This window comes from Actinoplanes sp. NPDC026619 (genome assembly GCF_040638295.1).
Taxonomy (GTDB): Bacteria; Actinomycetota; Actinomycetes; order Mycobacteriales; family Micromonosporaceae; genus Actinoplanes.
Genome location: NZ_JBEZYA010000003.1, coordinates 399752 through 457025 on the forward strand (window position 1 = coordinate 399752; position 57274 = coordinate 457025).

Annotated in this window: 50 protein-coding genes (2 of these 50 cut by a window edge); 20 read left to right on the forward strand and 30 right to left on the reverse strand. The window is 70.4% G+C overall.

The genetic code is table 11. The features are described from left to right. A protein-coding gene (locus AB0E90_RS10190) for an alpha/beta hydrolase (RefSeq protein ID WP_360402321.1) crosses the window boundary here: on the reverse strand, positions 1–783 show its 5' portion. The gene continues 486 nt to the left of window position 1, outside the view; only the first 783 of its 1269 coding nucleotides appear in the window; the start codon lies at positions 781–783; its stop codon lies beyond the left edge, outside the window. A 217-nt stretch (positions 784–1000) separates the two neighbouring features. On the opposite strand from AB0E90_RS10190, the gene AB0E90_RS10195 reads away from it, so the two are divergent. Beyond that, a complete protein-coding gene (locus AB0E90_RS10195; RefSeq protein ID WP_360402323.1) occupies positions 1001–1948 on the forward strand; it encodes a ricin-type beta-trefoil lectin domain protein in 948 nt (315 codons plus the stop codon). A gap of 803 nt (positions 1949–2751) precedes the next feature. Here the strand turns inward: AB0E90_RS10195 and AB0E90_RS10200 are convergent. The 4 genes from AB0E90_RS10200 to AB0E90_RS10215 form a co-directional block, all read right to left on the reverse strand. Further along, positions 2752–3111, reverse strand: coding sequence for a hypothetical protein (locus AB0E90_RS10200; protein WP_360402325.1), 360 nt, complete (start codon positions 3109–3111; stop codon positions 2752–2754). Between the two features lie 440 nt (positions 3112–3551). Beyond that, positions 3552–4397 (reverse strand): oxidoreductase, encoded by an 846-nt coding sequence (locus AB0E90_RS10205; protein ID WP_360402327.1) that lies wholly within the window; start codon positions 4395–4397, stop codon positions 3552–3554. Between the two features lie 39 nt (positions 4398–4436). Continuing rightward, a complete protein-coding gene (locus AB0E90_RS10210) occupies positions 4437–5828 on the reverse strand; it encodes an aldehyde dehydrogenase family protein (protein WP_360402329.1) in 1392 nt (463 codons plus the stop codon). A 9-nt stretch (positions 5829–5837) separates the two neighbouring features. Continuing rightward, complete coding sequence (locus AB0E90_RS10215) at positions 5838–6038, reverse strand: hypothetical protein (RefSeq protein ID WP_360402331.1); 201 nt, start codon at positions 6036–6038, stop codon at positions 5838–5840. A 106-nt stretch (positions 6039–6144) separates the two neighbouring features. Here AB0E90_RS10215 and AB0E90_RS10220 point away from each other — a divergent pair, with 106 nt between their 5' ends. Beyond that, positions 6145–6828 (forward strand): TetR family transcriptional regulator, encoded by a 684-nt coding sequence (locus AB0E90_RS10220; RefSeq protein WP_360402333.1) that lies wholly within the window; start codon positions 6145–6147, stop codon positions 6826–6828. Positions 6829–7078: 250 nt separating this feature from the next. Here the strand turns inward: AB0E90_RS10220 and AB0E90_RS10225 are convergent, their stop codons facing one another. Together AB0E90_RS10225 and AB0E90_RS10230 are read right to left on the reverse strand one after the other, a co-directional pair. Then, positions 7079–7477, reverse strand: a complete 399-nt coding sequence (locus AB0E90_RS10225; protein ID WP_360402335.1) for an SDR family oxidoreductase — start codon at positions 7475–7477, stop codon at positions 7079–7081. Continuing rightward, positions 7377–9047 carry an FAD-binding dehydrogenase gene (locus AB0E90_RS10230; RefSeq protein WP_360402337.1) on the reverse strand — a complete coding sequence of 557 codons (1671 nt, stop codon included), beginning with the start codon at positions 9045–9047 and terminating at the stop codon, positions 7377–7379. Before AB0E90_RS10230 ends, AB0E90_RS10225 begins: the two co-directional genes overlap by 101 nt. A gap of 49 nt (positions 9048–9096) precedes the next feature. Between AB0E90_RS10230 and AB0E90_RS10235 the strand changes: the two genes are divergently transcribed. Further along, complete coding sequence (locus AB0E90_RS10235) at positions 9097–9693, forward strand: helix-turn-helix domain-containing protein (protein WP_360402339.1); 597 nt, start codon at positions 9097–9099, stop codon at positions 9691–9693. On the opposite strand, the gene AB0E90_RS10240 is transcribed toward AB0E90_RS10235, so the two are convergent. From AB0E90_RS10240 to AB0E90_RS10255, 4 genes are all read right to left on the reverse strand, one after another. Next, positions 9679–10389, reverse strand: a complete 711-nt coding sequence (locus AB0E90_RS10240; protein ID WP_360402341.1) for a hypothetical protein — start codon at positions 10387–10389, stop codon at positions 9679–9681. The genes AB0E90_RS10235 and AB0E90_RS10240 overlap by 15 nt on opposite strands. Positions 10390–10462: 73 nt before the next feature. After that, on the reverse strand, positions 10463–11155 hold the full coding sequence (locus AB0E90_RS10245; protein ID WP_360402343.1) for a hypothetical protein: 693 nt from the start codon (positions 11153–11155) through the stop codon (positions 10463–10465). A gap of 237 nt (positions 11156–11392) precedes the next feature. Continuing rightward, positions 11393–12487, reverse strand: a complete 1095-nt coding sequence (locus AB0E90_RS10250; protein WP_360402345.1) for a Gfo/Idh/MocA family oxidoreductase — start codon at positions 12485–12487, stop codon at positions 11393–11395. After that, entirely contained in the window at positions 12457–13158 is a 702-nt protein-coding gene (locus AB0E90_RS10255; RefSeq protein ID WP_360402347.1) for a ThuA domain-containing protein, read from the reverse strand. Before AB0E90_RS10255 ends, AB0E90_RS10250 begins: the two co-directional genes overlap by 31 nt. 131 nt (positions 13159–13289) lie before the next feature. On the opposite strand from AB0E90_RS10255, the gene AB0E90_RS10260 reads away from it, so the two are divergent. The 5 genes from AB0E90_RS10260 (at position 13290) to AB0E90_RS10280 (ending at position 20058) form a co-directional block, all read left to right on the forward strand. Further along, positions 13290–15095, forward strand: a complete 1806-nt coding sequence (locus AB0E90_RS10260; RefSeq protein ID WP_360402349.1) for a rhamnogalacturonan lyase — start codon at positions 13290–13292, stop codon at positions 15093–15095. Between the two features lie 89 nt (positions 15096–15184). Then, complete coding sequence (locus AB0E90_RS10265) at positions 15185–16138, forward strand: alpha/beta hydrolase (protein ID WP_360402351.1); 954 nt, start codon at positions 15185–15187, stop codon at positions 16136–16138. Between the two features lie 80 nt (positions 16139–16218). Then, entirely contained in the window at positions 16219–17235 is a 1017-nt protein-coding gene (locus AB0E90_RS10270; RefSeq protein WP_360402353.1) for an ABC transporter permease, read from the forward strand. A 222-nt stretch (positions 17236–17457) separates the two neighbouring features. Beyond that, the gene (locus AB0E90_RS10275) at positions 17458–18108 is read left to right on the forward strand and encodes a hypothetical protein (protein ID WP_360402355.1); all 651 of its coding nucleotides are present in this window, start codon (positions 17458–17460) and stop codon (positions 18106–18108) included. A 141-nt stretch (positions 18109–18249) separates the two neighbouring features. Continuing rightward, complete coding sequence (locus tag AB0E90_RS10280) at positions 18250–20058, forward strand: sensor domain-containing diguanylate cyclase (protein ID WP_360402357.1); 1809 nt, start codon at positions 18250–18252, stop codon at positions 20056–20058. On the opposite strand, the gene AB0E90_RS10285 is transcribed toward AB0E90_RS10280, so the two are convergent. Next, positions 20038–20346 carry a transcriptional regulator gene (locus tag AB0E90_RS10285; protein ID WP_360402359.1) on the reverse strand — a complete coding sequence of 103 codons (309 nt, stop codon included), beginning with the start codon at positions 20344–20346 and terminating at the stop codon, positions 20038–20040. The genes AB0E90_RS10280 and AB0E90_RS10285 overlap by 21 nt on opposite strands. Further along, entirely contained in the window at positions 20343–20813 is a 471-nt protein-coding gene (locus AB0E90_RS10290; RefSeq protein WP_360402361.1) for a hypothetical protein, read from the reverse strand. The genes AB0E90_RS10285 and AB0E90_RS10290 overlap by 4 nt, the downstream gene beginning before the upstream one ends. Before the next feature lie 102 nt (positions 20814–20915). Between AB0E90_RS10290 and AB0E90_RS10295 the strand changes: the two genes are divergently transcribed. Beyond that, on the forward strand, positions 20916–24911 hold the full coding sequence (locus AB0E90_RS10295) for an AAA family ATPase (protein WP_360402363.1): 3996 nt from the start codon (positions 20916–20918) through the stop codon (positions 24909–24911). 1 nt (position 24912) lies between these two features. On the opposite strand, the gene AB0E90_RS10300 is transcribed toward AB0E90_RS10295, so the two are convergent. Next, positions 24913–25686, reverse strand: a complete 774-nt coding sequence (locus AB0E90_RS10300; protein ID WP_360402365.1) for an NPP1 family protein — start codon at positions 25684–25686, stop codon at positions 24913–24915. Positions 25687–25952: 266 nt separating this feature from the next. Here AB0E90_RS10300 and AB0E90_RS10305 point away from each other — a divergent pair, with 266 nt between their 5' ends. Beyond that, complete coding sequence (locus tag AB0E90_RS10305; protein WP_360402367.1) at positions 25953–27101, forward strand: LCP family protein; 1149 nt, start codon at positions 25953–25955, stop codon at positions 27099–27101. 144 nt (positions 27102–27245) lie between these two features. Here the strand turns inward: AB0E90_RS10305 and AB0E90_RS10310 are convergent, their stop codons facing one another. Together AB0E90_RS10310 and AB0E90_RS10315 are read right to left on the reverse strand one after the other, a co-directional pair. After that, the gene (locus AB0E90_RS10310; protein ID WP_360402369.1) at positions 27246–28454 is read right to left on the reverse strand and encodes a DUF1501 domain-containing protein; all 1209 of its coding nucleotides are present in this window, start codon (positions 28452–28454) and stop codon (positions 27246–27248) included. Positions 28455–28464: 10 nt separating this feature from the next. After that, entirely contained in the window at positions 28465–29736 is a 1272-nt protein-coding gene (locus tag AB0E90_RS10315; RefSeq protein WP_360402371.1) for a DUF1800 domain-containing protein, read from the reverse strand. Positions 29737–29787: 51 nt separating this feature from the next. On the opposite strand from AB0E90_RS10315, the gene AB0E90_RS10320 reads away from it, so the two are divergent. From AB0E90_RS10320 to AB0E90_RS10330, 3 genes are all read left to right on the forward strand, one after another. Then, positions 29788–30447, forward strand: coding sequence for a DUF3632 domain-containing protein (locus AB0E90_RS10320; RefSeq protein ID WP_360402373.1), 660 nt, complete (start codon positions 29788–29790; stop codon positions 30445–30447). A gap of 114 nt (positions 30448–30561) precedes the next feature. Continuing rightward, complete coding sequence (locus AB0E90_RS10325) at positions 30562–30915, forward strand: PadR family transcriptional regulator (protein WP_360402375.1); 354 nt, start codon at positions 30562–30564, stop codon at positions 30913–30915. Further along, positions 30915–31892 carry a permease prefix domain 1-containing protein gene (locus AB0E90_RS10330; protein WP_360402377.1) on the forward strand — a complete coding sequence of 326 codons (978 nt, stop codon included), beginning with the start codon at positions 30915–30917 and terminating at the stop codon, positions 31890–31892. Before AB0E90_RS10325 ends, AB0E90_RS10330 begins: the two co-directional genes overlap by 1 nt. On the opposite strand, the gene AB0E90_RS10335 is transcribed toward AB0E90_RS10330, so the two are convergent. Then, complete coding sequence (locus AB0E90_RS10335; protein WP_360402379.1) at positions 31874–36496, reverse strand: family 43 glycosylhydrolase; 4623 nt, start codon at positions 36494–36496, stop codon at positions 31874–31876. The two genes, AB0E90_RS10330 and AB0E90_RS10335, sit on opposite strands and share 19 nt — an antisense overlap. A gap of 218 nt (positions 36497–36714) precedes the next feature. On the opposite strand from AB0E90_RS10335, the gene AB0E90_RS10340 reads away from it, so the two are divergent. Further along, entirely contained in the window at positions 36715–37260 is a 546-nt protein-coding gene (locus AB0E90_RS10340) for a hypothetical protein (protein ID WP_360402381.1), read from the forward strand. Between the two features lie 97 nt (positions 37261–37357). Here AB0E90_RS10340 and AB0E90_RS10345 read toward each other — a convergent pair whose 3' ends face one another. The 3 genes from AB0E90_RS10345 to AB0E90_RS10355 all read right to left on the reverse strand — a co-directional run bounded on the left by AB0E90_RS10345 (position 37358) and on the right by AB0E90_RS10355 (position 40482). Next, positions 37358–37951: a hypothetical protein gene (locus tag AB0E90_RS10345; RefSeq protein ID WP_360402383.1), complete on the reverse strand. Its 594-nt coding sequence runs from the start codon at positions 37949–37951 to the stop codon at positions 37358–37360. 84 nt (positions 37952–38035) lie between these two features. Continuing rightward, on the reverse strand, positions 38036–39247 hold the full coding sequence (locus tag AB0E90_RS10350) for a lipase (protein ID WP_360402385.1): 1212 nt from the start codon (positions 39245–39247) through the stop codon (positions 38036–38038). 89 nt (positions 39248–39336) lie between these two features. Continuing rightward, positions 39337–40482 (reverse strand): acyl-CoA dehydrogenase family protein, encoded by a 1146-nt coding sequence (locus AB0E90_RS10355; protein WP_360402387.1) that lies wholly within the window; start codon positions 40480–40482, stop codon positions 39337–39339. Between the two features lie 77 nt (positions 40483–40559). On the opposite strand from AB0E90_RS10355, the gene AB0E90_RS10360 reads away from it, so the two are divergent. The 6 genes from AB0E90_RS10360 (at position 40560) to AB0E90_RS10385 (ending at position 47770) form a co-directional block, all read left to right on the forward strand. Beyond that, entirely contained in the window at positions 40560–42248 is a 1689-nt protein-coding gene (locus AB0E90_RS10360; RefSeq protein ID WP_360402389.1) for an acyclic terpene utilization AtuA family protein, read from the forward strand. 59 nt (positions 42249–42307) lie between these two features. Further along, on the forward strand, positions 42308–43840 hold the full coding sequence (locus tag AB0E90_RS10365; protein WP_360402461.1) for an acyl-CoA carboxylase subunit beta: 1533 nt from the start codon (positions 42308–42310) through the stop codon (positions 43838–43840). Between the two features lie 7 nt (positions 43841–43847). Then, positions 43848–45770 carry a biotin carboxylase N-terminal domain-containing protein gene (locus AB0E90_RS10370; protein ID WP_360402391.1) on the forward strand — a complete coding sequence of 641 codons (1923 nt, stop codon included), beginning with the start codon at positions 43848–43850 and terminating at the stop codon, positions 45768–45770. Continuing rightward, a complete protein-coding gene (locus tag AB0E90_RS10375) occupies positions 45763–46383 on the forward strand; it encodes a TetR/AcrR family transcriptional regulator (RefSeq protein ID WP_360402393.1) in 621 nt (206 codons plus the stop codon). The genes AB0E90_RS10370 and AB0E90_RS10375 overlap by 8 nt, the downstream gene beginning before the upstream one ends. An 80-nt stretch (positions 46384–46463) precedes the next feature. Then, complete coding sequence (locus AB0E90_RS10380; protein WP_360402395.1) at positions 46464–47159, forward strand: DivIVA domain-containing protein; 696 nt, start codon at positions 46464–46466, stop codon at positions 47157–47159. 68 nt (positions 47160–47227) lie between these two features. Beyond that, entirely contained in the window at positions 47228–47770 is a 543-nt protein-coding gene (locus AB0E90_RS10385; RefSeq protein ID WP_360402397.1) for a hypothetical protein, read from the forward strand. A 44-nt stretch (positions 47771–47814) separates the two neighbouring features. Here the strand turns inward: AB0E90_RS10385 and AB0E90_RS10390 are convergent, their stop codons facing one another. Then, positions 47815–48744 (reverse strand): carboxypeptidase-like regulatory domain-containing protein, encoded by a 930-nt coding sequence (locus AB0E90_RS10390; protein WP_360402399.1) that lies wholly within the window; start codon positions 48742–48744, stop codon positions 47815–47817. A gap of 180 nt (positions 48745–48924) precedes the next feature. Continuing rightward, positions 48925–49524 carry a DUF3455 domain-containing protein gene (locus AB0E90_RS10395; RefSeq protein ID WP_360402401.1) on the reverse strand — a complete coding sequence of 200 codons (600 nt, stop codon included), beginning with the start codon at positions 49522–49524 and terminating at the stop codon, positions 48925–48927. 161 nt (positions 49525–49685) lie between these two features. Further along, complete coding sequence (locus AB0E90_RS10400) at positions 49686–50744, reverse strand: M4 family metallopeptidase (protein WP_360402403.1); 1059 nt, start codon at positions 50742–50744, stop codon at positions 49686–49688. Between the two features lie 32 nt (positions 50745–50776). Beyond that, positions 50777–52570, reverse strand: a complete 1794-nt coding sequence (locus tag AB0E90_RS10405) for an FAD-dependent monooxygenase (protein WP_360402405.1) — start codon at positions 52568–52570, stop codon at positions 50777–50779. Positions 52571–52576: 6 nt separating this feature from the next. Next, positions 52577–52936 (reverse strand): VOC family protein, encoded by a 360-nt coding sequence (locus AB0E90_RS10410; protein ID WP_360402407.1) that lies wholly within the window; start codon positions 52934–52936, stop codon positions 52577–52579. Positions 52937–52956: 20 nt separating this feature from the next. After that, the gene (locus AB0E90_RS10415) at positions 52957–53268 is read right to left on the reverse strand and encodes an EthD family reductase (protein WP_360402409.1); all 312 of its coding nucleotides are present in this window, start codon (positions 53266–53268) and stop codon (positions 52957–52959) included. Positions 53269–53488: 220 nt separating this feature from the next. Further along, positions 53489–54235, reverse strand: a complete 747-nt coding sequence (locus AB0E90_RS10420; RefSeq protein WP_360402411.1) for an SUMF1/EgtB/PvdO family nonheme iron enzyme — start codon at positions 54233–54235, stop codon at positions 53489–53491. A 180-nt stretch (positions 54236–54415) separates the two neighbouring features. After that, the gene (locus tag AB0E90_RS10425; RefSeq protein WP_360402413.1) at positions 54416–56137 is read right to left on the reverse strand and encodes a DUF1996 domain-containing protein; all 1722 of its coding nucleotides are present in this window, start codon (positions 56135–56137) and stop codon (positions 54416–54418) included. A 126-nt stretch (positions 56138–56263) separates the two neighbouring features. Continuing rightward, positions 56264–57274, reverse strand: coding sequence for a methyl-accepting chemotaxis protein (locus AB0E90_RS10430; protein WP_360402463.1), 1011 nt, complete (start codon positions 57272–57274; stop codon positions 56264–56266). Then, on the reverse strand, positions 57259–57274 hold the final stretch of the coding sequence (locus AB0E90_RS10435; RefSeq protein ID WP_360402415.1) for an MCP four helix bundle domain-containing protein. Its footprint extends 686 nt past the window's final position; only the last 16 of its 702 coding nucleotides appear in the window; the start codon falls outside the window, past its right edge; the stop codon is at positions 57259–57261. Before AB0E90_RS10435 ends, AB0E90_RS10430 begins: the two co-directional genes overlap by 16 nt.

The window sequence follows — 57274 nt, forward strand, 5'->3', positions numbered from 1 at the left end:
CGCGGACGCACGAGGCCAGGACGTGCCGTGCGCGGGGTGCCGGCCGTCGGTGCACATGACGGCGGAGTAGGCGTCGAACGAGTTGTCGTAGGGGAACGCCCGGCCCGCGGCCTGCTTGCGCATCTTGCGGATCAGGTCGCCGGCGGCGGTCAGCTTCGCCGCGGTGGGCACGTAACCGGGCGTCGTCAACCGGTAGACCTCGGCCGCCAGGGTGGTGACCTCGGTGCCGGCGGCCGGCTCGTAGAGCGCGCCCAGAATCATGCCGATGAACGCGGCGTAGGTGAGGGTCTGGCCCTCGACCACGAGCGGCTCGCTCTTCAGGCGCTCGGCGATCACCCGGAAGTTCTGCATCGGGCGCGCGCTGAACGCGCACCTGGTGTTCCCGGCGGCCGAGCAGCGGCGCAGGATCTCGGCCAGCGCCTGGTACGCGCCGTCCGCCGAGTGCAGGCGGTCGTCCTGGATCTGGCCGGCCGTCGATGCGGTGCCGGTCCAGGCACGCGGGTTGATCACGCCGTCGACGGCGATGGCGCGGAAGCGGTCGGGGAACATGTTCGCGTAGTACTGGCCGAGTGCGGTGCCGTAACTGAAGCCGACGAAGGTCAGCTTGCTGTCGCCGACGGCGCGGCGCATCACGTCCATGTCGCGGGCGACCTCGGCGGTCGACATGGCGGCGGCCAGCTCCCGGCCGGTGGTCGAGCAGGCGTGGCCCAGCCGCCCGGCCGCCGTGATGAAGGACTTCTCCTCGGCGGCGCCCCACGGGAAGCCGATGGCGAGCCGGTTCATGACCGGCGTCTGGCGGGCCGCGTGTAGATCCGTTGCACCCGTTCGGTGTCGACTTCCCGACCGTTCGGACATCGCCGCAGGTCAGTGTGTTCCGTGTCGGCCCCGACGGCCGCATCGCGCGGAAAGTCGGATCTACCGCCCCGGGCGTGGCCCGCGGGAGCAGGGGTAGGTTGGGCGCTCGATCGTCTCTGACAAGCTCGATGGCGGCGGGTGATTCGTGACGGACGGCGAGTTCGACGAGGAGCGTGACCCGCTTCTCGTCCGGCCCTACCTGCGTGGTGACGCGGATGCCGGCGACGGCGACGCGTCTACGCAGACGTGGCCGTCGGCGACCACCCGCGAGGTCCGTTCGCAGCGTGCGCTCGAGGGCGCCGACGACCCGACCGCCGTGCTCTTCCTGCCCGAGAAGCCACCCCGGCACCTGCGCGACCGCGGGGTGCTGCGGCGCCATCGAGCTCTGGTCCTGATCGCGGCGTGCGCGCTGGTCCTCATCGGAGCGGCCGCGGCCGCCGTGGCCAACCTACGCGCCGACGGCCGCCCCTCGGCTTCGAGCACGCTGCCCGAGGCTCCGATCCCGGCGCTGACCGGCTTGGTTCCGTCACTCAAGCCGAGTGCGACGCCGGCCGCTTCGTCACCCGTACCCAGCAAATCTGTCCCTCGCAGCGCATCCGTCGCAGCGACCGCGACCAGCGAGAAGGCCGCGTCGGCGAGGCCGAGCGTCACCGCCGGCGCGGGCGGGGAGGACGGCAAGACCGTGATCGCCCCCGGCGACGCCGTGGCCCCCGAGCCACCCGCGGCCGCCCGCACCGGCACGATCCGCGGTCAGAACGGCCTGTGCCTGGACCTCAACGGCGCCGTCCCGATCGACTTCAATCACGTGCAGGTGTTCGAGTGCAACGGCAGCGTCGCCCAGACCTGGACGCTCGCCACCGACGGCACCCTGCGCGTGCAGGGCCTGTGCGCGCTGGTCCTCGGCGACAACACCGTGCACGTCGTCGGCTGCGACGGGCGCACGACGGCGCAGTGGCGCGCCTCCGGCCAGCTGCTGATCAACGCCTCGAACGACAAATGCCTGACCGACCCCTCCGGCGGCGCCACCTCCGGCACCGGCGTCACCGTGACGACATGCGACGGCCGCGCCAACGAACGCTGGTCACTCCCCTGAAGGTCAACACCCAGAAACATCGGCGAGTACGCGTCACAACTCCCCGCGCCGGACATGCCAGTCCCCCTGCCGCCCATGCCATGGCCCGTCCCACCGCAGGCCAAGCACGCGCGCCCCGACACCCCGCGCGCGGAGCGCGGGCCGGCGCAAGGGCGCGCAGACCGGTGCCAGCTGCGCGAGGCGCGCAGACCAACGTGAGGTGAGCGAACCAACGCCGGCCGCGCACAGGGTGCGCGGGCCAGCGCGACAGGCAAGCGGCTCTTCTGTCTGCACTATCTTCGGCACGAGCGTGCGCCGGGTCGCTCCGGCGTGCGTCACGCCGCGTGATGGCTCACCGCCAGCCGCCGCGCGCGGTCGGCGGCGCTGCTTGCACCGAGGGTGCACAACTCCGGCGGGGCAACCACGGATGCCGAGCCCAATCGACATGGGTCCGCGGCGCTATCGATCGTGTGTGCGGAATTGGCCGTGCCTACTGTGCGGAACCCGATAATCTGCACCTACAGGCTTGCCCAACGCGCGCAATGCCGGGTAAGCGCGCGTCACTGAACTCAAAGGATGGCGGCACCGTTCGAGTCGGGCCACGCTCCCGAGCAATCACCGCCGGAGAACAGTCCGCCGGGTTGGTAGACGAGCCTCGTGATCCTTGGGCTTGTGTACGCCTCGTCCGCCAAGAACGACTTCGTTGACGCTCACCCGGCGTGACGGTTCTCGCGGCCGACGGGCGCGCTCAGCGCATGAGAGTGTGCGGACTGGATGCCCTTGTGACGGTCTGATTCGGCTCCAGTGCGGCGCGGGCAGTGAACTCAGCCCGCGAAGTTCGGCCACCGTCGCAAGTCTGCGGCCACGCCGGGGTCGAGCGCCTCGATCGCTGCTATCGCCTCGTCCTGAGTCGGCGCGGGCTTGCCCAGCAGGTCGATCAGACGCCGTAGCGCGGTGACACCGGCGTTGGTCCACAGGCGCTTGGTCAGCACTTGCAGTCCGAACTCGAACCACACATAGTTCGCGCCGTCTCCGTCGGTCGCCCGGCCCATGTCCGTGAGCTCGCTGAACTGCCACGACGACCTGGTGGAACGCCAGCAGACCTGGACGACGGTGAGGAGCGTCTCCTCGAGATCGGGCTCGACCTCGCTGACGTATCCCTGCAACGCCAGATTCGCGAGCATCTCCCGCAGCCAGAACGATGTCGGGTCCGCCTGGTCGCCGACCGGGTGGAGGTAGTGCCCGATCTCGTGGGAAACGAGCAGGTCCGCGAAGCCGCCGAGCCTGATCGGGTCGCCGTAGACGCGGGACCAGCTCGGCCCGGTCGGGCGGGGAGAGGAACGGCTCGATCGAGTCGAGCACTACGTCCCAGAACTCGGCCGGTTCCTGCCCCACCACTATTCGGTCGGGTGACTCGTGCGGCATTCCGTAGACCGGGAAGGAGGCCACCGCATCCCAGTCGTCGCGGCCCACGACGTACAGGTCCGGTATCCGGAACTCTCCCACCACCGTTTTCAGCCAGCCGACCATCCGCTCGGCCTGGTCTGCGATCAACCGGCCCCGGGCCGCTCCACCGGGGCTCACCAGGACTGGAAAGCTCCAGCCGGCCAGGACTTCCAGTTGACTAGGCATGGGAGGTGGGCAGGCCCGAACTGCGCGTGATGAGGGCATCGAAGGCCCGATCCGGCAGCACCCTGCGCGTGATCAGGAGCGGCCGGGCCCCGAAGCCGGCGACGTAGCGGGTGCGGGGGCGGCGGGCCGTGGCGGCGCGGGTCACGACGCGGGCCACGACGTCGGGGGGCGAGGTCCTGGGCGCGTCCGGCCGGGAGCCGTTGTCCAGCGATACGGCGATGGCCTCGGCCTGGTCGCCGTAAGGCCCTGAGCCCGAGGTGGCACGGAGTTTGCGGGCTGCGATGCTGCCCCACTCGGTGCGGATCAGACCGGGCTCGATGACGACGACGTCGATCCCGAAGCGCCGCAGCTCCAGGCGCAGAGCGTCGCTGAGCCCTTCGACCGCGAACTTGCTGGCGTGGTACCAGGCGCCCAAGGGCGTGGCGAGCCGGCCGCCCATGGAGCTGATGTTGATGACGGTGCCGCTGCGCTGGGCCCGCATGGCCGGAAGCACAGCCCGGGTGAGGTTGGCGAGACCGAAGACGTTGACCTCGATCTGGGAGCGGGCCTCCGACATCGGGACGTCCTCGAGCGCGCCGTACGAGCCGTACCCGGCATTGTTCACCAGGACGTCGATCCGGCCGTGGGCCGCGAGGATGTCCGCGACGACCTTCTCGGCCGACGACTCGTCGGTGACGTCGAGGGCGACGGTGTGCAGGCCCGCGGCGGCCAGTGCCGCCATCCGGTCGACGCGGCGAGCGGCGCCGTAGACGACGAAGCCGGCGTCGTGCAGGTGGCGGGCGGTGCTCTCACCGATGCCCGAGGAGGCCCCGGTGACCAGGGCGATCTTGTGACCCATGGGATGTCCTTTCCTGGCCGACGGCGGCCGAAGGGGATGTCAGGAGCCGGCGCGACGGAAACGCGCGCGCGTCGCGGCGAAGGCGAGGGCCAACAGCCGCGGCCACGTGGGGCGGATGGCGTACCGGGCGAACCGCGTCGACAGGTCGAGCCAGCCCCGCCTGCTCGACATGATCAAGTGGCCCGGCGAGGTGAAGCCGCTGACCACGATCGACTTCTCGGCGTTCTCGTACCCCAGGAGGTTGCCGAAGTTGCCGCGACCGGTGACGAACTCGCGGCCCTCCTCGTTCCCACCCCAGATGAGGTAGGGGTTCGTCCACACCATCGGCGGCATCGTGTTGACGCCGATGGCGCCGTAGCGAAGCGTTGTCACCGCGCGATCCACGGTGGCCGCGTGGGTCTTGCGGGTGTCCTCGTCGATGAGGATCGTCGCGGCCAGGGTGCCGAGGAGCTTCTCGTTGGCGAACTCCGCCGCGGCGGGAAGGAACGCCCCGGCGTCGGACGCCACGTCGAGGGCGACCTCGCTCATGATCTGGCAGAACGCCTCGTGGTCGAGGGCGAAGCCCTCGGTGCCGACGTCCTCGATCACCATGACCTGCGAGGCGGGGCGGTTGTCCACGGGCTGGACGAGCCGCCCGCCCGGATAGGCGTCGCGGAAGGCCGCGAAGGTCTTGTCGGCCCCGGGGTAACTGGTGCTGGAGCCGGGCGTGAGGTCCCGCAGGGCAACGGTGATCGCATCCAGGAGTTGCCGCCGCTGCGGCCAGTGCCGGCTCGTCACCAGGGTCTGTGTGCGGCCGCAGATCGAGCCGCCGCTGATCGTGACGATGGTGGCGATCTGGAGCGCCTGGTGGTGGATCTCCCGCTCGGTCCACGGGCGGTCGCCGGGAACGACGATGCACGGGTTGTTGCCGCCGCACTCGGAGACCAGCTCGGTGTCGGTGGCCTCCATGATCGCCTTGGCGGAGCCGGTCCCACCGGTGAAGTAGATCTTCGAGAGACGAGGGTCGTGGGTCAGGGCGCGCCCCTCGCTGGCCGGGCAGAAGGCGGCGGCGTGGACGTCGACGAGCGGTTGCAGGACCTTCTCCCACACCCGGTCGGCGTCCTCGTTGAGGTGGTGGGGCTTGTGGACGACCACGCAACTGTCGACGAAGAGGGCCCGGATCATCTCGAAGGACGAGGCGACGTTCCCCGCCCCGAGCACGGCGATGATGCCGCCGGGCTTGGCATAGGGATCGACCCGGCGCGGCTCGCCGACGACGCGCAGCACATCGGTCCGGTCGCCGTTGAGGAGGCGGTCCTTGGCGCGCGGGGAGACCCGGACGTCGAAGCGGCCGCCTCCGGCCGGATTCACCGCGAGCGGCTGGAGCGGGCGGGCGCGGACCAGGCCCTCGTAAAGGTCGATGGCGGCCGCGACGTTCGAGGGCAGCGGCACCAGGACGCGCTACATGCTGGTGCCGAGCTGGTGGGCGTCGGCCGGGTTGGCGGGGTCGATGCCCTTCGCGTGGCAGTCCGCCGCCACCAGCTCGTCGAAGTGTCGGTCGATGTTGGCCTGGACCAGGCGAAGCAACCTCAACCGCTCGGCCGGCGGGGTGGCCCGCCACCGGTCCGGGTCGACCCAGTCGACAGCCTCCAGGGCCTCCATGACGTGTTCCTCCCTCGTCCGCCGGGCAGATAGTAGACCGGCGGTACATAAGCTAATGTACCGCCGGTCCGCAGTCAATGGACCGGCGGTCGACTATCCTCGAGGGGTGGCAACCTTCCATCGCGCCCGCAGCGACGAGCAGCGCGAGGTGCGGCGGCAGAGCATCCTGCAAACCGCGGCCGGCATGCTGGACGAGATGCCGGTGGCCGCGGTCAGCCTCAACGAGCTCAGCCGCCGGGTCGGGCTGGCGAAGTCCGCCCTGGTGCGCTACTTCGAGTCACGCGAGGCGGTGCTGCTCGACCTGCTCTCCGAGGCGGCCGCCCGCTACCGGGCCGAGACCGCCGAGACGTTCCCCGGGTGGGTCGACCCCTCCGCACCAGCTCCGGGGCGGGCGCGCCAGGTCGCGGCCCGGCTGGCCACCACGTTCGCCGCCCACCCGATGCTGTGCGAACTGCTGAGCGCGCAAAACGCCATCCTCGAGCACAACATCTCCGTCGACGTCGCGACCAGGTTCAAAAGGTCCTCCCGGGACGCCATTCGCTGGCTCGGCGAGCAGCTCCGCGTCCTGCTCCCCGAGCTCGACGACGGGCGGGCGCTCCGCGCCGCGCACATGGCCATCATCCTCGCCGGCGCCCTGTGGACCCGCAGCCGTCCCGCCCCCGCACTGCTCGCCGCCTTCCAGGCCGATTCGAGCCTGTCGTTCATGCACCCGGCCTTCGCCGAGGCCTTCGAGACCGCGATCGCCACCTTTCTCACGGGTCTCCTCGCGGAGGCCGCCGACGCGACCTGACCGGCATTCCGCTCCTGCTGCGCATGGCCGGATCCTGGGCATCGTGGATCATCAGCGGATAGGCATTCAGGTCGAGCTGCGTGTGGCCGGCATGCGGGTACAACGGCTACCGGATCCAGCCGATGGGTTCTTCGATGCTGCTGGCGACTTGGACCGGCTCGTATCTGACCGGAATCGAGCACTCGGGCTGTTCGGTCGGGTCGATCCCCACCGGAGTGAAGAGAAGGCCGCCCGCTCCGGTGACGACCGGTCAGAGGTGAGCGCCGCCGGTGGCATCAATGCACTGGCCGGTGATCCAGCGCGCGTCGGGCGAGGAGAGGAAAGCGACGACATCGGCGATGTCGGCCGGCTGACCGATCCGCCCGAACGGGGAGAGTGAGCCCCAAAAGGCGAGCTGCTCGGGGTCGTCGCGCAGCCAGGCGGCGTTGCTGTCGACGTCCACGATGCCGGGTGCCACCGCGTTGACGGTGATGCCGCGTTCGCCCAACTGCTTGGCCAGGGTAAAAGTGAGCGTGTTGAGCGCACCCTTGTTCAGTTGGCGCCCGCGATTACAGCGAGCGGGCCAGGGAGCGGCCGGCGGCTCGGCCGCTGAAGAGGCAGCCGCCCAGGAAGGTTCCCTCCAGGGCGTTGTAGCCGTGTACGCCGCCACCGCCGAAGCCGGCTACCTCGCCGGCGGCGTACAGGCCGGGGATCGGGGTGCCGTTGGCGGACAAGGCTCGGGACTCCAGATCCGTCTGGACTCCGCCGAGGGTCTTGCGGGTCAGGATGTGCAGCTTGATGCCGATCAGCGGGCCTGACTCCGGGTCCAGGAAGCGGTGCGGGGCCACCGTTCGGCCGAGGCGGTCGCCTCGGTAGCGGCGGGAGTTGTGGATGCCCTGGATCTGGGAGTCCTTGCTGTACGGGTTGGCGATCTGCAGGTCGCGGGACTCGACCTGGCGGCGGATCAGCGCGGTGTCCAGCAGCGGCTCGTCGGTCAGCTTGTTCATGCCGGACACCAGTTCCTCCAGCGTCGACGCCACCACGAAGTCGGCGCCGTTGCGCTTGAACGCCTCCACCGGGGCCGGGGCCTGCTTGCCGAGGATGCGTTCGCGGACGAACGCGCGGCGGTCCTTCGCGGTGATGTCCGGGTTCTGCTCCGAGCCGGACAGCGCGAACTCCTTGCGGATGATCTTCTGGGTGAGGATGAACCAGGAGTGGTCGTAACCGGCGATGTCCGGGGTCGTGCGCAGGTGACGCAGCGTGCTCATGGTGTCGTAACCGGGCAGGCACGGGTCGGGCAGCCGGCGGCCGAGCGCGTCGAACCACATCGACGACGGGGCCGGCAGGATGCGGATGCCGTGCCCGGGCCAGATCGGGTCCCAGTTGCGGATGCCCTCGGTGTAGTGCCACATCCGGTCGCGGTTGACCAGGCGCGCGCCGGCCGCACCGGCGATCTGCAGCATGCGGCCGTCCACGTAGGCGGGCACGCCGGTGATCATGCGGGCCGGCGGGGTGCCGAGCCGTTCCGGCCAGAAGCTGCGGACCAGTTCGTGGTTGCCGCCGATGCCGCCGGTGGTCACGACGACCGCCTGCGCGGTCAGGTCGAAATCCGCGATCTCGTCGCGGTTGGAGGTGACGCCGCGTGCCGCGCTGTCCGGGGCAAGGACCTTTCCGCGTACGCCGGTGACGGCGCCCGCCGTCACGACCAGCTCGTCCACCCGGTGGCGGTGATGGAACGTGACGAGGCCCGCTTCGGCGGCCTTCAGGACCGACGCGACGAACGGCGCCACCACCCCGGTGCCGGTCCCCCATGTGACGTGGAACCGCGGCACGCTGTTGCCGTGGCCGTCGGCGCGCAGGCTGCCGCGCTCGGCCCAGCCGACCGTCGGCAGCCAGCTCATGCCGAGCGACTTGAGCCAGGACCGTTTCTCGCCGGCGGCGAACTCGACGTACGCCCGGGCCCACTTGATGCCCCACGCGTCCTCGTCGCCGGGCCGGTCGAACTGGGCGCTGCCCTGCCAGTCGGACCAGGCCAGCTCGAACGAGTCGCGCACGCCGAGGCGCCGCTGCTCGGGGGTGTCGACGAGGAACAGCCCGCCGAACGACCAGAACGCCTGGCCGCCGAGGTTGGCCGCGTTCTCCTGGTCGACCAGGGCCACCCGCTTGCCGGCGGTGACGAGCTCATGGGTGGCGGCCAGACCGGCGAGGCCGGCGCCGACGACGATGACGTCCGCATTCACGATTCAGGAATGTATCGGATACAACTTTGAATTGGATAGGGTTCGCGATGTGCGGGTCACCAGAAGGCGGGCGGAGACACGGGCCCGGCTGCTCGAGGCCGCGTTCCGGGTGTTCGCGGCGAAAGGCTACGGCCAGGCGCGGATCGACGACGTCTGCGCCGAGGCCGGCTACACACGCGGCGCCTTCTATTCGAACTTCGGCACCCTCGACGAGCTGTTCTTCGCGCTGTACGACGAGCGCGCCGCCCTCATCGCCGCCCAGGTCGCCGACGCGCTGTCGGCCGAGGAGACCGTCCCGATCGAGCCGTCGATCCACGCCGTGATCGCCCGCACCGCCGCGACGCTGCTGCTGGACCGCGACTGGCTGCTGGTCAAGACGGACTTCCTGCTGCACGCGGCCCGGCGCCCCGAGGTCGCGGCCCGCCTGGCCGAGCACCGCACCCAGCTGCGAACCGCGATCGAGACCCGCCTGCGCGGCGTGCAAGGCCTGCTCGCGCTGCCCCCGGGCATGGCCGACGTGCCGGCCGCCGCCCACGCGGTGGTCGCCGCCTACGACGGCGTGACGGTCCAGCTCCTGCTCGACGGCGACATGGCGGCCGCCCGCGCGTGGTTGACCCAGCTGCTGACGGCGCTACTGGTCCGCTGAGCGCGACCCGGCCGAGCCGGAGCGGGCGAATAGCCATCGGCGTCCCCGGGACTTCCGGTTGCCCGTCAGCCCGAGATCTGCCTTGAGCAGATCTATCAGCTGGTAACGCTCACGATCGACGGCCGCCACCGCTGATTCCCACCCGGTGTCGTCGCGCACACGCCTCCGCATCACGGCGGCCCGAGAAGGCGGCCGGGATGATCGTGCCGCGATGTCGCCGTGCACCTTGATCACCTTTCCCACCAGCTCCTGCGCCGGCCTGGCGACATCCACACCGGCGAGGACTTCGATCTCGGCCGCCGCCGCTCGGAGGTTGGCCTCCTCGGAATCGCTCCAATGGTGGGCTACCGCGTGGGCGTAGCTCGCGCTGATCGATCTCAGATATTCCGCGTAGACACGTCGCTTGGTATCCCGCAGCGCATCCGCGACGAGCCAGCGCCGGTTGCGCCGCGCCTGGGCGTCCTGCAGAAGGCCACCGAGCAGAAGTCCCGACAAAGTCCCGATGACGCCGATAAGAACAGGGCTCATCGTCATCCCCAAACGGTTCATCGTTCGATGCCCGGCGGCATTCGGATCGAGTGTGGGCCGCTCGGCCCGCCGGCTCAAGGGCCGGGTGTTTCGTCCGACTCCACGGGGGACCGCGGACGAGCGGACATCGGGCCGATCGAGCGCAGGGCCCTTGACGTCGGCGGCCACCCAGTGTGCCGGGACTCAGGACCCGCGACAGCCGGCCGGTCATCCGGCGGTAAGCGGTGCGAGGGACGCCGGGTCAGCGGCGCCAGTACGAGACCTGGACACTGATGGCGGGCGACGCCGAGGTGATCTTCTCGGGTAGATCTTCGATGCGAATCACGGCCACCCAGTCGTCGGTCCGGACGCAATATGTTTGCTCTTCGGCGAGCAGGACGAAGTCCGGATTGTCGTCGTAGTTCAATCCATCGCAGGCCATGGGGAGGCCGCGGCTCGCGGCCGCCGGTGGCACCTCGGCGACTTCCACCTCGAGCTTCTTGTTCGGCGCCATGGTGAACACCGGCGTGGCGTCCGGGCGGCAGCCGGCCTTGATGTCGTTTTCCGGCGTACGACGCCGGCACTCGAACGTGATCGCCGCAGTGTCCGCCGGGAAGAGCTTGTCCGTGCGCGGATCGTAGTTGTTCTGCGGAATCTCGTAGGGCCGCATCAGGATCGATCGGGGGCCGGACCGGTCGGGGCGCGGCCCGGCCGGCGTCGATGGCGCCGGGTCGGTCGGAACCGGGCTCGAGGGTGAGGTGTCCGACGCCGTGGGCCGGGGAGTCTCTGGCGTGTCGCCATCACGGCCGGCCCACCAGGCCCCGGCCATCATCGCGACTCCGGAGGCCAGCAGCGCGACACCGACCGTCACGAGGATGTGCCGGTGTGATCGGACCGCGCGCTGCTCAACCGGGGACGGGACAGGCTCGGGGGTTCGGCGGCCGGCCACGGCCACGACCAAGCCGGCGACGGCGCACACGCCGCCGACAACGGAGCCGAGCTTGTCGAGAGTGTCGAGGGTTCCCACGGCGGTCAAAGGTATCGGAGGCTGTCGATCAAATGGTGGCGGGTCGGCGGCGACATCGGGCAGGCCGCAGCTCGTGCAGCTCGAGGTCGACGACGGCTCGGTCGAGCTACCACCGGGCATCGATGTTGTCGTGGTGGGTGCCTGTCCCCGGCTCTCGTCTCAGCGCTACGCGGAGCGCCACCGGGCGGCCGGGGTCAGCGGGACCGGGTCGGGGCGGTCGCCCGTGGTGGTCAGGTCGATGCGGTGGCCCTCGTCGGCGGCGCGGAGCAGGGACGTCATCGCGTCCAGGACGTGCAGGGCCAGGGCGCCGCTCGCCCGGGGTGCGGGGGCCGTCAGCATGTCGAGCAGGCCGATGCCGCGGGCGGCGGAGACGTAGCCGGCGGAGGGTTCCAGCACGCGCCAGTCCGCGGCGCCCGGCTCGAACAGGCGGACGTCGCCGTCGAAGCGGTTCGGGTCGGGGACGGCCAGGGTGCCGGTCTCGCCGTGCACCTCGATCGGGGCCGCCGTGGTGCGGACGGCGTCGAAGCTGGTGGTGATCGTCGACAGGGCGCCGCTCGCGTGATGCAGCACGCCGGTCACGTGGGTGTCCACCGCGACCGGGATCTGTTCGCCGGCGCGCGGGCCGCTGCCGATCACCCGGGCCGGGCGCAGGCGGGACGCGGCGCCGGTCACCGCGACGATCGGGCCGAGCAGGTGGACCAGGGCGGACAGGTAGTAGGGGCCCATGTCGAGGAGCGGGCCGCCGCCGGGCTGGTAGTAGAAGTCGGGGTGGTGGTGCCAGCGCTCGTGGCCGGGGGTCGCCATCACGGCCACGGCGGACAGCGGGCGGCCGATCAGGCCTGCGTCGACCGCGGCGCGGGCGGTCTGCACGCCGGTGCCGAGGACGGTGTCGGGCGCGCAGCCGATCGCGACCTCGAACGCGGCCGCCTGGGAGATCAGCGAGCGCGCGGCGGGCAGGTCGGCGGCGAGCGGCTTCTCGCCGTACACCTGCTTGTTGTTGGCGATGGCACCCAGCGCGACCGAAGCATGCGCCGCGGGCACCGTGAGGTTGAGGACCGTGCCGATCGAGTCGTCCTGAAGCAGTTCGTCGACCGGGAGGGCGCGGCAGCCGGTGATGCCGGCGGCGACCGACGCGGCGCGCGCCGCGTCGAGGTCGGCGACCGCGGCGATGGTCACCCGGGGGTGGTCGCGCAGGGTCGTGAGGTACGCGCCGGAGATCGTGCCGGCGCCTACGATGCCGACGCGGTGCGGCTCGCCCACAGCATGCCCCTCTCGATGACGGTCCGGACGTTCGGGTTCTCGAGGATGTCGAGGCTGTGGCCGGGGGTGGTGACGACGATCCGGCCCTTGCCCCACTGTCTGGTCCAGATCGCCGGCGAGGTGATCGGGCGATGCCACGGATGCCACGGCCGGACCGGATGGGTGGTGGTGGCGAGGACGTCGATGAGGTCGTCGTGGAGCACCCAGTACTGCTCGGTGGTCAGCTCGAAGTCGTCGATGCCGGCCGTGATCGGGTGATCGCGGCCGAGCGGCGTGATGTCGACAGCATATGTCAGGAAATTGTCGCTTTCGTCACCTTTGCGATCCGAAGCGATAATGCCGGGATGGGTCGTGAACTGGCCGCCGACCAGCTGCAGATAGTCCGAGGACGCGCGGAACGAGTCGGCGATGCCGCCGTGCCAGCCGGTGAAGCCCGTCCCCGCCGCAACCGCCTCGCGCAGCCCGGCCAGCGCGTCGCGCTCGATCGAGGACATGGTCACGCACTGCAGGATGAGGTCGGTATCCGACATGACCGATTTGTCGGCGTAAATCGCGGGTGAATCGAAGATCCGAACCTCGAAGCCACTGAGTTCAAGGAACGGGAGGAACAGCGAAGTGGCCTCGATCGGCCGATGACCTTCCCACCCACCGCGAACCACCAAAGCCTTCATCCCTTACGCCTACCAGATCAACACCGCCTGCGCCCACCAAAAGGCGTGAATACATAGACAAGCCTCAATCTGAGGACTAGCTTCCCGAGGAAAGCGCTTGCCTACCCTCCACCGAGTAGGAGCAGTGAGTAATGAAACGTGCCAAAACCCTGACGGCCGTGGCTGCCCTCGTCCTCGTCGGCTCCACCGCCGCCGTCGCGAGGGCTGCCACCGAGCCGGCGGCCCCCACCGCCGACGCGACCAGCACCACCGAGAATCTCAACCGCGGCCTGATCGTCCTCCGGGCCGGCACCGGCAACTTCCTGTCCTGGCGGTTGCTCAACTCCGACACGGCCGGCGGGACGTTCGACGTCTACCGCGGGTCCACCAAGATCGCGACGACGGCGCAGACCAACTACACCGACAGCGGCGCCGCGAAAGGCGCCACCTACGCGGTGCAACCGTCCGGGACCAGCACGCTGGCGGCGAACCCGGTCACCGCGCTCGCCGCCGCCTACACCGACGTGCCGATCCAGATCCCGGCCGGCGGCACCACCCCCGACGGCGTCGCCTACACCTACTCCGCCAACGACGCCTCCGTCGGCGACCTGGACGGCGACGGCTCCTACGAGATCGTCCTCAAGTGGGATCCGTCCAACGCCAAGGACAACTCGCAGTCGGGTTACACCGGCAACGTGTTCATCGACGCGTACAAGCTCAACGGCACCCGGCTGTGGCGCCTCGACCTGGGGAAGAACATCCGGGCCGGCGCGCATTACACCCAGTTCCAGGTGTTCGACTACGACGGCGACGGCAAGGCCGAGGTGGCCCTGAAGACCGCCGACGGCACCAAGGACGGCACCGGCGTGGTGATCGGCAGCTCGACCGCCGACTACCGCACCTCGGCCGGCTACATCCTGTCCGGCCCGGAATACCTGACGATGTTCAACGGGCAGACCGGCAAGGCGATGTCGACCGTCGACTACGTGGTGGCCCGGGGCACGGTCAGCGCCTGGGGCGACTCCTACGGCAACCGGGTCGACCGGTTCCTGGCCGGCACGGCGTACATCAATGGGTCTTATCCGTCGTTGATCACCGCGCGCGGGTATTACACCCGCAGCACCATCGCGGCGTGGGACTTCCGCAACGGAACCCTCACTCGCAAGTGGAACTTCGACAGCAATTCCTCCACGAACGGCTCCGCGTGGACCGGCCAGGGCAACCACCAGCTCTCCATCGCCGACGTCGACAGCGACGGCAAGGACGAGATCCTGTACGGGGCGATGGCCATCGACGACAACGGATCCGGCCTGTGGGTGAACGGTCAGGGTCACGGCGACGCCTACCACGTCGGTGACCTGATCCCGAGCCGCGCCGGCCTGGAGATCTTCAAGGTCGACGAGGACACGTCGAAGCTGGCCGCCTGGATGGCCGACGCCAAGACCGGCTCGATCATCTGGTCCAACGCGTCCTGCGGCTGCGACAACGGCCGCGGCGTCTCGGACGACATCTATGCCGGCAGCCCTGGCGCCGAATCATGGTCGAGCGGCGTGTCCGGCCTGTTCAACACGTCCGGCGCGAACATCGGCCGCAAGCCGTCCAGCACGAACTTCGTGATCTGGTGGGACGGCGACGCGCAGCGCGAGCTGCTCGACGCGACGCACATCGACAAGTACGGCACCAGCGCCGACACCCGGCTGCTGACCGCCAGCGGGGTGCACTCGAACAACAGCACCAAGTCGACGCCGTCGCTGCAGGCCGACATCCAGGGTGACTGGCGCGAGGAGGTCATCTGGCCGACGACCGACAACACGGCGCTGCGGATCTACTCGACGACCGACGCGACCAGCATCTCGCACGTGTCGCTGATGCAGGACCGGATGTACCGGGAGGCGGTGGCGTGGCAGAACACCGCCTACAACCAGCCGCCGCACCCGAGTTTTGCCCTAGGTAACTGATCGGTTGGGGGATGCCGCCACTCGTACGTGGCGGTATCCCCTGTTTGCGGCATTCATCGGATTCGCATTCGTAAGCGACGATCAGGGACGTGAAACGTCGACGCGTCCTCGGTCTGCTGCTGACCGTGGTCACCGTGCTCTTCGCCGCCGAGCCCACCGCCGACGCCTCCGGCCCCAGCTTCGACGTGAGCACCAACATCGCCTACGCCCCCGGCGGCTCCCGCGGGCATCTCCTCGATCTCTACATCCCCCGGCAGAGCAGCACGAAGCGCCGCCCGCTTTTGATCGCGATGGGCGGCAGCGGCTGGTTCGGCGAGAACGGCAAGGCGTACGCGTCGCAGCTCGCCCCGTTCTTCACCAAGGCCGGTTATGTCGTGGCCGGCGTCTCCACCCGGTCGAGTTACCAGGCGAAGTTCCCGGCCCAGCTGAACGACGTGAAGGCCGCGATCCGCTGGCTGCGGGCGAATTCCACGGCGTACGGCATAGATCCGCACCGCATCGCGGTGATGGGTGATTCCTCCGGCGGCTGGACCGCTCTGATGGCTGGGGTGACCACCCCCGGCGACGTCCAGGCGGTGGTCGACCTCTACGCCCCCGTCGACTTCCTGGCGATGAACGCGCACATGCTCCCCGGCGCGTGCGACCGCTTCAACCGCTCGTTCAGCCTCACCGACTGCCACACCGACCCGCGCTCCCCCGAGTCGTCCCTGCTCGGCGCGCCGATCGAGACAATCCCCGACAAGGTCAAAAAGGCCAATCCGATGGCGTACGTCACCAAGCAGTCCCCGCCGACCCTGATCGTCCAGGGCGAGCGGGACGGCCTCGTCCCCGTCGACCAGAGCGACCGGCTCTTCGCCGCGCTGGACGCGGCCGGCGTGCCCGCCACCTATTACCTGGTGCCCGGCGCCGGCCACGACAAGCGCATCGTCTCCCCCGCGAACGCGCCGGCGATCGTCCGCCGCACCGCCACCGCCGGCCCGCCGGGCACCCGCCCCACCCTCGCCACCATCGAGGCGTTCCTGCACCGCTCGCTCAACCTCTAAAACGAACGCTCGTTCTTGACACGGGCCCGGCTCTCCTTCTATCGTTCAAAACGAACGATCGTTCTATTTGGGGAGTCGTCATGTCATCGGCCACCGCCGTCAAGGCGCCCTCGCCCTGGACCCACGTCGCGGGCGCCGTCGTCCTCCTGTCCTTCATCCTCAGCGTCCTGGTCACGGCTTTCGCCTGGCCCGCCGCGCGATCCGCGGTGCACGACATCCCGATCGCCGTCGCCGGCCCCGCAGCCGCCACCGCCCAGGTCACCGCCGCCCTCGAGCAGCGCCTCCCCGGCGGCTTCGACATCACCACGGTCGCCGACACCAGCGCGGCCGAGACCGCGATCAACAACCGCGAGGTGTACGGCGCCATCGACCTGTCCACCGGACAGCCGCAGGTCCTGACCGCCTCCGCCGCCAGCCCCGTGGTCGCCCAGACCCTGCAGGGCATCGCCGCCGCCCTGTCCCAGTCGGAGCCCGCCGCCGCGGTCCGCGACCTGGCCCCGCTCCCCGCCGACGACCCCCGCGGCGCCGGCCTGGCCGCGGGCGCACTGCCCCTGGTCATCGGCGGCATGTTCGCCGCGGTGGCGCTGACGACCCGCATCCGCGGAACCGCCCGCCGGGTCATCGGCGCCCTGTCCTACGCCGTGGCCGGCGGCCTGGCGATGTCCGCGATCCTGCAGTTCTGGCTGGGCTCCCTGGACGGCACCTACGTGCTGAACGCCGGCGTGATGGCCCTGTCCCTGGCCGCGACGTCCCTGACCCTGCTCGGCCTGGAGTCCCTGTTCGGCTTCGCCGGCTTCGGCCTGGGCGCGGCAGTGATCTTCCTGCTCGGCAACCCGCTGAGCGGCGCCGCAAGCGCCCCCGAGATGCTGCCCGGCTGGTCCGGCGCGCTGGGCCAGCTCCTGCCGCCGGGCGCCGCCATCAGCCTGGTCCGCGCGGTGGCGTTCTTCGACGGCGGTTTCGCCCGCCCCCTGACAGTCCTGCTGAGCTGGCTGGCCTTCGGCCTGCTGCTGTCCGCCGCAAGCGCCTTCCGCCCCTCCCGCCGCCGCACGCCTGCCACCCCCGCCACCCAGCCCGACGCGGCGCCGGCCCTCGTCTGATCCCGGGCTCGGACCATCGCTGAGCATCGACTCTGTACGCAGCGGCAGCCACGGACAAAACCACACCGTTACCGCAGCTCGACTGGATCTCCCGCTGGGGCACCAGGACCTGTCCACCAGCGACAGGCGGGCTGGCACGTATCCGTGATTCGCGGGTCCCGCCGAGCCACCATGCTGAGTCGTGTCGGCAGTTCGCCGAACCGAAACAGAGGAAACGCTCCCATGCATCGCTATGCCCAAATTCTCGGCGCCGCTGCCATTGCCACCCTCGCCGCCGCCTGCAGCACCACGACCCCGCGCGGGAGCGCCCCCACGTCGCCGGCGGTCGCGCCTCCCGTCGTTCCGGTCACACCCACCGACGTTCCGGTGATCACCTCGACCTCCCCGCCACCCGCGAGCGCGTCGCCGACCCACCCGGCCACCACCGACCTGACCATCGCGGCCGACCGCATCGGGCCGCTGAAGATCGGCATGAGCCTGACCGCGGCCAAGGCGACCGGCCTCATCGTCGTCAACGCCCCCGGCGACAACGCCTTCGGCGAAGGCTGCACCGCCGCACACTGGAAGGGCCAGCCGGCCGAGGCCTGGATGGTCTTCAACGGCAAGTACGGGCTGCGCGCCCTCGGCTCGTTCGGCAATCAGCAGACGCCGGAGGGCATCCGGACCGGCAGCACGCTGGCCGCCGTGCGCCAGGCGTACCCCCACCTCAGCTGGCGCATCGACGGCGACGAGATCCCCGACGCCAAGCGAACCGACGGCGACGCGATGATCGACGTCGCGAAGGGCGACGGCGCGCACTACCGGATCAACATCCAGAAGAGCAAGGTCACCGAGGTGTCGCTGGAAAGCGACCGCGCCGGCTGCTACGAGTAACACCCTCACGCATCACTCCAGTAATAACCGGACCCTGGTGCCGGCTGACAACTGAGGCCGGCCGCGACCGAAAGCTCCCGGGTTCGCACCCGGTCTGCAACCGGGGCCGCCTGTACTGGTGCGATGCGGGTGGATCGGGGCGTGCTGACACGACTCGACCCTGTGCTGTCCGCGCTCGTCGCCCTCAGCATCCTGATGATCCCGTGGTTCCTCTTCGCGCCCGGCATCGACCAGGCGCTGTGGATTCTGCAGACCGCCATCGACCTGATCAACGTCGCGATGGCGTGGCGGCTCTACCGGCAGCCCGGCACCGACCGGTACGCCCGCCGGTTCTGGATCGCGGTCGCGGCCGCCATGGGCTTCAGCGCGATGGCCGACGCCTATCAGACCGCGCTGGTCCTCGGCGGCCATCCGGCCAATGACGTCAGCGTCGTACAGTCCGGCCTGGTGGTCGCCGGCATGGTCATCGCGGTGATCACGATGCTGTTCCACCCGCTCGGCGGGACCGGCCGGCTGCGCCTGCGGCTCTGGCTGGACGCCGCCACCGTGCTCACCGCGGTCGCCGTGTTCCTCTGGTACTTCCTGCTCGCCGGAGAGTTCAGCGGCGGGCAGACGGCCAACCGGCTGGCCGCCGCCGCGACGTCCGCGGTGATGCTGCTCGTCACGTTCGCCCTGATCAAGCTCCTGTTCAGCACCAACGCTCCGTTCCAGCAATTGCCCGGGATGATCGGCGCGCTCGGCGTCACCGGCACCGCGGTCGCGGCCCCGCTCGCCGCGCTGCTGATGGAGCGGTCCGACACCCGGCTGATCTACCTGGCGCAGCTGGTGCCGTGCCTGTTCATCCCGATCAGCCTGCGGATCCAGGAGATCCTCAACCGCCGGAAGATCGACGTTCCGCTGGCGGCCCGGCGCAGACGCTTCAGCCGGATGCCGTACGCGGCGGTGGTCGGAACGCAACTGCTGCTCCTGCTCGCCCTCTCCCAGGTCGTCGCCGACCTGAAGATCTGGGGCGTCGCCGCCGGCGTGCTGCTCAGCACCGGCCTGGTCCTGGTGCGCCAGCAGGCCGCGTTCCACGACAACGAACGCCTGCTCGCCGAGATCAGCCGCCGCGACGAATGGTTCGGCGCGCTGGCCCAGCACGCGTCGGACACCACCGTCGTCACCAACGGCAGCCAGCGGGTGACGTACGCGAGCCCGTCGGCCGTCCGGCTGCTCGGCCTGCAGGACGGCGACGACACCGGCAACGATCTGGGCGGCCGGATCCACGCGGAGGACATGCCGCTGGTGGCGGAGCTGTTCACCCGGATGCAGGCGGAGGGCACTGCCGGCGCGGAGGTGCGCCTGCTGCACGCCGACGGCACCTACCACTGGACCCACGTGGTCGGCACCGACCTGCTCGCCAACCCGAACATCCGCGGCCTGGTGTGGAACGGCCGCGATGTCACCGAGGCCCGCCAGCTCCAGGACGAGCTGCGCCACCAGGCCACCCACGACGTGCTGACCGGACTGGCCAACCGCCACCTGCTCCAGCAGCGGATGCTGACCGTCGAGGCGGACCTGCCGGTGAGCATCCTGGTCATCGACCTGGACGGGTTCAAGCAGGTCAACGACGTGCATGGGCACCACTCCGGCGACCAGGTGCTGATCGCCGTCGCCGAGCGCTTGACCGGCATCGTGGGTGACGCCGGCACGGTGGCCCGGCTGGGCGGCGACGAGTTCGCCGTGATCCTGCCGGACACCGATACGGACCGGGGCGAGACCCTGGCCGCAGTGCTGAGCCGGGTGGTCGCGGAGCCGATCCCGGTCACCGGCGCGGTGGTCACGGTCGGCGCCAGCATCGGCGTCTCCTCCGGCACCCCGGCCGAGGCCGAACGCATGCTCCGCGAGGCCGACGACGCCATGTACCGCCGGAAGCAGTCGCGCCGGAACCTAATCGGGAACCACGGTTAGGCCCGAGCGGGCGACGATCTCCTGCAACGCGGCGACGTGCGCGGCGAACGCGCCCTGGCCGGCCGGGGTGAGCCGGACCGACGTGCGCGGCCGCTTGCCGACGAACGCCTTGCGAACCTCGAGGTAACCGGCCTCCTCGAGGGTGGTCAGCTGCTTCGACAGGGCGGAGTCGGACAGGCCGACGGTGTCGCGCAGGTATCGGAAGTCGGCCCACTCGGTCGCGGCCAGCAGGCTGACGATCGACAGCCGGGTGGGCGCGTGGATCAGGTCGTCGAAGCGGGCGCTCACCGCTCGCCCGCCAGCGGCCGGGACAGCATGACGCGGCGCAGATAGGACATCAGCAGCGGCCCGCCGGCGGCCAGGCCGATCGCCACCGGCACGCAGCCGAGCGTCGCCGGCCAGCCGAGCCCGGCCGCCTTGAGCGAGAAGCCCAGACCGACCCCGGCCGCGACCAGGACCAGCGCGAACGCGACGATGGCCAGGATGCCGCGAGCGCCGAGGAGCGCCGGGCGGACCTGCAACCGGGATCGGCGCGCGATGGCCACGATCAGGGCGGCCAGGCCCAGCGCATAGCCGACACTGCCGGCCGCGACGACCACCGGCCGGTGACTTTCCACGGCGGCGACGAACAACAACATCAGAACGCCAACGGCCGGCCAGAACCAATGTGGTACGAGGTTGGCGCCGACCACCTGCTCGCGGCGGGCCCGGATCTCGGCCAGGGCCAGTTCGGCGTCAACGGGTGGGATGCTCATGACTTCCCCCTCAGGCATGTACTTTCCTGACAGGAAAGTAGCACATACTTTCCGACCGGGAAAGTAGTGCACAGTGGACGGAGGGTGGCACGATGAGGCGCGATGAGCGGGACGCCTTCGGCTGCGGACAGGGCTCGCGCCGGCATCCGGGCCTGGGTCGGGGCGGCGGGGTCGGGGCTGCGGCGCGCTTCGCCGTACGCAATCCTGGCCTTTCTTGCTGCTTCTGCTGTTGCGCCGGTGGCCGGGGCCGCTCTCGGCGCGCCGGCCGCGTTCGAGGCCGTGCTCTCGCAGTTGGGCGGTATGGGTGGGAACTTCACCGCCGACGCCCTCGCCCGCGCGGCCGCGCGGATGCGCGTCAACGGAACCGATGACGGGTGGCGGGATGCGATCGCCGGGGAGCTGCTCGCGCGGCTCGATGACGGCGACGCCGGGCTGCGCGACGAGCTGACGGGGCTGCTGCACGCGATCGGGGCGGTGGAGGCCGCGCTGCTCGCCGCCGACGACCAGACGCAGGAGCTGATCGTCCTCGCCTTCGACGAGCTGCAGGTGCTCGCGGCCGACACCCGGTGCGCGCTCGACGAGATCCACCGCGGCCTGGCCGTCCAGGTCGAGGAGCAGCGCCAGAGCACCGGCCGCATCCTGGGCGCGCTCGCCGCCACCACGGCGCTGATCCGTTCCCTGCGCACCGCCGCGCGCACCTCGGCACCGCCCGCTCGTGCCGCTGACGCGTCGGAGATCTCGCCCTATCCCGGCCTGGCGAGCTTCGACATCGGCGACGCGCCGTTCTTCCACGGCCGGGAACGGCTCATCGAGACCCTGCTCGCCCGGCTCGACGAGCAGATGCTCGGCGGGCCCCCGCTGGTCGTCGTCGGTGTCTCCGGGGCCGGAAAGTCGTCGCTGCTCAAGGCCGGGCTGCTGCCCGCGGTGGCGGCCGACGGGCTCGGCGAGGGCAGCGGCGCCTGGCCCTGGCTGATCCTCACGCCCGGGGCCGAGCCGCGGACGACGCTGCGCGCGGCGCTGGACGCGAGCGACGGCGCCGGCCGCCGGATCGTGCTGATCGACCAGTTCGAGGAGCTCTTCACCCAGTGCCCCGACCCGGCCGAGCGCGCCGCCTTCGTGCGCGAGCTCGCCGAGGCGCCCCGCGCGCTGCTGATCATCGCGATCCGGGCCGACTTCTATCCACAGTGCACCGAGCTGCCGCCGCTGGCCGCCATGCTCGGCGCCGGGCAGGTCGTGGTCGGCCCGCTCACCGGCGACGACCTGCGCACCGCCATCGCCGAGCCGGCCCGCGACGTCGGCCTCACCGTCGAGCCCGGCCTGGTCGAGCTGCTCGGCCGGGACTACGAGCCGGGCGCGCTGCCGATGCTCGCGCACGCGCTGCGCGCCACCTGGGAACGCCGGCAGGGCGGCACGCTCACGGTCGCTGCCTACGAGAGCACCGGCGGCATCCGGCGAGCGGTCGCGGAGACCGCCAATCGGCTGTACGAGGCCCTCGACGAACCCGGCCGCGCGGCCCTGCGCGATGCCCTGCTCGGCCTGGTCACGGTCGTCGACGGCCTGGCCGTGCGCCGCCGGGTGGCTCGCGCCGGCGCCGACCTGACGGTGCTCGCCCCGCTGATCGCCGAGCGGCTGGTGACGGCGGGCGAGGACACCGTCGAGATCAGCCACGAGGCGCTGCTCGACGGCTGGCCCCGGCTGGCCGGCTGGCTGGCCGACGCCCGCGAGGAGATCCTGCTGCGCCAGCGGCTGACCCAGGCGGCCGACGACTGGCAGACCGCCGGCGAGGACCCGGACGCCCTCTACCGCGGTGCCCGGCTGGCCGCCGCCCGCGAACTCCCGGCTGGCCTGCCGGAGACGCAGCGCCGCTTCCTGGCCGCCTCGGACGAGGCCGCCGAGGCGGGCCGGCTCCGCGAGCGGCGCACCACGAGCCGGTTGCGGCGGCTGGTGGTCGGGCTGGCGGTGGCGCTGGTGCTGACGATCGCCGTCGGCGGGGTCGCGGTCGACCAGCGCGGCGAGGCCCGGCACGTGAACCTGCTGCTGTCGTCCCGGCAGTACGCGGCCGAGTCCCTCGCCGAGCATTATCCGGACCCCGAGAAGTCGGTCGCCGACGCTCTGGCGGCCTGGAGCGTGGCGCCTACCACCGAGGCCCGCAGCGCCCTGATGAGAGCACAGCAGGCGACGCGCCTGGGCCACCTCGGCAGCCGGGTCGGCGGCACGTCGGTCGCGGTGAGCGCCGACGGTCGGCGGGCCGCGGTCGGCTATCAAGGCACCGGCGAGATTCAGATCTGGGACCTCGCGACGCTGCAGCCGCTGTTCCCGCCGATCAAGCACCCCACCAAGAACCTGTCCGGGCTCGCCTTCTCCCCCGACGGCACCTATCTCGCCTCGGGCGCCATCGCGCAGAAGGGTGTCGCGGTCTGGGACATGCGCGACGCGACGCTGGTCCGGAAGCTCGACGGGTGGGGGCCGGTCGCCTGGCTGCCCGACTCGTCGGCGGTGCTGGCCGCCCGTTACCAGAACGACTCCGCCGTGGGATTCTGGGACCCGGCCGGGGGCGCCCTCCGGCGCTCGCTGGCCATCCCGGTAGCGCCGGGCAACACGCTGGCGGTCAGTCCCGACGGCACCTATCTGGCGGTCTCCGGCTTCCGGGCCGGAACGGTCCTCCGGCTTGCCGACGGCCGGGTCGAGACCACTGTCCCGAACGCCTACGCGATGGCGTTCAGCAGCGACAACGCGGTGTTCAGCGACCTCGGCCCCGACGTGCCGGGCCGGATCCAGGTCCGGCGGCCCGCGGACCACTGGCGGGCGGTCGACCTGACCGACCCGGGCGGGCAACTACCGCAGCCGGCCCCGGCCCGGGAATTCGCGGTGTCCCCGGACGGCACCCTGTTCATCGGCAGCCAGACCGTCGGCGAGACGCTGCGGCTGACCGCGGGCGGCCCGCGCCCCTCGCTGACCGGGCTCATCGGTCCACCGCTCGATCTGGCCCTGTCGGCCGACGGCCAAATCCTGGTGGCGGTCGGCTTCGCGGACGTGCCCACGGTGTGGCGGATCGGCGGCTACGCCCTCGCCCACCCGCAGGTCATCGAGCGGCTCGCGGTCGACCGGTCCGGCGAACGGCTCGCCACCGGCTCCAGCGACCCGGTGATCCGGGTGTGGGACCCACGGACCGGGACGCTGCGCGCCACCATCGACACCGGGACCGGCGGCCCACCTCGCGGGCTCGCCTACGGCCCCGACGGAACCCTGGCCGCGGCGTTCAGTGCGAGCGGCCGGATCCTGCTGTTCGACGGCGCCAACCGGCTGCGCCGGACCCTGACGCTGGATCCCGCCGTCTTCCCGGCCAACCTGGCGTTCTCGCCGGACGGGGCGCTGCTGGCCGTCATCACGAACCCGCAGACGGACCCACCCGGCACGAGCCCCCGGGAGGACCGGTCGCCGGCCGTGGACGTCGTCGTCTACGAGACGCGGAACTACATGAAACGGGCGGAACTACGGCTGCCGGGATACTGGTCGATGAACCTGGCCTTCACCCCCGACGGCAGCGGGCTGCTGGTCACCGCGAACACCCCCGCCGACCTGGACAACCCCACCCAGACCGGATCGGTCTGGCGGTTCCGGGTCCCCTCGTTCGAGCTGGCCGGCTCCACGCCGGTGCCGGACACGACCGTGGACGAGCTGGCGGTGAGCCCGGACTCGGCCACCGTCGCGGTCACCGCCGGCCGGGCGGTCCGGCTGCTGACCGCCGGCGGCCTCACCCGGGTGCGGGACGTCGCCCGGCAGCCGGCGCCGGTCGCCCGGGTGGCGTGGTCACCGGACGGACGGATGATCGCGGTCGGCACCGACACCGCCGACGGCAGCATCGATCTCATCGACCCGTCCAGCGACACGATCGTCGCGGTGGTCCAGGGCAACGGCCCTCAGCAGGGTCAGATGCGGTTCACCCCGGACAGCCGGATGCTCATCGCCGGCCTCGGCGACTGGACGGTCGGCATCTGGCGGCTCGATCCCGCCGACGCGATCGAGAAGCTCTGTGCCGATGCGGTGCCGGCCGCACGCTCCGAGAACCGGGCGTCCCCGGAGCTGTGCGGCCGCTAGCTCACGCGTACGGGTCGAAGGGAATTCCGGTCGGCTTGCCGGCGTTGAGCAGGCTCTCGAAGCGGCCGTCGCTGATCTTCTGGGTCGCCGAGCCGAAGTCGGCGGTCATCAGCTTGGTGCGCAGCTCGATCGTCGGGTAGCCGTCCCAGCCGACCAGGGGCGGGTAGCGCCAGTTGTGGTAATGGTTCTCCGGCGGCTCGTCGTTGCTGTTGGCCAGCCGGAAGAAATGCGTCGACAGCCCGTCCTTGTGGTAGACGACCTTCGGGTGGGTGCCGTCGAATCGCACCTGGGAGCGGGTATAGGTCACCTGGCTGGAGTGTTGCGTGGTGGTGACGTATTCCACCTGGTTGGCGGCCTGATCGACCCACGAGATGACGTGTTCCCAGTCGTGCCGGTGGCCGCCGAGACTGCTGCCGGGCAATGCTTGATCTTTTTCGAAATAGCTGGCGTAGATGATCGCGCACCAGCCGTTGTTGCACTTCGACCGGGAGTACGTCTGTGAGTTGTCGAGGTCGGACTGGTCGCGGCAGTTGCCGTTGACCGCGCCGGTCGGGTTGAGCCCGCCGTTGAGGGTGCCGTCCGGCCCGATCGCGGCGACCGCGTAGCAGCCGTCGGTGTCGTAGTCGTAGGCGGGCGAGAAGGATTGTTCGTACCCGCCGGCGTTCTGCGGGAGGCTGGGTGGTGGGGCGGCGAAGGCCGGAGTTGCGGGGATCACAATCAGGAGCAGGGCGAGGCCGGTGGCGATGCCGAGCCGGCGGGAGTTGTCACGGCGCACGGGTGGGGGCCCTTCGTCGCGTTTTACGCATTGAGTTAATGGCTCCGAAATCCTGGCGTGCCCTATAGAGGCAAGTCAATGATGTCGGTGACGATTCCGATCCGTCGCCCGGAAATCACTGCCGGTCACCGTGCGCCATTCCTGGCCTCGCGGCGGATTGACTGTTGCATCGCGAAGATATATTCATTTACGCGGTGTTGGGCCCGGCACGGGCGGCCTCGCCATTCGAGGCTTGCGAACACGCTCGTGTCAGGAGGAGTCGACGGATGCCGGGACAGCCAGCAGCGAAGAAGCCTGCCAAGCCCAGGAGGAAGGCCCCGGGCTGGACGAAGGCGCTCCTGACCTTCGGCGTGGTCCTGTCCCTTCTGAGCGTGTCCGGCCTGATCGCCTCCCGCTATTTCCTCGGCAAGCTCACAGACAACATCCAGACGACGTCCAGCGTCCTTGACGACACCACCGGCACGGTGTCCTCGGGCAAGCTGCCGGACGGCGCGATGAACCTGTTGATGCTCGGCCTCGACACCCGCACCGGCTGGGAGGAGAAGGGCGAGACGTCCCGCTCCGACACGATCCTGGTCCTGCACATCACGGCGACGCACGACCAGGCGTACATGATCTCGATCCCGCGGGACACGATCGCGCACATCCCGGCCGACAAGTCGATGGGCTTCGGCGGAAGCACCGAGAAGATCAACTCGGCGTACGCGTACGGGTCGATGAACGGCCGCGGCTGGACCGGTGGCGCCAAGCTCGCCACCAAGGCGGTCAAGGAACTGACCGGGATCAGCTTCGACGGCGTCATGATCATCGACTTCGACGGGTTCAAGGGCATCCTCGAGGCCCTCGGCGGCGTCTACATGTGCGTCGACAAGGACGTCTGGTCGAGCCACTACATCGTGAACAACGGCAAGGTGGAGTACGCGGTGGGCGCCGACCCGCAGACCGCGCCGCGCAACGCCCTGTGGTTCAAGAAGGGCTGCCGCAACATGGCGCCGTGGGAGGCGCTCGAGTTCTCCCGCATCCGCCACTCGGCGAACGGCGACTACGACCGGCAGCGCCACCAGCAGCAGCTGCTGCGGGCGATGGCTAAGAAGGCGACCAGCAGCGGCATCCTGACCAAGCCGAACAAGGTGGCCGACCTGCTGGCCGCGGCCGGTTCGTCGCTGAAGATGGACACCCACGGCGTGAAGGTCACCGACTTCCTCTTCGGCCTGAAGGGCCTGGCCGCCGCCGACCTGATGCCGATCAAGACCAACAGCGGCACGTTCTCGACCGTCAGCGGCGGTGAGGGCATCAACGACGTGACGAGGGACCTGTTCGCCGCGACCGCCGCCGACAAGCTCCCGCAGTTCCTCGGCCGCCATCCGGAGCTGATGATCAACGACGGCAACGCCGCGGCCGGCACGAAGTCCTAGGAACCGACTCGCTGGACGATGAACAGGGCGGCCCGGTCGAGGGCCCGGCCGGCTTCGTCGAGCACGCCGGTGAACGCCTGGAACACGTGCGGCACGCTCCGCGCCGCGCTGGAGCGCGACCAGGTCGGCCTGCCGACCGGCTGATCAGACCCAGACGTCGTCGAGGCGGGTGGTCCAGCCGTTCAGGGTCGGGGCCGGATCACTGCCGAGGACGTCGGCGAGCAGCGTGGCGTACACATCTCGGAAGTCGGTGGTGAATTTGAGGTCGCCCTCGTCGAGGTCGGTGAGGCTGGGCGGCTCGCCGTAGAGGCCGCCCCGGATGCCGGCGCCGAGCAGCAGCACGTTCGACGCGGTGCCGTGGTCGGTGCCGTCGGAGGCGTTGGCGTGCACCCGCCGGCCGAACTCGGAGTAGACCGCGATGACCACGTCGTGCGCGGCCATCCGGGCGGCGAACGCGGCGAGCGGCTTGTCCAGCTTGGCCAGTTGCGACTCCTGCGCCTGCTTCTCGTCGGCGTGCAGGTCGAACCCGCCGAGCGACACCGAGTAGACCCGGGTCGCGGCGCCCGCCTCCACGCACTTGGCGACGAGCGCGAGCTGGCTTTCCAGGGACTGGGTGGCGCCGCCGGTGGCGGTGGCGGCCGGCTCCGAGTCGTCGTCGGCGTCCGGAGAAGCGGTGACGTCGTGCATGAGGTCCTGGATGCGGGTCAGGTCGGTGAAGCACGCGGCGGCTCGGGCCTGAGCGGCGGACTCGCCGGGAGCAGCCGCGCCGAGGGCGGTGAGCTGGGCGGCGGTGACATTCTTGGGCAGCTCGACCGCGCCGCCGGGAACCGTGGCGCCGGCGCTCTTCGCGCCCGCCAGCAGCGGCGGCAGCACCGGCTCGAACGAGACGGCCAGGCGCGGGTCGCCGCCGGCCGCGTCGAGCCAGCGGCCGAGCCAGCCGGTGTTCTCCGGGTGGTCCGGCCGCCCGGTCTGCCAGATGTCCATCGACCGGAAGTGGCTGCGGTCGGGCTTCGGATAGCCGACGCCGCGCACCACCGCGAGCTTCTTGTCCTGGTAGAGCTGGTGCAGGCCGGTCATCGCCGGGTTCAGCCCGAACGCGTCGTCCAACTTGAGGACCTGGCCGGCGTCGTAGGCGAGGGCGGGCCGGGCGGCGGCGTAGGCAGGATCGGCGTACGGGATGACGGTGTTGAGTCCGTCGTTGCCGCCGTAGAGCGTGACCAGGACCAGGGTGCGCGCCGCGGGGTCGCGGTCGGGGGCGGTGGCGAGGATGTCGCGCAGCGCGAGGGCGGTGCCGGCGCCGGCGACCGCGACCCCGCTGGCGGCCAGGAACCGGCGCCGGGTGATGACGTCCATGCGAATCTCCTCAGTGGACGGTGTATTCGGGGGTGGCGAGGGCGAGTGCGAGCAGCCGCTGCGGATTCGCGGCGACCGGGGACAGGACGGCGGCCGTGCGGTCGGTCCATGCGTCGACGGCGAGCAGCCGGGCGAGGGCGTCCAGCCGCTCCCCCGCCGCCGCCTCGGCGAGCTGCTGGACGGTGGCCGGCGCCAGGGCGGCAAGTGCCTGGCCGGAACGCAGCCGCGCCTGGGCCGCCGAGGTGGTGAGCCACGCTTCCCCGGCGGGCCAGCCGCCGACCGACGGCGGCCGGAACGGCACCTGGCCGAGGGCTCGCAGCGCGGCGAGGGCGGGCTTCCGGGCCTTCTCGCCGCCGATGCCCAGCTGGCGAAGCGCCCCGACGACCCATTCGATCGGCTGCTTCACCAGATGACCGGCGGTGGCCGGATATTCGTCGTCCAGCGCGATCGCCCGCAGCATGCCGACCGCGGACGCGCCTGCCCCGGTCAGCGCGGGCGACGGCGGCAGATCGCCGGAGCCGTAGCGGGCCCAGATCCGGGACGCGAGAAACGGCACGTGCGCCGGATGCCGCACGAGCAGGTCCGCGAACTCGTCCACCCCGAACACCCCGGTCGATCCGAGCAGGGTGACCGCGGCCGGATCGTGCCGGCCGGCCACCAGCCGGGCGGTCCCGGCGGCCCGGTCGACCTGCCAGCCGGTCAGCACCTTGGCGGCCGCTTTGACGTCGTCCTCGCTGTAGTGCCCGACCCCGAGCGTGAACAGCTCCATGACCTCGCGGCCCAGGTTCTCGTTCGGCGCCTTGCGGGTGTTGCGCTGCCCGTCCAGCCAGATGATCAACGCCGGGTCGCGCAGCATGGCCCGGACGAGCGGCCCGCTCCCGCCGGTCCCGTACCGCCGGAAGATCTGCTGCTGGGAGAGCATCAGCCCGGCCGACCGCACCTTCTGCACGCTGGTCGCCCAGTGCCCGTGCCAGAAGAACGTCAGCTTCTCCGCCCCTGACGATCCGGTGGCGGCGAGCCGGCTGACCCACCACCAGGTGGCGTCGGCGACCTGCGCCGCGACCTGCTGCCGGGCCTTCTGCTTGTCCTCCTTCGATGCGCCCTTCGCGAGCGAGCCGAGCGGATCCGGGCCCAGGGCGGGCAGCGACGGCGGCGCGGCCGGGAGAAGCACCCGGTTGACGGTCACGTCGAGCCCGGCGGCGACACCGGCATCGATCTCGGCCGCGGTCGGCCCGGGCGTGAGACGGCGCAGCACATGGGAGATCACGCGGCGGTCGGTCATGCTTGCGAAGCTAGGCGCGGCGTGTAAGCGGACGGTAAGGACAAGGATCAGATGACGTACGAGGAAGCCATCGTCTACTACCGATCCGCCCTGACCGACGCCGACGCGTTCACCGCTCCCCTGGCCACCGCCGTCGACCCCGAGGCGGTGCTCTGGGCGGCCTGGCAGACCGTGACGGAAGCCGCCGCCAAGGCCGACGACCAGGCGATGGCCCGACTGGTCGCGCTGGTCACGGCCGTTCAGGGTCAAGAGCTTGCGGGTGTACGGGTGTGGAAGCTGCGCGTCTTCACCGATCTGCCGGTGCTGGGCGCCCAACTGCGCGAGGAGTGGAACGGTGGCCGCCCACTGCCGGAGTGGACGAACCTGAACGCCTTCGCCGCCCGCCTGACCGCCGCCGGCACCCACGACGCCCTGCTCCTGGGCCTGTGGACGATCAGCGCGGCGCTGGAGACCTTCGACGGCCCGGCCGAGAACCTGCCCGCCGCGATCGAGTGGTTCCGGCACGCCGGCGACCAGCTGGCCGGCGCCACGATCCACGGCCGAACCTACGCCGCCGGCCTCGGCGAACTCGCCCTCCAGGCCGGCGTGGGTTACGGCCTGCCCCGATGGGCGTTCTGGCGCAGCCGCCTGGAAACACTCTCCCGCGACGGCTTCAAGCTGATCAAACGCCACGACACCACCATCGTCAGCGGACCGTTTCGCCGCCGGTAGGACTCCCGCTCCACGCCGACCGCCGGCGTCTTCCTGATCCGCCCGCGTCTTCACTGACACACACATCGGTGTATTGGGTTGCCATAGTGTGTGACACACAGTATCGTGTCGAGCATGACAATGGATGCGACGCTCTCGGGGCACTTGCAAGAGTTGCGCCGCGGCACCGTCGTCGTCGCGAGCCTGATCGTGCTGCGCACGCCGGGCTACGGCTATTCGCTGCTCGAGACGCTCAGCCGGGCCGGCTTCGAGGTCGAGGCCAACACGCTCTATCCGCTGCTGCGCCGGCTCGAGGCGCAGGGGCTGCTGACCAGCGAGTGGAACACCGACGAGGCACGCCCGCGCAAGTTCTACCGGACCACCGAGCAGGGCGACACGCTCGCCGACACCCTGCGCGGCGAGTGGTCCCGGATCGACCACGCCATCACCGATCTCAGCGTTTCCACGACCACGGGGAGAGAAGAATAATGACCAGCCTCATCGACCGTTACGTCTACACCGCACTGCGCCGCGTCCCGGAGCAGCAGCGCGGCGACATCGACCAGGAGCTGCGCGCCAGCATCGAGGACGCGGTGGACGCCCGCGTCGAGGCCGGCGAGGAGCGCGACGCCGCCGTCGAAACCACGCTGACCGAGCTGGGCGACCCGGACAAGCTGGCCGATCAATACGCGGGGCGCACCAACGTGCTGATCGGCCCGGAGATCTACCCGGCCTGGCGGCGGCTGCTGACCCTGCTGCTGGCGGCGGTGCTGCCGATCGTGGTGATCATCGGCGTCGTCATCCAGCTCGTCGACGACCCCGACGTGGGCAAGGTGATCGGCGGCGCGATCACATCGATCCTGACCGTGGGCACGCAGATGGCGTTCTGGACCACGGCGGTGTTCGCCGTCATCGAGCGCACCGGCGCCGGCCGCAACGACATCAAGCTCAACTGGACACTGAAGGACCTGCCGAAGTACGAGCCCAGCACCATCCCGAAGACCGAGGTGGGTGCCGGCATCGTCTGGCCGGCGCTGCTCATCACGGCCCTGGTGTGGCAGCAGTTCGGCCTCAGCGAGGTGCCGGTGCTCGACCCGGCGAACTGGAGCTTCTGGTGGCCGTACATGATCGGCGCCTTGGTTCTGGGGGCCGGTTATCAGGTCTGGCTCTACCGCCGCCGCAAGTACGACCGCACGGTGTCGGTGGTCAACGCCGTGCAGCAGCTGATCAGCGCGGTGCCGCTGATCTGGCTGCTGTCGACGGACCACTTCTTCAACCCCGAGTTCCACAACTTCGCCGACCTCGGTGACGGCGACGTCAAGCAGTGGCTGACGGCCATCGTCATCGCGATCCTGGCGCTCGGCACCGCGTACGACATCTTCAAGGTGATCGTGCGGGGCGAGCAGGCGCTGCGGGGCCGCCCGGCCAAGGTCCCCGGCACGGGCAACTACAACTTCGGCAGCTGAGCACCCTCCAGAGTTGGTTCGACCGGCACGATCAGACCGTCTGCGGTGAATCGCAGGCGGTCGATCGTCGTCTCGCGGTGAGTGCCGTCGCCGCCCGGGATGGCGAACCGGTGGTAGGCGATGAACCAGTCGTCGGTTCCCGGCCGCTGCACCACCGAGTGGTGGCCGGCGCCGAGAATCCCCAGCTCGGGGCGCTTGCTGAGGATCAGGCCGTGCGGGGTGAACGGGCCGGTCGGGCTCGGGCCGGTCGCGTAGGACACCTGGTAGTCGGCGCTGCGGGTGTCGTTCTGGGACCACATGAAATAATAGGTGCCGTTCCGCTTGCTCACGAACGAGCCCTCGTTGTAGCCGGCCGGCGTGATCTCCTTGACCTTCGCCTTGTCGAAACTCGTCATGTCGGCGTTCAGCGGCACCACGTAGGCGTGGCCGTTCCCCCAGTACAGATAGGTCGTGCCGTCGTCGTCGGTGAACGCGGCCGGGTCGATCATCTGCCCGCTGAAGGCTCCAGAGGCAATCAGAGGCTTTCCGAGTACGTCGTGGAACGGCCCAGCCGGACTGTCGGCGACCGCCACGCCGATGTTGGTGTCGGCGCAGAAGTAGAAGTAGTACTTGCCGTCCTTCTCCGCGATCGTCGGCGCCCAGGCCCGTGAAGCGGCCCAGGTGACGTCGGGACCGAGGTCGAGGATGACGCCGTGGTCGGTCCAGTTGACCAGGTCGGTCGAGCTGAACGCGTGGAACTGGGTGCCGCTCCAGCCCGCGAAGCCGTCGGTGGTCGGGTAGATCCAGTAGACGCCGTCGAAGACCGCGATGTTCGGGTCGGCGTTGAGGCCGGCCGGGAGTGGGCTGCGCATGATGTGGGCCTCGATCGTCCAGCGTCTTTGTGCGCCGTCGACGCCGGTGATCGTGTACGTGACCGGGTGCCGCAGGTCGCGGACGGTGCCGCTCGGCGGGGAGATTCGGGCGCCCGCCGCCAGGGTGAACGTCGGCGCCACCGTTTTCGGGTCGGTTCCCTCGGCCAGCGGGAGCACGATGCGGCTACTGCTGTCGGTGATTACGGCGGGAGCTTTCAGGCCGGCGGCGGTCGTGGCCGCGACGCCGGTGGTGTTGCCGGACATGGTCAGGATCTCGGCCGGGGTCAGGACGCGGCCGTATATGCGGAAGTCGTCGACGGCGCCGTCGAAGGCGGGATCGCCGGTGTAGAGGGACTTGCCGATGAAGCCGGAGTACGTCTTGGTCTTGTCGTACAGGTCGGCCGGTTTGGCGGTGACGCCGGTGGCTTTCGCTATCGCTACGCCGTTCAGGTACATCGCGGCGGTGCCGGTCGTGCCGTCGAGGGTTACGGCTAGGTGCTGCCAGCTTCCCCCGGGGAAGGCGGTAGCGCCGGTGAGCTTCGACTCCGCCGACCAGCTGCCTGTGGTGATAGCTGAGTAGAGCAGCTTGCTGCCGTTGGACGGGCTCGCGAACAGGTATCGGCTGCTGTCCGGGCCGAGGCCGAAGATCCACTGGTTGACGGTGGTGGACGCGTTCCATCTCACGCGGGCGGCGACGGTGACGCTGTTCTGTCCGGCGAGGACGCCGTTCGGGATCGTGGCGTAAGCCCCGCCGGAGAGGATGAGCCCGCGCTCGTTGGTTCCACTAACGTTAGTACGACTAACGTTTGGCGCACTAACGTTCGGGCCACGAACGTTCGGCGCACTAACGTTCGGGCCACCAACGTTCGCCGCACTAACGTTCGGGCCACCAACGTTCGCCGCACTAACGTTCGGGCCACCAACGTTCGACGCACTAACGTTCGGGCCACCAACGTTCGCCGCACTAACGTTCGTGCCACTAACGGTCCACGCTGGTGTGCCTGAGAGCTGGGCGTTGAAGCCGCGGCCGGAGGAATCGGCGGTGTTGCCGTCGAAGTCGTAGTGCAGCAGCAGGTCGGCGGGGATGTCCGTGGTCACCTCCACCCGGATGGCGGCCGAGCGGCCGCCGGCCGATGCGGTGACGACAGCTCGGCCGGCCTTCAGCGTCGTCAGCTGCCCGCTCGCGTCGGCCGTGGCCACCGCCGGATCGCTGGACTTCCACGTCAGGGTCGCGTGATCCGCGTTGGCGGGCTGCACCGTCGCGGTGAGCGCACGACTGACTCCCACCGCGATCCGCACCGCCGACTCCGGCGCCGAGACCTGCGAGACCGGGATGTCGCCGCTGGTCACGACCACCGTGGCCCGCGCGCCGAGCGAGCCGTTCACAGTGAACGTGCCGGCCTGGGCGTACCGGGCCGGTTCGATCGTGTCCCAGGTGACGGCGGCGGAACGCGCGCTCCCGTCGGCGTAATGCGCTACCACCGTGGACGGTAATGCCGGTGCGCTCCCGGTGTGGGTCCAGATCTTCACCGGGTCCACGGCGGTGAGCGCCTGATCGGGCTGGTACGTGGTCAGGAGCCGGTCGTACTCGGCCTGGGTGACCGGCAGGACGGTGCCGTGCCGGGGCCGCCCGGGCAGCGCGTAGTTCGTCGACGGGGTCCATTGCCCGGAGTCGAGGTCGGTGGACTCGAGCGGCACGTAGCCCCGGCCGCCGAACTCGTCGATGAACAGGTGCCACTTCTCCGCGTCGTTGTCCTTGAAGATCAGCGGGCCCTCGCCACGGCTCATCGCGTTCTGCCCGATGCACTCGGCGACGAAGTCGTAGTCGAGGGCGCGGATCTGGGTGGACTTCTCGGCGATGATGAACTTGCTGCACGGCGAGGAGGACGACTGGTCCCGTTCGTCCTTGGTGAAGCGGTAGTACGTGCCGTTGTGCTCGATCATCGTGGAGTCGATGACGGAGTAGCCCGGGTCCTTCCACACCTTCGGCTCGCTGAACGTCCAGAAGTCGCGGGTGGTCGCGTACATCATCCGGTTGTAGCTGGTACCGGTGTGGGCCGTGTCGGCGGGATCGTAGAGCTTGGAGGCCCAGAACACGACGTACGCCCCGATGGTGGGGTCGTAGAACGCCTCCGGCGCCCAGGTGTTGCCGGCCGTGTCCGGCGAGACCTTGACCAGGCGCTGGTCGGTCCAGTGCACGAGGTCGGTGGACTCCCACACCATGATCGACTTGCTGCCGCTGCGCTGGGCCGCGTCCCAGTTGCCGTTGCCGTAGATCTTGAGGTCGGTGGCGATCTGGTAGAACTTGTCGCCCTGCGGCGATCGGATGATGAACGGGTCGCGCAGCCCGGCCGTGCCCAGGGTCGAGGTCAGCACCGGGTTGGAGTTGTTCAGCTGCTGCCAGTGCAGTGGGTCGTTGCCCTGGCTGAGGCTGAAGTAGACCTGTTCCCCGTTGGCCGTGCCCTCGCCGGTGAAGTAGCTGAACAGGTAGCCCTTCTTCGCCGCCGGCGCCGGTAGCTCGCTGACGGTGGTAGCAAAACTGCGGGTGGCTTTCGCCCCGCCGCGCGTCACGGTGGCGGTGAGCGTGACCCGCGCCGGCCCGGCCCCGTGGGCGGGTCGCGTCACCTCGCCGCCGGGCGTGATGACGGCCGGCCGGCCGGAGCTCCAGGTGACGACGGTGTCCCAGGCCCCGCGGCTCGGCAGGTCCAGGTTCTCCTTCACCTCCGGCAGCCCGTGCACGACCAGTTCGTCGGCCGCATGCCGCGCGGCCTGCCGATCGTCGTACTCGGCCGCGACGGTGATCTTGAAGGTCTTTCGCACGTTCTCCGTCCCGTGGGTGAGGGTGGCGGTGAGCGTCACGTGCGCATCGGGCCTGCCCCGCGCCGGCCGAGTGACCGCACCGCCGTCGGACACGACGGTGGAATCACTGGACTGCCAGGCGATCCGTGATCCGTTCACGCCGGCGACCGGCAGCGCGATGTTTCCGGTGACCGGTGAGTCAGGGGTAGCCGTCAGAACGAGCGCCCGGCGGTCGGCCGCGAGCATCTCCTTGTTGACGCGGGACGCCAGGCCGGCCACCTCGCCAGTGGTCAGCGCCCGGTCGTACACCCGGAAGTCGCGCATTTTGCCCTTGAAGAGGGCGTCGGTCGAGTACAGCGACCGGCCGATGGCGTTGGCCGTGGTGCCACCACCGTGGATCGCGGTCGGCAGCACCGACACCGCGGTGTTGCGGGCGACCTCGACGCCGTCCTCGTAGAGCACGCCGGTCGTGCCGGTCTGCGTGTAGGCGAGGTGCTTCCAGGTGCCCCTGGCCACGTTGTGACCGTCGGCCGGCTTGGTGACCTGCTCCCCCGACCAGTTGGTGAGCGTGATCGCCTGCCGGTAGGGGTTGCCGGTCGCGAACAGGTAGCCGTTGCCGGCGCCGCCACTGGAGTTCCCGAAGCCGTACAGGAAATAGGGGGTTGCGCTACCGGCGTCGATGAGAACGTCGGTAGCAACTGTGATCGAGGTGAGTCCGCTGAGGAGGTTGTCGGGCGCCTGCACGTAGGTGCTGCTCCCGTCGAAGGCGAGCCCCTGCGACCCGGTCCAGCCGGGCGCGCCGGCGACCGTGCCGTCGCGACCGTGACCGGAGGAGTCAGCCGCGACCGTGCCGGCGCGTTTGTCGAGGAGATATCGCAGGATGAGCCCGTCGTCGTGCCGGGCCGGCGGCGGGCTGAGAACGAGTACGGCGGCCAGCAGCGACCGGACGAGCATGGCTCTCCCTCGATCGAATTGTGAACGTTCACAGAGTGTCGGGCGCGTTTCAGCGTGAAGTCAAGGACATCAATCCATTTGCATCTATGCGGTTCCCTTGGCCCTCGCTAGACGAGCGCGGCTACGCCAAAATGTCCGCATGGCACGGGACTGGGTCGGTACCGCCGTGGGCGCTTGTACGCTGTCCATCACGACGGATGACGACCGATAGGCCCTGGATGACTGACTGGTCCAAGCCGGAGTGGCAGGCATTTGAAGAAGTCGAGGCGCCCACCATCGACTCGGCCCTGGTTTCCGATGCCATCGCGACAGTCAAGGACGGCCCCGGTTTTGCGACGATTGCCGGGTGGGCGATCGCGGATCGGCACAGCGACAACGGCGACGTTCGCGAACGGTGGATCGCCGGAGCGCAGCACAACGGGCACCGCATAGAACAATTGCTGGAGACCAAGCCGGATGGTCACGATCTGTCCGGCCGACGCTGGTACAGCTCGCTCCTGTACGCCGCGCCGCCGGATCCGATCTACCGGCGGGACAGCCTGGTCGGCATTTTATCGGTGTTTGGGCACATCGGTTGTTTGCACGGCTTCGACGAGCAACTGCTGATGCCGCTCATCCAGCAACTAGGACGCCGCGGACATCACCTGGCGGTGCCACTGGTTGTTGACGCCAGCCCGCACTTCGAGGACGTCGCCGATTTGTACCTCCTGCTGCCCACGAAGGCGCAGGTGGTCGACCGCCTCCATCGATGGGAAGGCCGGTGAATCTGTAGCGGCGGCAGGGCGGTGCAGTGGAAGACGACGGACGCGCTCTTCGAGGTCACGCCAGCGGCTCTCTATCGGTGTGCCGTGATGCCGCCGTCTACGTCCGCCTGGCCAGGTCTTCGATCGCGGCGGCGACCTGCAGGATTGTTCCTCTGCTGTCGAGGCCGGTCGGGCTGACTATCAAAGGCGACTCGCCGTCGATAGCGACGTCCATCGGAACGATCTTCCCCGAACGAGTCACACCCGTGCGGAGATCGCTGCGCGGCCCCTGCCTCTGCGTCTCCGGTTGCGCCCAGGTGAAGGTGCCGACCGGCCAGGCCGGCTCCAGAGCGTGCTCGACGGTGGCTGTGCGCAGCAGCCGCTTCTCTTCCCATTTGTAGGAGCGGCGTTCGGGCGCGATCGACGAACGCGCGAGAATCGCTGCGGCGGCCGCGATCCGTGCCGGCGCCTCGTCGATGGCACGTTCAGCGTCGGCGCGGGATCTTTGCGAGGCTGCCGCGCGATCGGCCACGCATTTGGCGCACAAGTCGGTGAACTGGGCGGAACTGTGCGAAGCGCAGAATGCGTATCCGCACTCAGCGCACCGGCCCACCGCCTCCACCTCGCAAGGTCCGGTCCCAGTCCTTGTCTTGACAATGAACTCGCATACAGCCGCCACGGCCGAGATCGTAAAGGCGAACTCGACGCCCACAACATCATCCGGTCAGACCGTGTGGCGGTGATCGAGAACCAGGGGCCGGCCCGCCCTGAGTGCGGCGGGCCGGTCGGTCGGGGCTCAGCTGTTCAGGCTCGTGAACCAGCGGGTTACCTGGGGGACGCCCAGGACCTCGGAGCCCTCGTGGACAAAGCCGTTGTAGTCGGTGTTGACGCCGAGGTCGACGGTGGGGGCTCGGACGCCGCGGGCGGCCAGGGTGGTCTGGCAGTGTTCGGTGTTGGCGTTGACTGCTTCCTCGTCGCCGGGGCTGTAGTAGAGCCGGACCGGCATCCGCGGGGACCAGTCGGTGCAGACGCTGTCGAGCACGGCGAGTGCGTCGGCGAACCGGCCCGTCGGGTGCAGCAGCAGTGCTCGGCCCGCCGGGGTGAGCAGGTCGTTGATCGTGGGCGGCAACGCCTGGAGCACCTCCTCGCCGGGGTGGGTGCCGTCGAAGAGGTCTGGCAGGGTGGTGTACGGCGGGCGGAACACGTATGCCGGGCTCGGGTAGATGTCGTGCAGCCGGTCGAAGGCGACCAGCAGGTACGTGGTGTAGGCGCTGGCCAGCACCGGGTGGACCGCCGGAGTGAACAGCGACGGGATCGCCGCGTGCCGGAAGTCGTAGGCGCCGCTGATCGGGGCGACCGCGGCGGCCCGGAACCACGGGTCGGCACCGGACTGCAGTGCGCGGGCCAGTCCGAGAGCGGCCGAGGCGCCCTGCGAGAAGCCGGTGGCGTAGACCTCGCGGGTCAGCTCGCGGCCCTGGCGGCCGGCGAAGACGCGGGCGGCTCGGAGCAGGTCCAGCGAGGCGGTGGTCTCGGACGGCACGTCCATCCACGGGTGCGGCCCGGGGCCGACGCCGAGGCCCAGGTAGTCGGGTGCGACCGCCGCGAAGCCGGCCGACGCGAAGGTCAGGGCGGGTCCGATCAGGAAGATGTCGTCGGAGGTGGACGGGGCGTCGGGCTGGTAGATCTCGGTGCCGTGGCCGAACGAGACGGTCGAGAGTTTGCGCTTGGCGTTGATCGGCAGCGCCACCAGCCCGCTCGCGGTGGTCGGATGGCCGGTCGCGTCGGTGGTGCGGTAGACGAGCCGGTAGGTCCGCACGCCGTAGCGGTCGGTGCCGGGATCGAACTTGTCGGCGGTCAGGGCCGCGTCGACGTCGGCGCGGGTGGCGTAGGTGTGCAGGGCGGTGGCCGTGATCAACCGGCCCGGGCCGGCGGCGGCGGGGGTGGCGGCAACGGCGAACGATGATGCGATGAGCGCCCCCGCGATGCCTGAACTCAGCAGTCTTCTCATGTGCTCGACGCTAGGGATCGGCGGCGCGCAAGTCAGGCCCGCCTGCACCCCGATCGGTGGTAGTGCTGGCTGCACCCCGGGCGGCGGGATCAGGCGGGCAGGCCGTCCAGGCGGGCCAGGACCTGGAGCATCACCTCGTCGGCTCCGGCGCCGATCGACGTCAGGCGGACGTCGCGGAGCATGCGGGCGGTCCAGGTGTCCTCGAGGTAGCCCATGCCTCCGTGGAACTGCAGGCACCAGTCGGCCACCTCGCGGATCAGGCGGCCGGCCTTGAGCTTGGCCACGGTGGCCATCCGGGTGATGTCGTCGCCGGCCATCAGGGCTTCGGCGGTCTGCAGGTTGTGGCTGCGCAGCAGGTCGACCTCGGCCTGCAGCTCGGTGAGGCGGAACGCGACGTATTGGCGGTCGGCGAGCGGGCGGCCGAACACCGAGCGGTCGTGGACGAACGCGCGGGTGCGGTCCAGGGCGTACTGGCATTGGCCGGCGGTGGTGTAGGCGGCGAAGACGCGCTCGGTGACGAACTGGCGCATCTGCTGCTGGAAGCCGCGGCCGGGCTCGCCGATGGTGTTGGCGATCGGCACGCGGACCTCGTCGAGGGCCAGCTCGGCGGTGTCGGAGCAGCGGTTGCCGAGCTTGTCGAAGGTGCGCACCACCGAGAAGCCGGGAAGGTCGGTGGGGACGACGATCTGCGACATGCCGCGGTAGCCGCCCTCGTCGGAGGTGCGGGCCAGCAGGCACATCCAGTCGGCCTGGGCGCCGTTGGTGATGTAGACCTTCCGGCCGGTGATCACCCAGTCGTCGCCGTCGCGGACGGCTCGGGTGCGCAGCCGGGACACGTCGGAGCCGGTGTCGGGCTCGGTCACGGCGATCGCGGTCACCGCCGTACCGGCAATGGCTGGTCTCAGAAATTGATCTTTGAGCGCAGGGGTGCCGAACGCGTGCAGCGAGGGGGTGGCCATCATCGCCTGCACGCCCATCGCCATGCCGACCCCGCCGGCGTGCATCCGCCCGTACTCCTCGGCGGCGACCTGCTGGAAGCTGTGGTCGGCGCCCTCGCCGCCGTAGGCCTCGTCGTATTCCAGGCCGAGCAGGCCCAGCGCCGCGGCCTTGGGGAAGAGGTCGTGCAGCGGGGCCCGGCCGGCCGCTTCCCACCCGTCGACGTGCGGGTTGACCTCGGTGTCGACGAACCGGCGGACGCTGTCGCGGAACGCTGCATGGTCTTCGTTGAGCCGCATCACCGCACGGTAGCGAGGCACGCGGGCAGAAAACAAGCGCGCTTGCTTGTTTTTCCGTCCTGTGCGACCGTCACCTGGTGCTGCGCATCGGCAACTGCTCCGGCTTCTACGGCGATCGGCTCTCGGCGATGCGCGAGATGCTCGAGGGCGGCGACCTGGACGTCCTGACCGGCGACTACCTGGCCGAGCTCACCATGCTCATCCTGGCCCGCGACCGTGCCGGCGACCCGGCCACCGGTTACGCCCGCACGTTCCTCACCCAGCTGCGCGACTGCCTCGACCTGGCCCTGGAGAAGGGCGTCCGCATCGTCGCCAACGCCGGCGGCGTCAACCCCGAAGGCCTGGCGGCGGCGATCCGCCAATTGGGCCTGCCGGCCAAGATTGCCTGGGTACGCGGCGACGACCTGACCGCACGTGCGGCGGAGCTGGAGCTCGGCACGCCACTGGCGGCGCACGCCTACCTGGGGGCGTTCGGGATCGCGCGGGCGCTCGAACGCGGCGCGGACGTCGTGGTCACCGGGCGGGTCACCGACGCCTCGCTGGTCATCGGGCCGGCCATCGCGCACTTCGGCTGGGCGCGCCGCGACTACGACCGGCTTGCCGGGGCCACCGTGGCCGGGCACGTGCTCGAGTGCGGGACACAGGCGACCGGCGGCAACTACGCGTTCTTCACCGAGATCGACGACATGCTCTACCCGGGCTTCCCGATCGCCGAGATCGACGCGGACGGGTCCTCGGTCATCACCAAACACCCCGGCACAGGCGGCGCGGTCACGGTCGGCACGGTGACGGCCCAATTGGTGTACGAGGTGCAGGACGCCCGTTACGCCGGGCCGGATGTCACCACCCGCCTCGACACGGTGTCGCTGGCGCAGGACGGCCCGGACCGGGTCCGCCTCTCCGGCGTGCGCGGCGAGGCGCCGCCGCCCGACCTGAAGGTGTCGCTGACCTCGCTGGGCGGCTTCCGCAACGAGATGACGGTGGTGCTGACCGGCCTGGACATCGAGGCGAAGGCGGCGGTGTTCCGCCGGCAGCTCGAAGCCGCGCTCCCGGTTCGCCCGGCGTCGGTGACCTGGGCGCTGTCCCGGGTGGACGCCCCGGACGCGCCCACCCAGCAGCAGGCGTCGGCGCTGCTCACCGTGGTCGCCCGCGATCCCGAGGAGCGCAAGGCCGGGCGCCTGTTCGCCAACGCCGCGGTCGAGGTCGCTCTGGGCTCCTATCCCGGCTTCTTCAGCACCACGCCGCCCGGGCGGGCGCACCCCTACGGTGTGTTCACCGCCGGGTTCGTGCCGCAGGCCACGGCGCCGCACGAGGTCGTGCACGACGACGGCACGGTGGAATCCATAACCCCGCCGCCCGAGACCCGCACGCTCGAGCCGCTGTCCGCACCACCGCCCGACGAATCGGAAATGTCCGATCCGGGCGGCACGCGGCGGGCGCCGCTCGGGACCGTGGTGGGGGCGCGGTCGGGAGACAAAGGCGGGGACGCCAATATCGGGCTCTGGGTGCGTTCGACGGAGGCGTACACCTGGCTGTCGCAATTGATCTCCGAGGAACGGGTGCGGGAGATGCTCCCGGAAACCGCCGGGCTGCCGATGCGGATCACCCGCCTGCCCAATATCGGTGCGATCAATATCGTCGTCGACGGGTTGCTCGGCGCCGGCGTCGCCTATCACAACCGGTTCGATCCGCAGGCCAAAGGGCTCGGCGAATGGCTGCGGTCGCGGCTGGTGGACATTCCGGAATCGCTGCTGGAGGAGATGTGACTGTCCTGCGATCCGGGCTCGATCCGGACGGCGCCGACGCGAAAGCGGCCCGGGAGGCGATGCTCGAAGCGCTCGGCGAGATCGAGGCCGAGACCGGAAAGGCGGTGGCCGGCGGCGGCGAACAGGCCGTGGCCCGGCATCACTCACGCGGGAAGATGACCGCCCGGGAACGTATCGAACTGCTGCTCGATCTCGACTCGCCGTTCCTGGAATTGGCGGCGCTGGCCGGTTACGGCTCGCAATTCACCGTCGGCGGCAGCGTCGTCGCCGGAATCGGCGTGGTCAGCGGGGTCGAATGCCTGCTGGTGGCCAACGATCCGACGGTCAAGGGCGGGGCCAGCAATCCGTGGTCGCTGAAGAAGACGCTGCGGATGCACGAGGTGGCGTTGCGGAATCGGCTGCCGCTGATCGCGCTCGTCGAATCCGGCGGGGCCGACCTGCCCACCCAGAAAGATGTCTTCATCCCTGGTGGGGCGGTGTTTCGCGACCTCACCCGATTGTCGGCGAACGGGATTCCGACGATCGCGCTGGTGTTCGGCAATTCGACCGCCGGCGGGGCCTATCTGCCGGGAATGAGCGACCACGTCGTGATGATCGAGAAGCGGTCGAAGGTGTTCCTGGCCGGGCCGCCGCTGGTGAAGGCGGCCACCGGGGAGGAATCCGATGACGAGTCGCTCGGCGGGGCCGAGATGCACGCGCGGGTTTCCGGGCTGGCCGACCATTACGCGACCGACGAGCAGGACGCGATCCGGATCGGGCGGCGGATCGTGGCCCGGCTCAACTGGCGCAAAGAGGGCCCATTGCCGGCCGAGGCCACAGCGCCGCGTTATCCGGCCGAGGAACTGCTGTCGATCGTGCCGCCGGGCCTGAAATCGCCGTTCGATCCGCGGGAGGTCATCGCCCGGATCGTCGACGACAGCGACTTCGACGAGGTCAAGCCGCTCTACGGGACGTCGCTGGTGGTCGGGTGGGCGCGGCTGCACGGCTATCCGGTCGGGATCCTGGCGAATGCGCGCGGCGTGCTGTTCAGCGCGGAGGCGCAGAAGGCGGCGCAATTCATCCAGCTCGCCAACCGGTCGCACACTCCCCTGCTGTTCCTGCACAACACGACCGGCTACATGGTCGGCAAGGAATACGAACAGGGCGGCATCATCAAGCACGGCGCCATGATGATCAACGCGGTGTCGAATTCCACCGTGCCGCATCTTTCGGTGCTGATCGGCAATTCGTACGGCGCGGGCCACTACGGCATGTGCGGGCGGGCCTACGACCCCCGGTTCGTGTTCTCCTGGCCCAGCGCCCGGTCCGCGGTGATGGGCGCGCAGCAGCTGGCCGACGTCACCTACCTGGTGTCCAAGGCGTCGGCGCTGTCCCGGGGCCGGCCGTTCGACGAGGACGGCGCCCAGGTCGTCCGCACCATGATCGAGCAGCAGATCACCGCCGAGTCGATGCCGCTGGTGCTGTCCGGGATGGTCTACGACGACGGCATCATCGACCCGCGCGACACCCGTGACGTGCTCGGCGTCGCGCTGTCCGCGATCCATTCCGCGCCGGTCCAGGGCACCGACGCCTTCGGCGTCTTCCGGATGTGAGGCACCGATGATCACGGGTGTGCTGGTCGCCAACCGCGGGGAGATCGCCCGCCGGGTCTTCGCCACCTGCCGCCGCCGCGGCCTGGCCACGGTGGCGGTCTTCTCCGACGCTGACGCGGGCGCGCCGCACGTCCGCGAGGCCGACTGCGCCGTTCGCCTGCCCGGCGACGCGCCGGCCGACAGCTATCTGCGCGGCGATCTGATCATCGCCGCGGCGCTCAAGGCCGGTGCCGACGCCATCCATCCCGGGTACGGCTTTCTCTCCGAGAACGCCGACTTCGCCCGAGCCGTACGCGATGCGGGGTTGATCTGGATCGGTCCGTCGCCGGAGGCGATCGCGGTGATGGGCTCGAAGATCGAGTCGAAGCGCCGGATGGCCGTCGCCGGGGTGCCGATCCTCGACAAGCTCGACGTCGCCGCGCTCACCGAGAGCGACCTGCCGGTGCTGGTCAAGGCGTCGGCGGGCGGCGGTGGGCGGGGCATGCGGATCGTGCGCACGCTCGCCGAGCTGCCCGACGCGATCGCCTCGGCGGCCCGCGAGTCGGCGGCCGCGTTCGGCGACCCGACCGTGTTCTGCGAGCGCTACCTGGAGAACGGGCACCACGTCGAGGTGCAGATCATGGCCGACGAGCACGGCACGATCTGGGCGCTCGGCGAACGGGAGTGCTCCCTGCAGCGCCGCCACCAGAAGGTGATCGAGGAGGCGCCGTCGCCGCTGGTCGACCGGCTCGGCGGCGACCTGCGCAAACGCCTGCTGGCCGCCGGGCGGGCGGCGGCGGCCGCGGTCGGCTACCGCGGCGCCGGGACGGTCGAGTTCCTCGCCGACGAGACGGGCGGCTTCTGGTTCCTGGAGATGAACACCCGCCTGCAGGTCGAGCACCCGGTCACCGAGTGCGTCACCGGGACCGACCTGGTCGGCCTGCAGATCGACGTGGCGAACGGGCGGCCGCTGCCCGGCCCGGAACCGGCGGTGACCGGGCATGCGATCGAGGCCCGGCTGTACGCGGAGGATCCGGCCGCGGACTGGCGGCCGCAGACCGGCACGGTGGTGCGGTTCGACATCCCGGCGGCGGACGGGATCCGGGTCGACGCCGGGGTGGCCGACGGCAGCGTGGTCGGCATCCATTACGACGCGATGCTGGCCAAGGTCATCGCGTACGGCAAAGATCGCGAAACCGTGGCGCGGCAGCTCGCCGCGACCCTGCGCCGAGCTCGCGTGCATGGCGTGACCACCAACCGGGACCTGCTGGTGGCGAGCCTGCTGCATCCCGTCTTCCTGGCCGGTCGCGCCGATACCAGCTTTTATGCCGACCTTTCGCCTTTGCTGCAGGGCGGACTCGACCCGGCGATCGGCGCGCTGGTCGCGGCCCTCGCCGATGCGGCGGCCGAACGTGGGCCGCTGCTGCCCGGCCTGCGCAGCGGTTTCCGCAACATCCCGGTCGGCTTCCGGCGCCGCACCTACGCGACCGGCGAGCGGGAGATCGACGTCGACTACCGGTTCGGCCGCGACGGCGTGGAGTTCGCCGGCGCGCAGGTCGCCGGCGCGCAGGTCGTCAGCGCCACCGCCGGTGAGGTCACGCTGGATCTCGACGGCGTGCACCGAACCTGGACGGCCGGCCGGTTCGGCGACCGGGTCGTGGTCGACGGGGCGCTCGGATCGGCCGAGCTGCGGCGGGTGCCGCGCTTCGCCGACCCGGCCGCCCGGATGCCGGCCGGCGCCCTGGTCGCGCCGATGCCGGGCACGGTGGTGCGGGTGAACGCCGAGGTCGGCGACGCCGTGACGGCCGGGCAGCCGCTGGTCTGGCTGGAGGCGATGAAGATGGAGCACGCGGTGCGGGCGCCGGCCGCCGGCACCGTCACCGAGCTCCCGGTCAAGGTCGGCCAGCAGGTAACGCAGGGCACGCCACTGGCCGTGGTGGGGCATGACTGACCTCCAGCCTAAGCAGGACCGCAGCCGGGCGACCCGGCAGCGTCTCCTGGAGACCACCATCCGGTGCCTGGCCACGCACGGCTGGGAGGTGTCCACGGTCGGCTTCATCGCGGCCGAGGCGGGCATCAGCCGGGGCGCGGTGCAGCATCACTACCGCACCCGGGAGGCGCTGATCCTGGGCGCGCTCGAGTTCATGTTCGACGAGCGGGCGGCGCTGCTCGACGCGCTGCCCGAGCCCACCGGGGCCGGCGACGAGCGTGTGCACCGGATCGTCGAGGGCCTGGTCGACGCGATCGGCGGTGAGCTGTTCCAGGCCGCGCTGCAGGTCTGGACGGTCGCCGCGGCGGACGAGGAGCTGCGGGCCGCCGTCGTGCCCCTGGAGCGGCGCTTCGCCCGCGGCGTGCACCAGCGGGCGGTGCGGCTGCTCGGCGCCGACGACAGCTACCCGGAGGTCCGCGGTCTCATCCAGGCGACCCTCGACCTGGCGCGCGGCCTGGCGCTGGCCGGAGTGCTCACCGACGACTCCCGGCGGCGGGCGCGCGTGGTCCGCATCTGGTCGACTCAGCTCGCGAGGGCGTTATATCCTATTTCATCCGATTTTCACGATGAGTGATCACGCCCACGTCGCGGTCACAGCCGGGTTGCGTAGGATTTCTGGCCGCACGACCTTCCGACGCCGAACCGAGGACGACGATGCCGCTCACGCCCGCAGACATCCACAACATGGCCTTCAAGAAGCCGCCCATGGGTAAGCGTGGATATGACGAGGAAGAGGTGGATGCCTTCCTCGACGAGGTCGAACAGGAGCTCATCCGCCTCCTGGAAGAGAACAACGTCCTCTCGGACCAGATGCAGCGCGGAGGTGGCGGTGGCGGGCTGTCGCCGTCGTCGTCGACCACCAACATGGCGCTGAACGCCGAGCTCAACGACCTGGTCGCCCAGCTCGAGCGACTGCAGGAGGCGCGCGCCCGCGCCGAGCAGAACGCCCGCAACGTGCAGGCCGAGCTGGAGCGCTCCCGCAACCAGGCCCTCACCCCGCTCGCTCCGGTCGACGACGACCGCAACGCGCGGGTGCTGATGATGGCCCAGCGCACCGCCGACGACCACATGCGCGACGCCAAGAGTGAGTCCGAGCAGCTCATCGGCAGCGCCCGCGGCAAGGCGGAGCAGCTGACCAGCGAGGCGCAGCTCAACGCGGCCACGATCGAGAGCGACGCGCGGCGCAACCACACCGAGGCGATCAGCAGCATCGGCGCCAAGCGGGCCGCCATGCTCGACGAGATCGACCGGCTGGGCCAGCTGGCGCAGAGTTACCACAACGCGCTGAACACCCACGTCACGCAGCAGCTGGCGGAGCTCAACGGCGCCCCGGAGAGCGGCATCGGCTGACCTGACCAAATTGACAACGATCATCCCCGCCGAATAGGTTCGGCCGTTGATTCGACGGGGGTGATTCGATGTTTCTGCGATGGGCCGTGGCGGCCTCTCTGATCGTGGCGCTGGCGGGCTGCTCGGACAGCTCGCCGACCGCGTCGCCGGTGTCGTCCCCGGCGAGTGTCGCTCCATCGAGTGAAATTCCGGCGCCGTCCGCAACCGCCCCGCCGGCCACGTCGACGGCCACGCCGGCCCCGGCGCCAGCGTCGTCGGGCCGCTTCGACGGCATCCAGCTCGTCAAGTCCGGCGGAATCGCCGGCATCACCGAGACCACCACGATCAAGCCGGACGGCACCTGGAACATCGTCAAAGGCAAGACCGGCATCACCAAGACCGGCAAGCTCAGCTCGGCCGACCTCGGCAAGGTCGTCACGCTGGCCACCGATCCGCGGGTGCAGACCGAGGCCGACCGGAAGTGGCCGACCCGCGGCACCTGCAACGACGCGTTCTCGTACCTGCTGATCGTCGGTTTCCGGATGATCCGCTACGAAGGATGCCCCAGCGCCGGCGAGCAGCCGCCGCTGGCCGTGCAGATCATCGGCCTCGTGCAGCAGGTCACCAAGTAGAACGCCCCGGACCGTGGTGCGGTCCGGGGCGGCAAAGAGGTGGATCAGCTGATCGGCAGGAGCTGGTCGTCGACCGTGGCCGTGCCGCCCAGCGGCAGCGTGAACGTCTCGGCCTCGTCGTAACCGAGCGCCTGGTACGCCCACTGCAGCTGCCCCTGCGAGGTCAGGAAGTAGACCTTGAAGTCGCCCGGGGCCAGCTTGTCGATCGTGTAGTGACCGGCCGCGTCGGTGGTGGCCGACACCGAACCCGCGTTCATGTCGATGTAGTTGACCTGCGCGCCCGCGACCGGCGCACCGGCCACATCGGTGAGCGTGCCGGTCAGCGTGGCCGCCGCCAGCAGCTTGTTGCTGACGCGCACCGTCCGGCCGGCGCCGACCGCATACCGCGTGGCCTCGTCCCGGCCGGCGGTGCTCGGCGCGAACTGCGTGAAGTGGCCGTCGGTGAAGCGCAGCACGTAGGTCTCGTTCGGGGCGACCCGCAGCGAGTACGTCCCGTCGGTGGCGGTCGTGCCGTCGAAGGAGCGGGCGTGCTCGTCGTCCTCGGCGCTCACCTGGACACCGGCGGCCGGAGCGCCGGTCGCGGTGGTGACCTTGCCGGTGACCCGGCCGGCGGCGTAGACGACGCTGTTGGCGACGGTGGTGCGGCCCGCGCGGATGGCGTACGCCGTCGGGCTGTCGGTGCGGCCCGGCGCCCACTCGGTCCAGCCGTCGCGGTCGATCTGGATGTTGTAGGCGCCCTCGTCGAGGCCGGTGACCTTGAAGCGGCCGGCCGCGTCGGTATGCGCCTGGGCGGCGACGTTGGGCGACTCCGGCACCAGGATGGTGATGTCGGCGTCGGCGACGATCGCGCCGCGGGTGTCCCGGACCGCGCCGGCCAGGTTGCCGGTGGTGGTGCCGGCGGCCAGGGCGGGCGATGCGATGAGCGGCGCGGCAACGACGCCCGCAAGAGCGGTCAGGATGACGGACTTGAACATTTCGGTGGTTCCTCCCCCGTGAAGTACTTCGATGTGGGGGACGCTATCGACGGGCCGGCCGGGTCGGGGCCGGGGAACGCGAAGCGCGGCACGAAGCCGGGAGTATCCGCCGGGTGACTGTCAGCCACCCGACTCCCCGCGCTGCCGAACGCCGTGGCGCACGGCAGCGCGCGAGCGGGATCAGGCGCCGGCCGGGGCGTCCCAGAAGACGTACACGGCCTTGTAGGAGATCTTCACGACGGTGCCCGACACGCACGGGCCGGCCGGGGCGACGCCGCCGGAGGTGAAGAGGCGGTTGATGTAGTCCGCCTTGTCGAGGATGCCGGTGCCGGAGTGCGAGTTGACCTTGAGGAGCAGCTCCGGGATGGTGCCGTCCTTCTTCACCCCGTCGTTGACCTTGGCCGCGGTGACCAGCGACTGGTCCCGCAGCGACTGCCAGCTCGGGCCGCCGAAGTGGTGGATGCGGCCGCCGGTGCCGACCAGCTGCGCCTCCGGCGTGGACGGGGTGCTGTAGGTGAGGGTGGTGGCCGAGCAGGTGTAGTTCTGGGTCCCGTTGGTGACGACGAACGCGCCGATCGGCCGGGAGCCGGCCGGCGGCTTGATGGTGCTGTCGATGAACGGGATCGAGACGGCGCGGGCGTCGGCGCCCTGCGGTGCGGGCGCGACCGGAGCGGCCACCGTGGCCGCCGACGCGTTGAACGTGACGGCACCGATGCCCGCAACGACTGCGGCCATGGCGGCGCCGCCGAGAACGACACGGGAGCGACGTGTGCTCAGCATGAGATGAATCCCCCAAGATGGAATTGTGTGCGGTGGGCCCCTACCCACCGCACGCAATTACGGGCGCCGGCCCGGAAGGGTTGATGATCCACACCACTGTTAACCGTTTGTTCACAATGGACCGGCCGATCGACCTAATCCGGGGGTTACATCAAATCTGATCAGCTCCGGCCCGGCGCCGGCGTGGCCCGGATGCCCACCCCGTCCCACCCGGCCTGGACGGCCTGCTGTTCGCGACTGCCCGTGCCGTACAGCTGGCCGGCCTTGGCGAAAGTCGTGTCGGCGAAACCCTGGAAGTCGGTGGTGGCGGTCGACGCCTTCTGCGACTCGTACCAGATGTGCCCCGGCGCCTCCCAGGAATAGCCACCGATGCCGGTCGCGACCAGGAAGAACGCCTTGTTCGGGATGCCCGAGTTGACGTGCACGCCGCCGTTGTCGCCCTCGTCGGTGTCGGGCAGATCGGCGTACCGGTCCATGTGGTCCGGCTGTGGATCTTTGCCGAAGAGCTCGTTGTCGTACGCCGTGCCCGGCGCCTTCATCGACCGCAGCGCGTCCGCGTCCACCCGTGGAGTGAAGATCTCCGCCCCGATCAGCCAGTCGGCCTGGTCGGCGGTCTGCTTGCGGCTCCACTGCTTGACCATCGAGCCGGTGACGTCGGAGAGCGACTCGTTTAGCGCGCCGGACTGATTGCGGTATTCCAGGTTGGCGGTGTGCTCGGTGACGCCGTGGCCCAGCTCGTGCGCGATGACGTCGAGCGAGCCGGTGAAGTCGGTGAAGATCTCGCCGTCCCCGTCGCCGAACACCATCTCCTGGCCGTCCCAGAAGGCGTTGTTGTAACGCCGGCCGCGGTGCACGTAGCCCAGCAGGCGCATGCCGCGGTCGTCGATCGAGTTACGCCCGAACACGTCGCGATAGAAGTCCCGGGTGGCGCCGAGCCCGTCGAACGCCTGGTTGGCCGAGGAGTCGGCGACCGGGCCGTCGTGCTCCGACCGGACCAGCTCGGCGCGCTGCAGGAAGGTGCCGTGGTGGCAGTCGAAGACGCTGCGCCGGCCGCCGGCCGAGGCCGCGACGGCGCCCGCGATCTGGGCCCGGATCTCCCGCTGGCCGCGCAGCTGCGCGGTGGTGAGCAGGGTGGCCAGGGCGGCCTGGCGGATGGTCGCGTCGTCGTTCTCGAGCAGGCGGTCGAGGATGTATGGCGGGGTGATGCAGTTGATGGACATGGCGCACCTCTCAGTAGAGGCCGCCAATACTCTCAGTAATCATGCCTGCCGGTCGAGGGTCGAGTCTCCATCTGGACAGTCGTATCGACGCGGATGCCTGCGAGGAAAACGCCCAGCTCATCGACGTCGGTGAGCGGCAGGACGTGAGCAACGTACTGGTCCGGGCGGACGACCACCATGCACCCGGCGTCACGGTCGATGCCGCGCAGATCGAAGATGTCGCCGCCCCGCGGATCCGGGCAGAACATCTTCTCGTAGTCGATCAGCCCGAGCCTCCCCTTCCGGGGCAGGAGCGCCGCCGGCATCTCGTCGACCGCCAGCTCCCGATGCCCCTGCTGAAAGACGGCCAGGATGTCGATGTCTTTCGACGCGACCGAGGCGGCGACGCGCTGCAGGGTGTCGCCGCGGTCGCCGAACAGATAGAGCCGCCACACCCCGTCGGCCCGGGCGGCATGGCCGAGATGCACCGGCTTGGCATCGGCCAGCCGAACCACCGGCGCGGAGTGAAAACGCATGCCAACCGGAAAACCTTCGGCCAGGCTTTGGTACGCCGTGTCCGCGGTGATCATCGACGGCGCATATCTGGTCGCCACGCCCGCGGTGAAGCGCCCCTGAGTCACGAAGTAGCGCCGGAACTCCTCGCCCGAGTCGGCCGGGCGCGCGCTGAACATGCCGGCGAACTTCCGGTCGAAGTCGATCAGCTCGGCGGCCACCCGCTGCCGCTCCGCCGAGTAGGTGTGCAGCAACTCCGGCCGGGCCTCGCCGCGCAGCACGGCGGCGAGCTTCCACCCGAGGTTCCAGGCGTCCGCCATCGACACGTTCATGCCCTGGCCCGCCTTGGCGCTGTGGGTGTGGCAGGCATCGCCGGCGATGAACATGCGCGGCGACCCGGCCTCCCCGTCGTCGAACCGGTCGCACAGCCGCTGCCCGATCTCGTACACCGACCACCACCCGACGCCCCTGACGTCGATCGTGTACGGATGCAGGATCCGGTTCGCCGCCGCGGCCAGGCTCTCCGGGGTGACGCCCGCCGTGCCGTCCAGCTCGATGTAGAGCCGCACCAAGAAGCCGCCCTCCCGCGGGATGATCAGCACACTCCCGTGCTCGGCCGACTGCACGGCCGCCTTGAGCCGGATGTCCGGGAAATCGGTGACCGCGAGAACGTCCATCACACCCCAGGCCACGTTCATCGCGTCGCCGGTCAGCTCCCGCCCCATCGCGGCCCGGACCGCACTGCGCGCGCCGTCGCACCCGACCACGTACTTCGCCCGGATCGTGGTGTCCCCCACGTCCACCACGACGCCGTCACCGTCACGCCGCACACCGGTGACCCGCATCCCGTAGAACGGCCGCAGCCGGGCGGCGGAACGCTCGAGGTAGTCGAGCAGGTACGCCAGCATCCGCGCCTGGTTGACGATGACGTGCGGCATCTCGGAGATGCCCTCCTCGACGTCGTCGACCCGCCCCACCCGGGTGATCCGGCTCGGATCGGCCGGGTCCGGCTGCCAGAAGCACACCTCATTGACCTGGTACGCCTCGTCGATGAGCCGATTGGCCAGCCCGAACGCCTGGAACATCTCGACCGTCCGGCACGCCACCCCGTCCGCCTGCCCGACCGTGAGCGGCCCGTCCCGCCGGTCCACCAGCACGGTGCGGATCTCCGGGAACGCAGCCAGCTGCGCCGCGAGCACCAACCCGGCCGGTCCGCACCCGACGATCAGCACGTCACAGTCGGCCGGCAGCCCGTCGGGCCGCGCGGCAACGGACGGATGCGCCTCCGCGACGGTGGGATCACCCGGCCGGTAACCGTCCAGATAGAACTGCATCGGCCGTCAGGACGCGGCCGGCGTCACCAGGCAGATGACGTGGCCGTCGGGGTCGGTCAGCACCGACTGCCGCTCGCCCCACGGCTGGTCGGCCGGGGCGTCGACGACGGTGGCGCCGGCTTTCTCCGCCGCCGCGGTCGCCGCGTCGACATCCGCCACGACGAAGCTGACGGCCACACCGGCCAGGCCGGGCGTGGGCGGGCGCTCGTGCAGCAGAAGCTCGATCTGCGTGCCCGGGACGGCCAGCGACACGATGTCGCCGGCAGCGTATTTCTCCGTCAGCCCCAGCACATCCCGGTAGAGCGCGAGCGCCCGCTCCTGGTCCGCCACCGACACGATGATCCGCCGCACTCCCTGCACAGTCACGCGCCCACCTTAGTCGCTGGTCAGCGGGTGCCGTTCTGCACCGGATAGTGGATGACGACCGCACCACCGGTGGCGTAGTTGGCGACATCGGCGGCCACCTGCCGGCCTTGCGGCGACGCCCTCGACGCGGTCATTGCCGCGGCGTCAGCGAAATCGGCTTCGAAGACCGCAAAGTAGGGTGCCTGTCCCTGCGTCGCTGCCACGTCGAAGCTGTAGCGCCAGGCCAGCAGACCGGGCATGCGCGTGACCAGCGGGAGGTGGTTGGTCACGTAGTAGTCGCGGAAGTGGTCGGGATCGGCGGGCTCGGGGTACAGGACCACCAGCTTGTGCATGACAACCTCTGTTCAGCGGCCCGGAGTTGCGCCGACCCCCGCGCTTCGGAAATCGAATCGGTCGACTCGAGGCTACTGCGTCGAATACCGAAGCATCAACAGTGGCGGTGCGACTCAGCGGGCTGCGCCCCGGAGAACGCGACGGCTTGCCGCAGGAAGGTGTGGTCGCGCAGCTGGGCGAGCACGAAGTCGGCGAGGTCGGCGCGGCCCCGCTGACCATCTATCGGTTGGCGACCGGCCGGACCGCGGTGAACTGGGTGTGCTCGTACCGGACGGCGGAGAGCAGCAGGAGCCACTCGTCGCAGCCCTGCCACGGGTACAGATCGGCGGCGCCGCCCCGCACGGTGCGCGGGCTGTCGCCGGGGCGCGGGCGGGCGTCGGCCGGTGCGCCCGCGAAGCCCGGGATCCACGCGTCGGCGCAGACCTCGCTCGCCGAGCCGATCGCCGCCAGCCCGAACGCGTTCTCCGTCGCGGCCGTCCGCTGCTCGTCGGCGAAGTCGTCGAGCAGGTCGACCTCGCCGGGCTTGCCGTCTCCGCGGAACGTCAGCGTGGTGGTTCCGGCGCGGGCCGCGTATTCCCACTCGGCTTCGCTGGGCAGCCGGAACGGCAGCGCCTCGAGCAGGTCGTCGAGGTCGTCCTCGAGCCGGGCGACCGTCGAATCCGCGTCGGCGTAATCGTCCTCGTAGTCGGGCAGCCAGTGCCGGACCTGAGCGACCGTCAGCGGATGGCGGGCGATCAGGAACGGCTCGACCCGCACCTCACGGACCGGCTGGGCATCGCCGGCGCCGGCCAGAAACGACTCGATGGTGTCCTCGACCCCGCCGGCCCGCTCGATGGCGCGCACCGCCTCCAGCTCCGCCTCCGACAGGCCCATCCGGAACGTGCCGCCCGGCACCTCCCGGAACACCACACCCGACGCGACGTGCCGCCATGCCGGACGCCCGGCCACCATCTCCTCGGCCCACATGGCGCGGAACGGTAGCACCTACCGGCGAACCGGCCGGTGGGTCCCGGTCAGCCTCCCGGACAGAGCTGCGGCGAGCTCGTAGGCGACCGGCGGCTTGCCGGACCGGCCCATGTTCCGTCGCCCCGCGCGGATCCGGGGCCGGCGGCGGCTCATTTGCTGCGCCACCGCCGTCCGGAATGTTCAGCGGCAGTTCCTGGCGCGGTTGAGGCAGGTGGCGATGCGCTGCATGGTCTTCGTGGAGTTGACGTTGACGAAGTCGTTGTGGTCGGAGAACGGGTTGTGGTTCTCCTCGGGGAAGGAGTCCAGGGCGTACTGGCCCTTGAGCTGGACGTCGCGGGGAATGGCGTAGGAAATGGTGATCCGCAGCTGCGGGATGGCGGCGAAGCCGGCCGGGCAGGCCCCGGTCTTCGGGTCGGCGAACGCGACGTGGCTGCGGTGGTTGGTGCTGTCGATGTTCTTGCCGTCCCAGCAGCCGGGGAAGTCCTGGACCCGCTGGACCTGGCTGCCCTGGGGGCAGACCGGGTACTTGTCCGAGAGGCGGTCGCGGAAACCGGAGCAGGTCCAGGTGGCGCGGGCGTTGGCCGGGCCGCGGCTGGTGGGTTTCGCGTCGCCGGTCAGTTCACGCAGGAACTTCGGCATCGGCACGACCTTGCTGACCGGGTTGCCGCGGTACTCGATGAGCACGGACGCCGGCCGTACGATGCCGCCGGTGTTGTTGGGCAGTTCCAGGTTTTTGCCCTGCGGGTCGGGCAGCGGGGCCGCCGAGCCGCTCGGCGCGGGCGAGGGCGTGGGCGAGGGCTGACCGAGGCTGCAGGCGGCGAGAGCGGCGAGTCCCTGCGGTCGGGCGGCGGTGCGACCGATGGCGATGGCGATGCGGTCCAGCACCGCGGTGCGTTTGGCCGTCAGCGGGCCGAGGACGGCGTTCTCCGCAAAAATCGCATCGCGGCTCGTGACCAACCGCTGATTGGCCTCGGAGATCTGCCGGTCGAGTTCGGCCAGGCTCCGGTCCACCTCGGCGAGCGCGGAGGAGGGCACGCCGGGCAGTTTGTCGCGCACGGTCGGGCAGCTCACCTGGGCGCTGGCGGCCGCACCACCCGCCGCGCCGTGGCCGGTGTGCAGGCCGGCGTGGATGCCGTCGTAGCTGATGTCGCACTCGGTCAGCGAGACCAGGCCGGACGGGCGCTTGCCGCCGGCGGCCCGGATCGCGTCACTGATCTTGGTGAGGATCGCCGCGCGGCGGGTGCGCAGCGACTGCAGGACCCGGTTGTTGAGCTCGGCGTCGACGCCGCGGGTGGCCAGGATCTGCCGGTCGGCGCTCACGTCGAGCCGGTCCAACTCGCTCAGTTGACGGTCGACCGCGGCCTTGGCCCCGGCCGGCACCGCGGGCATCGCGGTCCGTGCCGACGGGCAGACCACGGTGCCGGAGGTGGCGGAGAGCGCCTGCCGGACCTGGTCGCCGGAGGCGCGCACCGACCGGTCGATCCGCACGACCGGCCAGAAGTACGACGACTTGTCGCCGTTGCGGCACGTGGTCCCCGAGGCGTCGAGATCGGCGTCCGAGGAGTTCGCGGTGATGGCCAGGTTCCCGACGAAGTCGTGCAGGTGCTCGGCGCCGTTCTTGATGCCGGGCTGGGCGACCGGGTTGTCCGGGCTGAACTTGCCGTTGCCGTTGGTCCCGCAGTCCACCGTGAACCGGCCGGTCGACGCGTCCGGGCCGGTCCGCGGCCGCATCACGTTCGGTTTCACCTGCTGGATCGGCACGTACTCGGTCAGGCTGGTGGCCGCGTCCGCGGTTCCCTTGCCGCCGCTGGAGACGAACGTCGCCGTGAGCGCCCCGGTCGCGGCCAGAACCGCGGCCACCAGAGCAAGCCGCGCCGGCCTCTTTCCGTAACGAACTCTCATCCGATTCTCCTCGTCTGCGATTCACGCGTGGCACTCCCCCTTACGGCGAAGCAGACGAGCGAAGACGGGGGCGGGACCGGTACGTCATCGACCGGTAAGAATGCTTGCGGAATTCTTACGGCGGGCTCAGACCCGGAATCGGCCGACCATGGTTTGCAGTTCGCCGGACATGCGCGCGAGTTCCTCGGCGGCACGCTGGGTGTCGGCGACGCTTTCGGTGGTGAGCCGGGTGGTGGTGGCGAGGGTATCGATGCCGGTGGCGACCTGGCCGACGCCCGCCGCCGCCTCGGAGACACCGCGGTTCATCTCGCCGGTGGTGGCAGTCTGTTCCTCCACGGCCGCGGCGATCGTGGTCTGGTAGTCGCTGATCTTCGCGATCACCTCGCCGATCTCGCCGATGGCCGTGATGGCGGTGCCGGTGTCGGCCTGGATGGCGGAGACCCGGGTGCTGATGTCCTCGGTCGCCCGGGCGGTCTCCTGGGCGAGGTCCTTGACCTCCGAGGCGACCACGGCGAACCCTTTGCCCATCTCGCCGGCCCGGGCGGCCTCGATGGTGGCGTTGAGGGCAAGCAGGTTGGTCTGCTCCGCGATCGCGGTGATCAGCTTGATGACGTTGCCGATCTCCGCCGACGAATCGCCGAGCTGGGAGACGGTCCGGTTGGTGGTGCCGGCCATCTGCACGGCCTGACCGGCGACCTCGGCGGCCTGGTTGGCGTTCTGGGCGATCTCCCGGATCGAAGCGCCCATCTGTTCGGAGCCGGCCGACACCGCATCGACGTTACGGCGGATCTCCTCCGCCGTCACGGCGACAGCGGCCGCCTGGACGCTGGCCTCTTCGGCGTTGCCGGCGATCTGGGTGCTGGAGGCGGAGAGCTCCTCCGCTGCGGCGGCCAGTGAGTGTGAGGCGGTGCCGAGGGCCTGGACGGTGCCGCGCATGCCGTCGGTGGCCCGGTTCAGCGATCCGGCCATGGTGCCGACCTCGTCGCGGGACCGCACGATGACGGCGCCGGTCAGGTCACCGTCGGCAACCCGGGCCAGGGTCGCGTTGACCTCGCCCAGCGGACGGGTGATGCGCCGGACGGTGATCCAGCCGAGCAGGGCGGCGAGCAGCATCCCTACGGTCAGGCTGCCCAGCAT

Excerpts from the sequence above, each read along its gene's own strand:
- AB0E90_RS10305 (WP_360402367.1), top strand. The coding sequence starts at position 25,953 with ATGCCGGGACAGCCAGCAGCGAAGAAGCCTGCCAAGCCCAGGAGGAAG.
- AB0E90_RS10330 (WP_360402377.1), top strand. The coding sequence starts at position 30,915 with ATGACCAGCCTCATCGACCGTTACGTCTACACCGCACTGCGCCGCGTC.
- AB0E90_RS10335 (WP_360402379.1), bottom strand. The coding sequence starts at position 36,496 with ATGCTCGTCCGGTCGCTGCTGGCCGCCGTACTCGTTCTCAGCCCGCCG.
- AB0E90_RS10340 (WP_360402381.1), top strand. The coding sequence starts at position 36,715 with ATGACTGACTGGTCCAAGCCGGAGTGGCAGGCATTTGAAGAAGTCGAG.
- AB0E90_RS10430 (WP_360402463.1), bottom strand. The coding sequence starts at position 57,274 with ATGCTGGGCAGCCTGACCGTAGGGATGCTGCTCGCCGCCCTGCTCGGC.
- AB0E90_RS10310 (WP_360402369.1), bottom strand. The coding sequence starts at position 28,454 with ATGGACGTCATCACCCGGCGCCGGTTCCTGGCCGCCAGCGGGGTCGCG.
- AB0E90_RS10205 (WP_360402327.1), bottom strand. The coding sequence starts at position 4,397 with ATGGGTCACAAGATCGCCCTGGTCACCGGGGCCTCCTCGGGCATCGGT.
- AB0E90_RS10275 (WP_360402355.1), top strand. The coding sequence starts at position 17,458 with ATGCATCGCTATGCCCAAATTCTCGGCGCCGCTGCCATTGCCACCCTC.
- AB0E90_RS10325 (WP_360402375.1), top strand. The coding sequence starts at position 30,562 with ATGACAATGGATGCGACGCTCTCGGGGCACTTGCAAGAGTTGCGCCGC.
- AB0E90_RS10405 (WP_360402405.1), bottom strand. The coding sequence starts at position 52,570 with ATGCAGTTCTATCTGGACGGTTACCGGCCGGGTGATCCCACCGTCGCG.
- AB0E90_RS10380 (WP_360402395.1), top strand. The coding sequence starts at position 46,464 with ATGCCGCTCACGCCCGCAGACATCCACAACATGGCCTTCAAGAAGCCG.
- AB0E90_RS10390 (WP_360402399.1), bottom strand. The coding sequence starts at position 48,744 with ATGTTCAAGTCCGTCATCCTGACCGCTCTTGCGGGCGTCGTTGCCGCG.
- AB0E90_RS10375 (WP_360402393.1), top strand. The coding sequence starts at position 45,763 with ATGACTGACCTCCAGCCTAAGCAGGACCGCAGCCGGGCGACCCGGCAG.
- AB0E90_RS10395 (WP_360402401.1), bottom strand. The coding sequence starts at position 49,524 with ATGCTGAGCACACGTCGCTCCCGTGTCGTTCTCGGCGGCGCCGCCATG.
- AB0E90_RS10415 (WP_360402409.1), bottom strand. The coding sequence starts at position 53,268 with ATGCACAAGCTGGTGGTCCTGTACCCCGAGCCCGCCGATCCCGACCAC.
- AB0E90_RS10350 (WP_360402385.1), bottom strand. The coding sequence starts at position 39,247 with ATGAGAAGACTGCTGAGTTCAGGCATCGCGGGGGCGCTCATCGCATCA.
- AB0E90_RS10290 (WP_360402361.1), bottom strand. The coding sequence starts at position 20,813 with ATGAGCATCCCACCCGTTGACGCCGAACTGGCCCTGGCCGAGATCCGG.
- AB0E90_RS10215 (WP_360402331.1), bottom strand. The coding sequence starts at position 6,038 with ATGGAGGCCCTGGAGGCTGTCGACTGGGTCGACCCGGACCGGTGGCGG.
- AB0E90_RS10385 (WP_360402397.1), top strand. The coding sequence starts at position 47,228 with ATGTTTCTGCGATGGGCCGTGGCGGCCTCTCTGATCGTGGCGCTGGCG.
- AB0E90_RS10400 (WP_360402403.1), bottom strand. The coding sequence starts at position 50,744 with ATGTCCATCAACTGCATCACCCCGCCATACATCCTCGACCGCCTGCTC.
- AB0E90_RS10425 (WP_360402413.1), bottom strand. The coding sequence starts at position 56,137 with ATGAGAGTTCGTTACGGAAAGAGGCCGGCGCGGCTTGCTCTGGTGGCC.
- AB0E90_RS10315 (WP_360402371.1), bottom strand. The coding sequence starts at position 29,736 with ATGACCGACCGCCGCGTGATCTCCCATGTGCTGCGCCGTCTCACGCCC.
- AB0E90_RS10370 (WP_360402391.1), top strand. The coding sequence starts at position 43,848 with ATGATCACGGGTGTGCTGGTCGCCAACCGCGGGGAGATCGCCCGCCGG.
- AB0E90_RS10420 (WP_360402411.1), bottom strand. The coding sequence starts at position 54,235 with ATGTGGGCCGAGGAGATGGTGGCCGGGCGTCCGGCATGGCGGCACGTC.
- AB0E90_RS10355 (WP_360402387.1), bottom strand. The coding sequence starts at position 40,482 with ATGCGGCTCAACGAAGACCATGCAGCGTTCCGCGACAGCGTCCGCCGG.
- AB0E90_RS10320 (WP_360402373.1), top strand. The coding sequence starts at position 29,788 with ATGACGTACGAGGAAGCCATCGTCTACTACCGATCCGCCCTGACCGAC.
- AB0E90_RS10295 (WP_360402363.1), top strand. The coding sequence starts at position 20,916 with ATGAGCGGGACGCCTTCGGCTGCGGACAGGGCTCGCGCCGGCATCCGG.
- AB0E90_RS10365 (WP_360402461.1), top strand. The coding sequence starts at position 42,308 with ATGCTCGAAGCGCTCGGCGAGATCGAGGCCGAGACCGGAAAGGCGGTG.
- AB0E90_RS10200 (WP_360402325.1), bottom strand. The coding sequence starts at position 3,111 with ATGCTCGCGAATCTGGCGTTGCAGGGATACGTCAGCGAGGTCGAGCCC.
- AB0E90_RS10255 (WP_360402347.1), bottom strand. The coding sequence starts at position 13,158 with ATGAAGGCTTTGGTGGTTCGCGGTGGGTGGGAAGGTCATCGGCCGATC.
- AB0E90_RS10270 (WP_360402353.1), top strand. The coding sequence starts at position 16,219 with ATGTCATCGGCCACCGCCGTCAAGGCGCCCTCGCCCTGGACCCACGTC.
- AB0E90_RS10260 (WP_360402349.1), top strand. The coding sequence starts at position 13,290 with ATGAAACGTGCCAAAACCCTGACGGCCGTGGCTGCCCTCGTCCTCGTC.